36 protein-coding genes are annotated in these 41,482 nt (G+C 72.2%); 8 read left to right on the top strand and 28 right to left on the bottom strand.

Annotation, left to right across the window (positions count from 1 at the left end; genetic code table 11):
- The first annotated feature begins 164 nt into the window (after positions 1-164).
- The gene (locus GGG17_RS14210; protein ID WP_154594359.1) at positions 165-359 is read left to right on the top strand and encodes a hypothetical protein; all 195 of its coding nucleotides are present in this window, start codon (positions 165-167) and stop codon (positions 357-359) included.
- A gap of 51 nt (positions 360-410) precedes the next feature.
- Here GGG17_RS14210 and pepN read toward each other — a convergent pair whose 3' ends face one another.
- The 23 genes from pepN to GGG17_RS14095 all read right to left on the bottom strand — a co-directional run bounded on the left by pepN (position 411) and on the right by GGG17_RS14095 (position 30,039).
- The gene (pepN, locus tag GGG17_RS14205) at positions 411-2,906 is read right to left on the bottom strand and encodes an aminopeptidase N (RefSeq protein WP_154594358.1); all 2,496 of its coding nucleotides are present in this window, start codon (positions 2,904-2,906) and stop codon (positions 411-413) included.
- 112 nt (positions 2,907-3,018) lie between these two features.
- Complete coding sequence (gene htpX / locus GGG17_RS14200) at positions 3,019-3,879, bottom strand: zinc metalloprotease HtpX (protein WP_154594369.1); 861 nt, start codon at positions 3,877-3,879, stop codon at positions 3,019-3,021.
- Between the two features lie 60 nt (positions 3,880-3,939).
- Positions 3,940-6,024 (bottom strand): GGDEF domain-containing protein, encoded by a 2,085-nt coding sequence (locus GGG17_RS14195; RefSeq protein ID WP_154594357.1) that lies wholly within the window; start codon positions 6,022-6,024, stop codon positions 3,940-3,942.
- 93 nt (positions 6,025-6,117) lie between these two features.
- Positions 6,118-7,947 (bottom strand): hypothetical protein, encoded by a 1,830-nt coding sequence (locus GGG17_RS14190; RefSeq protein ID WP_154594356.1) that lies wholly within the window; start codon positions 7,945-7,947, stop codon positions 6,118-6,120.
- A 103-nt stretch (positions 7,948-8,050) separates the two neighbouring features.
- The gene (locus tag GGG17_RS14185) at positions 8,051-9,355 is read right to left on the bottom strand and encodes a D-arabinono-1,4-lactone oxidase (protein ID WP_154594355.1); all 1,305 of its coding nucleotides are present in this window, start codon (positions 9,353-9,355) and stop codon (positions 8,051-8,053) included.
- Positions 9,352-10,542, bottom strand: a complete 1,191-nt coding sequence (locus GGG17_RS14180; protein ID WP_154594354.1) for an alanine racemase — start codon at positions 10,540-10,542, stop codon at positions 9,352-9,354. Before GGG17_RS14180 ends, GGG17_RS14185 begins: the two co-directional genes overlap by 4 nt.
- A gap of 70 nt (positions 10,543-10,612) precedes the next feature.
- Positions 10,613-11,647, bottom strand: a complete 1,035-nt coding sequence (locus tag GGG17_RS14175; RefSeq protein ID WP_154594353.1) for a polyprenyl synthetase family protein — start codon at positions 11,645-11,647, stop codon at positions 10,613-10,615.
- Positions 11,644-13,230, bottom strand: a complete 1,587-nt coding sequence (nuoN, locus tag GGG17_RS14170) for an NADH-quinone oxidoreductase subunit NuoN (RefSeq protein WP_375804527.1) — start codon at positions 13,228-13,230, stop codon at positions 11,644-11,646. The genes GGG17_RS14175 and nuoN overlap by 4 nt, the downstream gene beginning before the upstream one ends.
- 26 nt (positions 13,231-13,256) lie before the next feature.
- The gene (locus GGG17_RS14165) at positions 13,257-14,795 is read right to left on the bottom strand and encodes an NADH-quinone oxidoreductase subunit M (protein WP_154594352.1); all 1,539 of its coding nucleotides are present in this window, start codon (positions 14,793-14,795) and stop codon (positions 13,257-13,259) included.
- A complete protein-coding gene (gene nuoL, locus GGG17_RS14160; protein WP_311966714.1) occupies positions 14,795-16,738 on the bottom strand; it encodes an NADH-quinone oxidoreductase subunit L in 1,944 nt (647 codons plus the stop codon). Before nuoL ends, GGG17_RS14165 begins: the two co-directional genes overlap by 1 nt.
- A 13-nt stretch (positions 16,739-16,751) precedes the next feature.
- Positions 16,752-17,051 (bottom strand): NADH-quinone oxidoreductase subunit NuoK, encoded by a 300-nt coding sequence (gene nuoK / locus GGG17_RS14155; RefSeq protein WP_019286409.1) that lies wholly within the window; start codon positions 17,049-17,051, stop codon positions 16,752-16,754.
- Positions 17,048-17,815, bottom strand: a complete 768-nt coding sequence (locus tag GGG17_RS14150) for an NADH-quinone oxidoreductase subunit J (RefSeq protein WP_154594351.1) — start codon at positions 17,813-17,815, stop codon at positions 17,048-17,050. The genes nuoK and GGG17_RS14150 overlap by 4 nt, the downstream gene beginning before the upstream one ends.
- Entirely contained in the window at positions 17,812-18,579 is a 768-nt protein-coding gene (gene nuoI / locus GGG17_RS14145) for an NADH-quinone oxidoreductase subunit NuoI (protein WP_375804526.1), read from the bottom strand. The genes GGG17_RS14150 and nuoI overlap by 4 nt, the downstream gene beginning before the upstream one ends.
- A complete protein-coding gene (nuoH, locus tag GGG17_RS14140) occupies positions 18,572-19,969 on the bottom strand; it encodes an NADH-quinone oxidoreductase subunit NuoH (protein ID WP_154594366.1) in 1,398 nt (465 codons plus the stop codon). Before nuoH ends, nuoI begins: the two co-directional genes overlap by 8 nt.
- A 29-nt stretch (positions 19,970-19,998) precedes the next feature.
- On the bottom strand, positions 19,999-22,440 hold the full coding sequence (locus GGG17_RS14135; RefSeq protein WP_154594350.1) for an NADH-quinone oxidoreductase subunit G: 2,442 nt from the start codon (positions 22,438-22,440) through the stop codon (positions 19,999-20,001).
- Positions 22,437-23,756, bottom strand: coding sequence for an NADH-quinone oxidoreductase subunit NuoF (nuoF, locus tag GGG17_RS14130; RefSeq protein ID WP_288798119.1), 1,320 nt, complete (start codon positions 23,754-23,756; stop codon positions 22,437-22,439). Before nuoF ends, GGG17_RS14135 begins: the two co-directional genes overlap by 4 nt.
- The gene (gene nuoE, locus GGG17_RS14125) at positions 23,753-24,685 is read right to left on the bottom strand and encodes an NADH-quinone oxidoreductase subunit NuoE (RefSeq protein WP_154594349.1); all 933 of its coding nucleotides are present in this window, start codon (positions 24,683-24,685) and stop codon (positions 23,753-23,755) included. The genes nuoF and nuoE overlap by 4 nt, the downstream gene beginning before the upstream one ends.
- Positions 24,685-26,031, bottom strand: coding sequence for an NADH-quinone oxidoreductase subunit D (locus tag GGG17_RS14120; protein ID WP_154594348.1), 1,347 nt, complete (start codon positions 26,029-26,031; stop codon positions 24,685-24,687). Before GGG17_RS14120 ends, nuoE begins: the two co-directional genes overlap by 1 nt.
- The gene (locus GGG17_RS14115; protein WP_154594347.1) at positions 26,031-26,771 is read right to left on the bottom strand and encodes an NADH-quinone oxidoreductase subunit C; all 741 of its coding nucleotides are present in this window, start codon (positions 26,769-26,771) and stop codon (positions 26,031-26,033) included. Before GGG17_RS14115 ends, GGG17_RS14120 begins: the two co-directional genes overlap by 1 nt.
- Positions 26,768-27,322 (bottom strand): NADH-quinone oxidoreductase subunit B, encoded by a 555-nt coding sequence (locus GGG17_RS14110; protein ID WP_154594346.1) that lies wholly within the window; start codon positions 27,320-27,322, stop codon positions 26,768-26,770. Before GGG17_RS14110 ends, GGG17_RS14115 begins: the two co-directional genes overlap by 4 nt.
- A gap of 3 nt (positions 27,323-27,325) precedes the next feature.
- Positions 27,326-27,691: an NADH-quinone oxidoreductase subunit A gene (locus tag GGG17_RS14105; RefSeq protein ID WP_154594345.1), complete on the bottom strand. Its 366-nt coding sequence runs from the start codon at positions 27,689-27,691 to the stop codon at positions 27,326-27,328.
- Positions 27,692-27,764: 73 nt separating this feature from the next.
- On the bottom strand, positions 27,765-29,063 hold the full coding sequence (locus tag GGG17_RS14100) for a geranylgeranyl reductase family protein (protein ID WP_289033255.1): 1,299 nt from the start codon (positions 29,061-29,063) through the stop codon (positions 27,765-27,767).
- 280 nt (positions 29,064-29,343) lie between these two features.
- Positions 29,344-30,039, bottom strand: a complete 696-nt coding sequence (locus tag GGG17_RS14095) for a demethylmenaquinone methyltransferase (RefSeq protein WP_154594344.1) — start codon at positions 30,037-30,039, stop codon at positions 29,344-29,346.
- A gap of 98 nt (positions 30,040-30,137) precedes the next feature.
- Between GGG17_RS14095 and GGG17_RS14090 the strand changes: the two genes are divergently transcribed.
- From GGG17_RS14090 to GGG17_RS14080, 3 genes are all read left to right on the top strand, one after another.
- Positions 30,138-31,301 carry a lipid II:glycine glycyltransferase FemX gene (locus GGG17_RS14090; RefSeq protein WP_230083033.1) on the top strand — a complete coding sequence of 388 codons (1,164 nt, stop codon included), beginning with the start codon at positions 30,138-30,140 and terminating at the stop codon, positions 31,299-31,301.
- Positions 31,298-32,374: an alanine racemase gene (locus GGG17_RS14085; protein ID WP_154594343.1), complete on the top strand. Its 1,077-nt coding sequence runs from the start codon at positions 31,298-31,300 to the stop codon at positions 32,372-32,374. Before GGG17_RS14090 ends, GGG17_RS14085 begins: the two co-directional genes overlap by 4 nt.
- Before the next feature lie 65 nt (positions 32,375-32,439).
- Entirely contained in the window at positions 32,440-33,672 is a 1,233-nt protein-coding gene (locus GGG17_RS14080) for an isochorismate synthase (RefSeq protein ID WP_311966713.1), read from the top strand.
- A gap of 173 nt (positions 33,673-33,845) precedes the next feature.
- On the opposite strand, the gene menD is transcribed toward GGG17_RS14080, so the two are convergent.
- Together menD and GGG17_RS14070 are read right to left on the bottom strand one after the other, a co-directional pair.
- On the bottom strand, positions 33,846-35,546 hold the full coding sequence (menD, locus tag GGG17_RS14075) for a 2-succinyl-5-enolpyruvyl-6-hydroxy-3-cyclohexene-1-carboxylic-acid synthase (RefSeq protein ID WP_154594342.1): 1,701 nt from the start codon (positions 35,544-35,546) through the stop codon (positions 33,846-33,848).
- A complete protein-coding gene (locus GGG17_RS14070) occupies positions 35,543-36,562 on the bottom strand; it encodes an o-succinylbenzoate synthase (RefSeq protein ID WP_154594341.1) in 1,020 nt (339 codons plus the stop codon). Before GGG17_RS14070 ends, menD begins: the two co-directional genes overlap by 4 nt.
- 56 nt (positions 36,563-36,618) lie before the next feature.
- On the opposite strand from GGG17_RS14070, the gene GGG17_RS14065 reads away from it, so the two are divergent.
- Positions 36,619-36,864 carry a hypothetical protein gene (locus tag GGG17_RS14065; RefSeq protein WP_154594340.1) on the top strand — a complete coding sequence of 82 codons (246 nt, stop codon included), beginning with the start codon at positions 36,619-36,621 and terminating at the stop codon, positions 36,862-36,864.
- Between the two features lie 72 nt (positions 36,865-36,936).
- On the opposite strand, the gene GGG17_RS14060 is transcribed toward GGG17_RS14065, so the two are convergent.
- A complete protein-coding gene (locus tag GGG17_RS14060) occupies positions 36,937-37,431 on the bottom strand; it encodes an NUDIX hydrolase (RefSeq protein WP_154594339.1) in 495 nt (164 codons plus the stop codon).
- 75 nt (positions 37,432-37,506) lie between these two features.
- Here GGG17_RS14060 and GGG17_RS14055 point away from each other — a divergent pair, with 75 nt between their 5' ends.
- Positions 37,507-38,481, top strand: coding sequence for a 1,4-dihydroxy-2-naphthoyl-CoA synthase (locus tag GGG17_RS14055; RefSeq protein ID WP_288799544.1), 975 nt, complete (start codon positions 37,507-37,509; stop codon positions 38,479-38,481).
- Between the two features lie 78 nt (positions 38,482-38,559).
- On the opposite strand, the gene bfr is transcribed toward GGG17_RS14055, so the two are convergent.
- Both bfr and GGG17_RS14045 read right to left on the bottom strand, forming a co-directional pair.
- Positions 38,560-39,045, bottom strand: coding sequence for a bacterioferritin (bfr, locus tag GGG17_RS14050; RefSeq protein ID WP_154594338.1), 486 nt, complete (start codon positions 39,043-39,045; stop codon positions 38,560-38,562).
- Positions 39,032-39,307, bottom strand: coding sequence for a (2Fe-2S)-binding protein (locus GGG17_RS14045; protein WP_154594337.1), 276 nt, complete (start codon positions 39,305-39,307; stop codon positions 39,032-39,034). Before GGG17_RS14045 ends, bfr begins: the two co-directional genes overlap by 14 nt.
- Before the next feature lie 277 nt (positions 39,308-39,584).
- On the opposite strand from GGG17_RS14045, the gene GGG17_RS14040 reads away from it, so the two are divergent.
- Positions 39,585-40,658, top strand: coding sequence for a TerC/Alx family metal homeostasis membrane protein (locus GGG17_RS14040; protein WP_230083032.1), 1,074 nt, complete (start codon positions 39,585-39,587; stop codon positions 40,656-40,658).
- Positions 40,659-40,942: 284 nt separating this feature from the next.
- Positions 40,943-41,482: hypothetical protein (locus GGG17_RS14035; protein ID WP_230083035.1), on the top strand; the 540-nt coding region annotated here is incomplete at its 3' end.

Raw genomic sequence — 41,482 nt, 5'->3', positions numbered from 1 at the left:
CCTGCACAGCCACTGCGACCACACCCCACCCGCCGAGTACGAAGCCACCTACTACGCTGCACTCAACCGTGCCCCGGCACCCGCCGGCACGGCATAACCCGCCCTCCACGAAATCCGGGGCGACTCAGTACACCGAGTGCAGCATCGCCTTCAACGCGGCGATGGTGCTGCCGCTGCCCACGCTGGCCACCCGGTCGCTGGTGCTGGCGCTGGCGATGCCGACGGCGGTCAACGCGTTCCTGCTGGCGGAGGAGTTCCGCGGCGACTCCGAGATGGTGGCGAGCGTGGTGGCGGTGACGACGGTCGTGGCGGTGCCCGTCGTCGCCCTGGTGGTGAGCCTGCTGCCGCTGATCCGCTGATCCGCCGGGGGCGGGATCATCGACCTGGCGGACGAAGGCCGGCTTATGCCCCTACCCCCGGTAGGTGTCGCGGGAGAGGAGGACCTGGCGCAGCACGGACTCCTGATCGACGATCCCGCGCCGCACCGCCGCCGTGAGGTCCGAGCGGCCCTGCGCGGCCTGCGACCGCTGCAGCGTCTCCGGCTCGGCGAGCTGCACGGGATAGGCCAGCTTGGCCACGCGGGCCATCGCGTCGTCCCCGACCCAGGCGCACATCGCCGGCACGTCGGCGAAGTAGCGCTCCACGTAGGGTCGCAGCACCGCCGTGTCGCCGCTGCGCCAGAACGCCCCGGCGAGGGCGTTCATCTCGTGGTTGGACCGACCTCGCTGCTCCGTCAGCTCCGCCCAGGCCCAGGCCTTGTCCTCGGACAGCGGTCGCGCGGCCCGCGCACCCAGCCACGCCAGCGTGCCCGCGACCGTGGCGTCGGCCGCGTGCGCCTCCTCCAGCTCGGCGACGGACAGCGCCCCGTCACCGGCGAGCGTGGTGGCCACGAGCCAGCGGAAGTCCGCGTCGCCCGCCAGACCCGCGGGGAGCTCGCGCCCGGCATACCACCGGCGCAGGAGCTCCTCGTCGCGCGAGGTGGAGGCGACCACCCGCGCGGCCGCGAGCGCCCGGGTCGAGCCGGGCTCGGCGGCCTGCAGGGCGGCGGCTCCGGCGTCCGCGACCCGCTCCCGGGCGAGCGGCCGCTCGTCGGCGGGGAGGTAGACCGCGACCACCACGTCGGGGACGTAGCGACCGACCGCCGACAGCACCGAGTCGTCCAGCTCCAGCGGCCAGGACGCGGCGAAGACGTCGACGACCAGCCGGGGGTCGACCGTCGCGAGGGCGACCCCGTCGCGGAGGGCGTTCCACAGGACGACACGCGCGGCCAGGTCGTCCACCTGGGCCAGCTGCTCGGGGAGGCGCCGCAGCGTGTCCTCGTCCAGGACGACCGTCGCCCAGGTGAGGTCCGAGGCGTTCGGCACGATGATGGCGGGCCGTGGCCGGTCGAGCAGCTCGTGCACCACGCGGCGGTCCTCGTCGAGGGTGAGCCGCGCGCGCACGACCTCCTCGCCGTCGGTCCATCCGGCCACGTCCAGCGCGTGCGAGCGCTGGGCCGGGTGCGCCTCTGGGGCCACCTTGACCACCTCGGCCCGCCGGACGACGTCGGACTCGTCGTCCCAGTCCACGTCGACGCGGATGGCGTCGAGCCCCGCGGTCCTCAGCCAGGCGTCGGTCCACGCCGTCAGCGAGGCACCGTGCGCCCGCTCCATCGCGGCGAAGAAGTCACTCATCTGCGCGTTGCCGTGGGCGTGCCGCTGCAGGTAGTCGCGCACGCCGGCCACGAACGCGTCGTCCCCGATGTAGGCGATGAGCTGCCGCAGCACCGCCGAGCCCTTGGCGTAGGAGATGCCGTCGAAGTTCTGCAGCGCGGCCAGGGCATCCTCCGAGCCGTTGCCCGCGACCGGGTGCGTCGACGGCGACCGCTCGGCGGAGTAGCCCCAGGCCTTGCGCACGATCCCCTGGTCGGACCAGGCGTCGGGGTAGAGCCCGGTCCCCACCACGCACCGGCTCGCCATGTACTCAGCGAACGACTCGTTGAGCCACAGGTCGTCCCACCACGCCAGCGTCACCAGGTCGCCGAACCACATGTGCGCCATCTCGTGGCTCACGGTGTTGTCGCGCGACAGCAGCTCCGCACCGGTGACGCGGGAGCGGAAGAGGTACTCGTCGCGCAGGACCACGCAGCCGGGGTTCTCCATCGCGCCGGCGTTGAACTCCGGCACCCACACCTGGTCATACTTGCCGAAGGGGTAACGGATCCCGAACAGCTCGTGGAAGTAGTCGAAGCTGCGCCGCGTGACCTCGAGGACGCGAGGGGCGTTGGCCTCGAGCTGCGCCTGGACCGACCGGCGGGCGAACAGCCCCAGCGGGATCCCGTCGTGCTCGTCGGTGACGCTCACGTAGGGCCCGGCGCAGATGGACGTGAAGTAGGTCGCGATCGGAGCGGTCTCGGCCAGGTGCCACACGTCGCCCTCGCGGGTCGCGGCGCCGTTGCCGATCACCACCCAGTCGCTCGGCGCGGTCACGGTGAACGTGCAGGGCGCCTTGAGGTCCGGCTGGTCGAAGCAGGCGAACACCCGCGGCGCGGCGTCCATGAACGAGTGGCCGTAGACGTAGTGCTCGCCGTCGGCCGGGTCGACGGCACGGTGCAGGCCGGAGCCGTCCCGGCTGAAGCTCATGGTCGCGCGCACGACGAGCTCGTTGTCGGCGGCGAGGCCGGTCAGCTGCAGGCGTCCGTGCGCGAAGGCCTCGGCCGGCAGGGGCTCGCCGTTGAGGGTCGCCTCGAGCAGCTCGGTGGCCTTGAGGTCGACGAAGGTGGTCTCGCCCGGGGTGGCGGCGAAGGTCAGCACGGTGCGGCTGGCGAAGGTCGTCTCGCCGTGGGTGAGATCGAGTTCGACGGCGTAGCGGGGGCGGTCCACGGTCGCGGCGCGTCCTCGCGCCTCCGTGCGGGTCAGGCTGGTCATTCCCCCACCGTTTCACACCCCGGGTCGTGCCGGTGGGTCGGCGGGAGGCAGCCACGCCGTATGCCGTGGGCCGGCGGCATACGGGGCCGGGGCCGGACGGCCTCCGCCACCCTCAGCGCCCGTGGTAGCCCGCCATCTGCTCGAGCCGCGCGATCCGGTCGGCCGTGGCGGGGTGGGTGCTGAAGAGCTTGCTGACGTCCTGCGCGCGGAAGGGGTTGGCGATCATCATGTGGCTCGCGTTGACGACGTCCGGCTGCGGCGCGAGCGGCGCGCGGGCGACCCCGAGCTCGAGCTTCTTGAGCGCCGAGGCCAGGGCCAGCGGGTCCCCGGTGAGCGACGAGCCGTCCTCGTCGGCGTCGAACTCCCGGGTGCGGGAGATCGCCATCTGGATCAGGCTCGCGGCCAGGGGGGCGAGCAGGGCCATCAGGATCATCACGACCGGGTTGGGACGGTCCTCGTCATTGCCCCCGCCGAAGAACATCGCCATCTGCGCGACGCTCGTGATCACCCCGGCGATCGCCGCGGCGACCGAGCTCGTGAGGATGTCGCGGTTGTAGACGTGCATCAGCTCATGACCGAGCACCCCGCGCAGCTCGCGCTCGTCGAGCAGCCGCAGGATCCCCTCCGTGCAGCACACGGCGGAGTTCTGCGGGTTGCGGCCGGTGGCGAAGGCGTTGGGCGCCTCGGTCGGGGAGATGTAGAGCCGCGGCATCGGCTGCCCGGCGCGGGCCGACAGCTCCTCGACGATGCGGTACATCGCCGGTGCCTGCTCCCGGGTGACCGGGTAGGCCTGCATGGCGCGCAGCGCGAGCTTGTCGGAGTTCCAGTAGGAGTAGAAGGTCATGGCGAGGCCAGCCAGGGCGAACAGCCAGATGTACCGGCCGTTGCCGATGAGGGCGCCGAGGCCGAGGAGCAGCGCCCAGATGACGCCGAAGAGCGCAGCGGTCTTGAGACCGTTGTAGTGCCGGTGCATGTCAGGCACAACGCCGCCCGGGCCGAGAACGTTCCGGGACACCCGACCCAGGGGCCGGCGTCAGGGCGTCGCGTCGACCGGGACGAGGTGCGAGGGGCCCTGGTCGCCGTTGGTCTGCCGCCGGACGGCGTCGTCAGCCTCGTTGACCGCCTGCCAGAGCCCACCCTCGCTGTGGTCGTCGGTGTAGGCCAGCCCCACCAGGGTCTGCACCTCGGCGGAGCGCTCGCCGAGGTCCTGCTGCAGGCGGCGCCGCAGCAGAGCCAGGCGGTCCGCGCCGGGCACGACCAGCACCAGGTCACGACCGCTGACCCGACCCACCACGCCTCTCCCCCGCGCGAGCTCGTGCAGGCTCGTGGCCACCACCGCGAGGTCGGCCTCGAGGGCGGTGCCCTGACCCTCCGCGCCACGCGGCAGGACCGAGACCAGCAGGATCCCCGTGCGCCGGGCAGGCGGGAGGTCGAGGAACTCGCGCGCCAGACCGGCGCGCGTCAGCACACCGGTCGTCGGGTCGGTGAGGGTGAGCACGTGCAACCGGTTGAGGGAGGTCAGGCGCCGTCGCCGGACCATGGCGGCCAGCAGGGCGGTCACGGCGACCAGGCCGACGCCGAGGATCGTGACGCTGAGCGCGTGCGGCAGGGCTGTCGGACCGATGGCGGTCGCGAGGACGAAGCTCACCGGCAGGAGCACGACCATCCACTGCGCCCACACGCGATCGAGGAGGACCCCGGCGATGGTCGCGGGGTAGGCCGCCAGCACCACCACGAGGTAGCGGGCCTCGACCGTCGGGACGTTCATCACCACCAGGACCGTCACGGGCAGCGTGAGGGCCACCAGCGCACGCCCCACCCGCGGGTGGCCGCTCTCGCTCTGCGCCACCCACATCCCCGCGCACGCCACCACCAGGCACGCGGCGTAGACGGCCACGTCCACGGGTGTCGACTGCTCGGGACGCCTCGGCACCGCGCTCAGCAGGACCCCGGTGCCCGCCAGCCACCACCCGAGCACGCGGGCGTCGCTCCCCGGCAGGTCGGGAGCCTCGACCTCCTCCTCCCGAGGAGGTGCCGCCGGCACGGGCTGCGGCACCGGGACCGGGACGTAGGTGCCGGGCTCGAACTCCTGCGCGTCCACCCCCGCGGCGGACAGCTGCGCCGCGGTGACCCGCTGACGGGCCTGCTCGACCATGGGGACGAGCTGTCCCTCGGCCAGCAGGTCCAGGGGGATGCCCGAGACCACGCCCGCGCTGGCCGTGACGGGCCGCTGCGGGCTCGCGACGCGCACCGCGCGCAGCAGGGACGGCACGAGCAGGTCGGGGTCGATGTCGCTGACGACGATGAACTCGTGGTCCACGAACCGGCTGACGAGGTGGCTGCGGTGGTAGGCGCGCTCCAGCGCCACGGCCACCCGGGCCATCACCTGGTCAGCCGCGGCACCGCCCCAGGCCGACGCGGCCTCGTCGAAGGAGTCCAGGTGGATCGAGACCAGGCACACCGGCTCGGCCCCCCGGCCCCGCTCGGACCACTCGCTCAGCTCGTGCTCGAGACCGCGGCGGTTGAGGACACCGGTGACCGGGTCCAGGCGGGTCTGCTCGAGCACCGACCGCTCGCGCCGTCGCACCCGGCCGAGGACCAGGGCCGCCACGACGCCGGGCAGGACGATCGCCGCAGCCCCCGCCGCGACGGCGTGCGCGTGCCCCGCCACGTCGATCCCGCTCAGCGCCAGAAAGATCCAGCCGCACCCCAGGCACCCCACCGTCACGAGCGCGGCGTGAGCGGGTCGGCACAGGTAGGCGGCCAGCACCACGACGGGCTCGAGCAACCAGAACCACACGATGGGCGGGCGAGGGTCGACCAGGAAGGTGGTGAACAGCGGGGACGACAACGCTGACGTCGTCAGGATCACCGGGGCCCACCACGTGTCGGTCCAGGCCGGTCGAGCCAGCGTCACCGCGAGCTGCGCCGCGTAGAACACCGCCACCAGGGCGAAGGCCAGCGCCATACCCGGGTCGGCGAAGCCGGAGGACGTGGCCAGGTCGACCGTCCCGACCAGCAGACCACCCGCGGGGGCGCAGGCCAGCAGCAGGGAGGCTTCTCGCAGGCCGAGCCAGGACGCCAGCCCCACCGAGGTGGGACGGGAGGCAGGTGTCATCGGCGAGGTGTCCTTCGTGGGTGGTGGGCCCCTCCAGGCTAGCCCTGGGCGGCCGGGCGGGTCCGGCCACGGGTGGCCGCTCCCCCTGATGGATCAGGTGCCGGTGCGGCGCAGCACCACCAGTCCCGCCTCGCTGCGGAACTGACCCGGGCTGAAGGATCGGATGCCCGCGACGATCCGGTGGGTGCCGGCGAAGGACGCGAGGATCGGGTCGCGCTGCGCCATCGCCTCGATGCCGTCACCGTGGATCGCGTCGGTGGAGACCAGCACCACGTCCGGCACCCGCCCGGTCTGCCGCACCCAGTCGGTGGTGTAGCGGCCCAGCTCGCCGAAGTCCTCGAGCCACACGATGTTGGTGTCGGCCCGCGCCCCCGAGGTGAGGAAGGCGCCGGTGACCGCGCCGTAGACGAGCAGGCTCTCCCCCGGTCGCACCCAGGTGTCGGTGGTGTCCTGCACGATCCGCAGGTGGGCGAGCTCCCGGCCGCCGCTGTAGAGCCCGCTGTAGGCCCCGGCGGGAGCCGGCGTGCGAGCGGCCCACGGTGAGTTCCCGTAGAAGTTCGTCGCGAACTGGGAGGCCAGGATCACCAGCACCGACACGAGGGCACAGCGCTTGAGGGCGACCCCGTCGGCGACGCCGGTGATGCGCTCCGCCACCCGGCAGGCACCCACCGTCGTGGCGATGGCCAGAGCCACCGAGGCTGGCGGGAACTCGCCGTACCACGGGCCCGCGAAGGTCGTGGCCGCGACCATCGGGTGGCCGACCAGGGCGGTGGGGGCGGCGAGCAGCAGCAGGGTCGCGACCTCTCGGTCGCCGCGGGAGCGCACCCACCACAGGCAGACCGGGAGCATCACCAGGGCGGTGTAGAGCTGGACCGAGCCGACGTAGCGCATCAGGTTGACGTCGTGGACCAGCAGCGCGAGCAGGCTGGTGGCCCCCAGCACCAGGGGGAACCAGATGACCGCTTCACGACGCCATCGGACGGGCAGCGCGGGCACAGCCGCGCTGAGCCCCAGCAGCACGGCGGGCAGGCGCACCGGGGTGACCAGCTCCTTGAGCCAGGAGATCGACGTGAAGCCGAGGCGCTCGAGCGGTCCGGAGCGCGGTTGTTGGTACTGCACGGTGTAGTCGAGGGTGTCGCTGATGGCCGACCACCCGACCGCGCCCAGGAAGTAGCCCGCCACCGGGACGGTGACCGCAGCAGCGGTGCCCACGAGCCACAGCACCGCGTCGCGGCGCCCGTCCCGCCACAGGAGCACCGCGAGGACGAGCAGGCTCAGCCCCACCGCCGGGAGCAGCGACTGCAGGCTCACCGCCCCGAGCGGAGCCGTCAGCCCCACGGGCACCACCCAGCGACGAGCGCTCGAGGCAGGGCCCAGAACCGCCGCGAGGCCGCAGCAGGCGAAAATGGTCATGGCCAGCGTGGGCACGGTGTTGTAGGACAGCCCGACCACGTGATAGCTCGTCACCATCGAGGCCGCGGCGACCGCCGTGAAGGCCACCAGCGGGCGTACCCGGGTGCGCAGGGCGCGATAGCACAGCACGCCGACCAGGACCGCCACCGTGACGTAGCAGTAGCGGTAGGCCAGGACGAGGTGGTTCTGACCGAACAGGTGCGTCCACGCCCACACGAACGGCGCCCCGGCCGCGGAGCCCACGGCCTGGGCGTTCATCTCGTCGACGAACAACCGGTCGCCCTGCGCGATCCGCTGCGCCAGCGCGACGACGTGCGACCCGTCGTACAGGTCGGCCCCGGACCGCACGCGGACGAGGAACCAGAGCACGAGCCCCAGCGAGGCGAGGCCGACGCCGCGCTCCTCGGGGGTGGCCCGGGACCAGGCGGCGCGCGGGCCTCGGCGCGAGGGCCGGTCACCGTGGCCGCGGCCGTGGGCTGCGGCGGGTTGCGCCACCTCGACGGTCGACATGCGTGCGGGGCCCTCCAGCGGTTTGTGACGGGACGGCCCCGCCGCGCTCAGACTACCTGCGCGGCCGCCGCGCCCCGTGGCACGACCCGGCGACCGCGGAGCATCACGCCCCCAGGACCTGGGTGAGGTAGTCGTTGCCGAGGAGCCGATCGGGGTCCAGCTCGTCCCGCAGGCGCAGGACGTCGGGGAGCCGGGGGTAGAGCTCACGAAGGCGCTCGACCCCGAGCGTGTGCATCTTGCCCCAGTGCGGTCGACCGTCGTGAGCCGCCACGATCTGCTCGAAGCCGGTGAAGTAGCGCCGGGGGTCCACGGTGCGGTAGTGGTGCACGGCCACGTAGGCGTTGGCCCGCTCGTAGCCCGTGGACAGCCAGGCGTCGTCGGGCGCCGCGAAGCGGATCTCGACGGGGAAGGCGACGCGCTCGCCGGATCGCTCGAGGAAGCGGTCCAGCTCGCGCAGCACGTCCGGGAGGGCGGCCCGTGGCACGGCATACTCGCTCTCGGTGAAGCGGACCGTCCGCGGGCTGGCAAAGACGCGGTGGGAGCGGTCGGTGTAGGTGCGGGCCGACAGGGCTCGGCTCGCGACGGCGTTGATGGGCAGCGTCGTGACCGGCACCCGGGAGGCCAGCCGACAGCTCAGCTCGAAGAGCCCGTTGGCGAGCAGCTGGTCGTCGAGGAGGTAGCGCCAGCGGGGCAGGGCGCTCCCGGAGGTGTCGCCCGGGGCCAGGCGGCGGTTGTGCTTGGTGAGGACGCGGTCGGTGTGGGGGAACCAGAACATCTCGAAGTGGTCGTGGGCGTCCACGTGCTCGTCCAGGTCGGTGAGCACGGCGCCCAGGACGGCCGGCTCCTCCCGCGCCTCGATGCGGAAGGCCGGCACGCAGGCGAGGGTCACCTCGGTGACGATGCCGAGCGCCCCGAGGCCCACGCGGGCAGCGTGGAACAGATCCGGGTCCTGCTCCCGGTCGCAGCGACGCACCCGGCCGTCCGGCGTCACGATCTCCAGCGCCTCGACCAGGCCCGCGAGACCGGGCAGGGTGGCCCCCGTGCCGTGGGTGCCCGTCGACAGGGCGCCGGCGACGGACTGCCGGTCGATGTCCCCGAGGTTGGCCATCGCCAGGCCCTGCGCGTCCAGAAGCGCGTTGAGGTCGAAGAGTCGGGTGCCGGAGCGCACCCGCACCCGTCCGGAGGCCCGGTCGACCGCCACCAGCCCGCTGTGGGCGTCGAGGCTGACCTGGACGCCGTCGGTCAGGCCGATGGCGGTGAACGAGTGCCCCGCGCCGATCGGCTTGACCCGCATCCCGTCCCGCGCGGCATCGGTCATGACCTGCGCGACCTCGTCCACCCCCACCGGGGTGGCGACCCGGGCCGGCCGGCAGCTCTGGTTGCCGCTCCAGTTGGTCCACGTGCTCATCCGAAGGCCTTCCCCTCGCCGCGGTAGGTCGGCACCTCGTCGACCACGTCAGCGCCGCTGACCAGCAGCACCCGGTCCACGCGCTCGCACAGCTCGCCGGCCTTGGCGTGCCGGAACCACACGTGGTCACCGATGCGCAGGTGCTCGGCCGCTCGTCCACGCACCGGCGTCTGGACCTCGCCGGCGCCCTCGGTCCCGAGCAGGGACAGGCCGTATGGCGAGACGGGCGTCGGCAGGCGGTCGACCCCGGCAGCCCCGCTGGCGGCATACCCGCCGGAGAAGCACGTGGCCACGCGCCTCGCGGGTCGCCGCACCACGGGGAGCACGAACCACGCCGCGGGGCGGTGGCGGAAGTCCCGGTAGCCGTCGAACAGGCGCGGGGACATCAGTCCGGACCCGGCCGCGAGCTCGGTGGTGACCGCGTCGTCGGCGAACAGGTGCAGGCTGCCGGTGCCGCCGCCGTTGACCAGCTCGAGGGGATGACCCAGCACCTCCTCGACCGCGGCCACGACCGCTGCGCGGCGCCCCAGGAGCTCGCGGACGGAGGCCGCCTTGACGAGGCGGACGGCGGCCGAGCTGTCCTGCAGCCCGGCGACCTGGGCGTCGTAGGACATGACACCCACCAGGCGCAGCTCGGGACACGCGACGACGACGCGGGCCGCCCTGGCAGCGGCCTCCGGGGTGCGCAGGCACGAGCGGCGCACCCCCAGGTGCAGGGGGCCGAGGCGCAGGGAGGCGTCCAGGTCCAGGCAGACGCGGAGGGGGCCGTGCATCCCGGTCGCCCGCACCACCGAGCAGAGACGGTCGACATGGTCGGGATGGTCGATCATGACCGTCACGGCGTCGCGCCGCGGATGCGTGGCGAGGCGCGTCAGCGTGTCCGGCCCGACCGGCGGATAGGCCACGAGCAGGTCGTCCACGCCGAGGTCCGCGAGCCACAGGGCCTCGTCGAGGCTGTAGGCGAGGACACCGCGGAAACCCTGGGACAGGGCCCGCTCCACCAGGGCCCGGCACCGCACCGACTTGCTGGCGAGCCGCACCGGCAGCCGCCCCGCCCGGTCGAGCAGCGCACGGGCGTTGTCGTCCCACGCGTCCAGGTCGACCACCGCGAACGGCGCCTCCCGGCCCGCCAGGGCATCCCGCAACTCGTCGGCCCGCCGGTCCTGGGCGGGTGCGTGCGCGATCATGGGCGCACTGTAGGGCGCCGAGGCCCGACCCGGTGGGTGATTGCCCTCACAGCCCTACCATGAGGTACATCTAGACCTCGCGGTCCACCACGCTGGCCGCCAGCGCGCGCAGCGCCCGGACGGCCTCGCCGTCACCCAACGGGTCGAGCAGGCGCTGGGCCTCCTCGGCGACCTGGCGGGTGTAGGCCTGGGCGCGGTCGAGCGCCGGGTGTGCACGCAGCAGGGCGAGCGCCTCGGCGTGACCCCCGGCGTCCGAGCGCAGGTCGCGGGTCAAGAGCTCCTGCAGGCGGGCATCGGCCGGGTCCGTGGACGCCTTGACGTACAGCACGGGCAGGGTGTCGACACCCTCCCGCAGGTCGGTGCCGGGCTCCTTGCCGGAGTCCTCGGAGGTGATGTCGAGCAGGTCGTCGGCCAGCTGGAAGGCCACACCGAGCTTCTCGCCGTAGGCCTCGAGGATCCGCTCCGCCTCCTCCCCCGCCCCGGAGAACATGGCACCGTAGCGCGCGGCGGTGGCGATCAGCACCCCGGTCTTGTCCTCGAGAACACCGAGGTAGTAGTCGACCGGGTCCGTCCCCTCTGGGCAGGGGTGGTCGTCTCGGATCTGGCCGGAGCACAGGCGCACGAAGGTCTCGGCCTGGATGCGGACACCGACGGGTCCGAGCTCGGCGATCATCTTGGACGCGGTCCCGAACAGCAGGTCACCGACGAGGATCGCGGTGGAGTTGCCGTAGGCCGCGTTGGCCGAGACGACCGCGCGCCGCAGGTCCGCCTCGTCCATGACGTCGTCGTGGTAGAGGCTGGCCAGGTGCGTCAGCTCCACGGCCGCGGCCGCGGTCTCCACGTCACGGCTGAAGCCCCCACCCAGCTCGGCGGCGAGCAGGGTGAGGATGGGACGGAACCTCTTGCCCGCGGAGAGCAGGTGCGCCGAGGCCCCGGCGATGAAGGGGTCCTTGTGGTCGACCTCGGCCCGGATGCGCGCCTCGACCGCCAGCAGCCCCGACGTGAGCCGCCGCATCAGCTCGGGTCCTGCGCCAGGCAGGGTGGCCGGTGCCACGGCCGGAGTGCCCTCCGGGGGTGCCCCGACCGGGAGCGACGTGCCCGTCATGGCAGGAAGGTCGCCGCGCGTCCGGCCAGGTCCAGCAGCGGGGTCGGGAAGACGCCGAGGACCAGCGTGATGGTCACGCCAAGGGCGATGGCGACGGTGCTCGCCACGGACGGCATGACGACCTCGGCCGTGGACCCGTCGTGGTCTGCGTGCCAGAGGGCACCGACCACCCGCAGGTAGGCGAACGCGGTGACCACGGAGCACAGCACCCCGACGACCGCCAGCACGGTGCCCATCCCCCCGCCGTGCGCGACCGCGGGGTAGAAGGCGGCGAACTTGGCGGTGAAGCCGGACGTGAGCGGGATGCCGGCGAAGGCCAGCATCAGGAAGCTGAACACGGCGGCGGTCACCGGGTGGCGGCGGCCCAGCCCAGACCACTGGGAGATGGTGGTGGCCTCGGACCCGCCGCGACGGACCAGGGAGACGATGGCGAACGCGGCGATCGTCATGAAGCCGTAGGCGACGAGGTAGAAGATCGTGCCGACCACGCCGCTGCGGTCGAAGGACAGCACGCCGACCAGGATGAAGCCCGCATGCGCGATGGAGGAGTAGGCCAGCAGCCGCTTCATGTCGGTCTGGGTGACGGTCAGGACCGCGCCCACCACCATCGTGAGGATCGCGACGGCCCACAGTGCGGGCAGGTAGGACCAGCGGTCGGCCGCGAGGCCGACGTACAGCAGACGCAGCAGGGCGCCGAACGCCGCCAGCTTGGTGCAGGCGGCCATGAAGCCCGTGACCGGCGTCGGGGCGCCCTGGTAGACGTCCGGGGTCCACGAGTGGAACGGGACAGCCCCGATCTTGAACAGCAGGCCCACCATGAGGAAGAACGCGCCGGGCAGGAGCAGCCCGTCCAGGCCCACCGAGGTGCCGATGGCGCTGGAGATGCCCGCTAGCCGGACGGTGCCGGAGTAGCCGTACAGCAGGGCGGCGCCGAACAGGAAGAACCCGGACGAGAAGGCGCCCAGCAGGAAGTACTTGAGAGCGGCCTCCTGCGAGAGCAGTCGCCGGCGCCGCGCCAGGCCGGCGAGGACGTACAGCGGCAGGGACAGCACCTCGAGAGCCACGAACATCACGACGAGGTCCCCGGCCGCGGGGAACATCAGCATGCCGACCATCGACAGCATGGTGAGGGGGAAGACCTCGGTAGTGGTCGCCCCGACACGCAGCGCCAGCGACTCGCCGTGGGAGCCGGGGGCGGAGGAGGCGGACTGCGTGAAGGCGTCGGGCGCGGCCGAGTCGAAGCGCTCTGCCATCGTCAGGACGCTCATCACGCCGAGGACGAGCAGCGCTCCCTGGATCAGCAGCGTCGGTCCGTCGACCACGACGGCGCCCGCGGCGGTCGAGACCCAGCTGTTGCTGGCGCACGTCACGACCGCGGCGAAGGCGCCGAGCAGGCCGAGCACGGCCACGCGGGTCTGCACCCGGTAGCGCAGCTCGCGCTTGACGAAGGCCTCCACGAGCACACCCACCAGCGCGGCGATCGCCACGACGAGGACGGGCGACACGGCCGCGTAGTCGATGGACGTCACCTGGAAGTCCGCGGCAGGCCGCACAGCCTGCGGCATACCGGACAGTCCGGTCACAGCCACCAGGCTGCTGACCAACGCACTCACTTGGCACTCCCCTCGGAGGTGGCCTGCGCGCCGGCGGACGGCGCCGGGTCGGCGATGCCGACCGTCTGCAGGGTCTTGGTGATGGCCGGGTTCACGACGTCGAGCGCGGGCTTCGGCCACAGGCCGAGCACGAGGAAGCTCGCGATGAGCGGCACGACGACGGCCTTCTCGCGGCCCGTGAGGTCTCGGACCCGGTCGACGCCCTCCGGCCTCGGACCGGTGAACACACGCTGGTACATCAGCAGGATGTAGAGCGCGGCGAGGATCACCGCGGGCGCGGCGATGGCGCCGATGACGTGGTGGCGCTGGTAGGTGCCGACGAGGACGAGGTACTCGGACACGAAGGCACCGAGGGGTGGCAGGGCCAGGCCGGACAGGCCGGCGACCAGGAAGCACCCGGCCAGGGCCGGGGTGACCCGCTGCCAGCCGCCGTATGCCGGGATCTTGGCACTGCCACGACGGCGGATCAGCATGCCGACGATCAGGAACAACGCAGCGGTGGTGAAGCCGTGGTTGACCATGTAGAGGGCTGACCCGTTGCCACCGGTGGTCGTGAAGGCGAAGATGCCGAGGACGATGAAGCCGAAGTGGCTGATCGAGGTGTAGGAGATCAGGCGCAGCATGTCCTTGCTCCCGATGGCCAGGAAGGCACCGTAGAAGATCGAGACCAGCGCCAGGACCAGGATCACCGGGGCCGCCCAGCGGGACGCCTCCGGAAAGAACGGGAGGCAGAAGCGCAGCATCCCGAAGGTGCCGATCTTGTCCAGGACGCCGACGAGCAGCGTCGAGGTCGCCGGAGTCGCCTCCTCCGCCGTGTCCGGCAGCCACGTGTGCACGGGCCACATCGGCGCCTTGATCGCGAAGGCGATGAAGAAGCCGACGAACATCAGGCGCTCGGCCAGCGGGCTCATCTCGAGCCCCACGAGGCGGGTGATCATGAAGCCGTCGGCACCGCCGGGGCCGTGGACGTAGAGCGCGATGAGGGCGACCAGCATGACCAGGCCGCCGGCCAGCGAGAACAGCAGGAACTTCAGGGCGGCCTGCCCGCGGCGGGCGCCGCCGTAGCCGGCCACGAGGAAGTAGACCGGGATGAGCATGGCCTCGAAGAACACGTAGAACAAGAAGACGTCGGTCGCGGCGAAGACGCCGACCATGAACGGCACCAGCGACAGCAGCAGCGCGAAGTAGGTCTTTTCACGGCTGCCGCCCTCGGGGACGTCGTGCCAGGCGGCCAAGATGCACACGGGGGCCAGGACGAGCGACATCAGGATCAGGCTCAGCGAGATGCCGTCGACCCCGAGGGCGTAGGAGACGCCGAAGGACGGGATCCACCGGTGCTGCTCCGTGAGCTGCAGCGCGCTCGAGTCGGTGTCGAAGCGCAGCGCCGCAACGATCCCGACCGCCAGGGTCACGAGCGAGAAGCCCAGCGCGACCTGCCTGGCCCTGCTCGCGAGAGAGGACGGGAGGCAGGCCACGACCAGGGACCCCACGAGGGGGATCACCAGCATCGCGGTCAACCAGGGGACGTTGGACATCACTGCACCACCCACAGAGCAAGAAGGATCGCGACGACGCCGGCGAGCATCGTCAGGGCGTAGGAGCGGACGAAGCCGTTCTGGAGCTTGCGGACCCCGTTGGACGTGGCCTCGACGACCTCGCCGAGGCCCAGCACGCCGCCGTCGACGCCGTGCTCGTCCGCCGACCGCAGGCCGTGCACGAGGCCGTTGCCCGGTCGGACGAACAGGCCGTCGTTGACGTCGTCCTGGTAGAAGTCCCGGCGCGCGGCGCGCGTGAGGACCGAGCCACGGGGGGCCACGGCGGGCACCTCGTCGCGCCAGTAGCGCATCCAGGCGACGGCGACGCCGATCACCATGAGCAGCTGGGTCAGCAGGGTGATCGCGAGCACCGGCAGGACCGGGTGCTCCTCGCCGTGACCACCGACGACGGGCTCGAGCCAGTGGGTGAAGCCCAGGAAGTTCAGCACGAACCCGAGGGCGACCGAGCCGATGGCGAGGATGATCATGGGCACCGTCATGGTGGCCGGGGACTCGTGCGGGTGGTCCTCGACGAGCCAGCGCCGGCGGCCGTGGAAGGTCATGAAGAACAGGCGCGACATGTAGAACGCCGTCAGGCCCGCGACGAGCATCGTGACCGAGCCGAAGACCCAGGGTCGCCAGCCGTCGCCGATGAAGGCGGCCTCGATGATCTTGTCCTTGGACCAGAAGCCCGACAGGAACGGGAAGCCGATGATCGCGAGCCACCCCGCGCCGAAGGTCAGCCAGGTCGTCGGCATCTTGCCGGAGAGGTGGCCGAAGGTGCGCATGTCCACCCGGTCCCCCATGCCGTGCATGACCGACCCTGCCCCCAGGAACATCCCGGCCTTGAAGAAGCCGTGCGTCAGCAGGTGGAAGATCGCGAAGGCGTAGCCCACGGGGCCGAGGCCCGCGGCGAGCATCATGTAGCCGATCTGCGACATCGTGGACGCCGCCAGGGCCTTCTTGATGTCGTCCTTGGCGCAGCCGATGATCGCGCCCATGGTCAGCGTGACGGCTCCCACGATCGTGACCGCGAGCCGGGCGTCCGGCGCCGCGTCGAAGATCGCGTGCGACCGGACCACGAGGTAGACACCGGCGGTGACCATCGTCGCGGCGTGGATCAGCGCGGACACCGGCGTCGGGCCGGCCATGGCGTCGCCGAGCCAGGACTGCAGCGGGAACTGCGCCGACTTGCCGCACGCCGCGAGGAGCAGGGCCAGGCCGACGAACGTCAGCAGGGCGGGGCTCGCGTGCTGAGCGCCCTCGTTGACCCCGGCGAACGAGACGGTGCCGAACGCGGCGAACATCGCCATCATCGCGACGATCATGCCGACGTCACCGACGCGGTTGGCGATGAAGGCCTTGTTGGCGGCGGAGGCGTAGGGGGGGTTCCAGTTCCAGAAACCGATGAGCAGGTAGGACGCGAGACCCACGCCCTCCCACCCGACGAACAGCATGAGGTAGGAGTTGCCGAGGACCAGGGTGAGCATGGCCGCGACGAACAGGTTGAGGTAGGCGAAGAACCGCCGCTTGTCCGGGTCGTGCTCCATGTAGCCCAGGGAGTACACGTGGATCAGCGAACCGACGAAGGTCACGAGCAGCACGAAGGCGATGGACAGCGGGTCGAGCAGCATGCCGGCCCTGAGGTCGAAGCCGCCCGCCGGCACCCAGTGCCACAGGTCCTTGGTCATGGACCGCTGCTCGGGGTCGGCCCCCAGCATCTGCAGGAAGATCATCAGGCCGACGGCGAAGGATCCCCATGACAGCAGGGTCGCCAGGCCGGGCCCGAACGAGTCGGTCCTGCGTCCGCCGACGAGCAGGAGCGCGGCGCCGAGGAGTGGCAGGGCGACGAGCAGCCACCCCCACGACGCGACGTCGGTCGCCTCCACCACGGGGGCGACGCCCTCCGCGGCGAGGAGGGCCGAGGTACTGAGCAGAGTCACGCCAGTCGCTCCTTTACAGCTTCAGCAGGTTGGCGTCGTCGACCGAGGCCGACCGGCGAGCGCGGAAGATGGACATGATGATGGCGAGGCCCACCACGACCTCGGCCGCCGCCACCACCATCACGAACAGAGCGATGGCCTGGCCCTCGAGCGTGCCGTGCATGCGCGCGAACGTCACGAACGCCAGGTTGGCTGCGTTGAGCATGAGCTCGACGCCCATGAAGACGATGATCGCGTTGCGCCGCACGAGCACCGTGACGGCTCCGAGGCTGAACAGGATCGTCGCGAGGTAGATGTAGTTCATGAGGCTCATCGCGTGCGCCCCTCCTCGATCTCACGCTCGATGGCGTGCTCGATGTCCTCGAACTGGCCGGGCCGCGCCACCTGGCCGCGGGCCTCCAGGACAGCCGAGACCGACAGCTCGGAGGGGGTGCCGTCCGGCAGGAGTGCGGGGGTGTCGACCGCGTTGTGCCGGGCGTACACGCCGGGGGCCGGCTTGCCGGCCGGGAACCGACCGGTCTTGAAGCGTCGCTCCGAGTAGGCCCGCTGCGTGGTCTTGGGGACGAGCCGCTCGCGGTGCGCGAGCACCATCGCCGCAAGGGCAGCGGTGATGAGCAGCGCGGACGTCAGCTCGAAGGTCCAGACGTAGGGGCCGAAGATCAGGTCGGCGAGACCGTTGACGTTGCCCGCGGCGTTGGCCTTGTCCAGACCGACGGGGGCCGGGAGCCGGGACTGGCCGATCACGGCGATCAGCAGGACACCCAGGCCCAGGCCCAGCAGCACGCCCCAGGTGCGGATGCCCTTGTGGGTCTCCACCGTGGAGTCCGCCGAGTCGACGCCGATCATCATCAGGACGAACAGGAACAGCATCATCACAGCGCCGGTGTAGACGACCACCTGGACGATGCCGAGGAAGTCGGCGCCCTGGGCGAGGTAGATCGCCCCCAGGTTGACCATGATCACGGCCATGCACATGGCGGCGTAGACCGCCTTGCGGGCGAAGATCAGGCCGAGCGCCGCGAGCACGCAGACGATCGACGTGATCCAGAAGAAGACGGCCTCGCCGCTGGAGGTCATCGCCGGACTCCCTTCACCGAGTCTCGGGTGGCCTGCTGGCCGGAGCTGATCGTGTCGGTGCCCTCCACGGGGTCGCCGGTCGGCGCGGTGCCGTCGGCCGGGTGCGCGCCGTGCTCGTCGACCCACGCCTGCTGGGCGGGCGTCGCCGTGGTGACGCGCCCGAGGAAGTAGTCGCGCTCCTCCATGCCCTCGACCATGGGGTGCGGCGCGGCGATCATGCCCTCCTGCACCGGGGCGAGGAGCTGGTGCTTCTCGAAGATCATCTCGCCACGCGTGTGGTCGGCGAGCTCGTAGAAGTTGGTCATCGTCAGGGCGCGCGTCGGACAGGCCTCGATGCACAGGCCGCAGAAGATGCAGCGCAGGTAGTTGATCTGGTAGACGCGGCCGTAGCGCTCGCCGGGCGAGAACCGCGCCTCCTCGGTGTTGTCGGCGCCCTCGACGAGGATCGCGTCGGCCGGGCAGGCCCAGGCGCACAGCTCGCAGCCGACGCACTTCTCGAGCCCGTCGGGGTGCCGGTTGAGCTGGTGCCGCCCGTGGAAGCGCGCCGCGGTCGGACGCTTCACCTCGGGGTACTCCTCGGTGTGGCGCTTGCGGAAGAGGGTCCGCAGGCTGACGCCGAAGCCGGCCTGAGGGCCCAGGGCCTCCGTCAGGAAGCCCGCCCTGGGTCGCTCGTCGTGCTCGGCACGGTGCTCGCGGCTGACCTCGCCTCCCCTGCGGGCGGCGGGGTCGAGCGAGCTGCCGGGCTCGGGCTTGGAGTCAGCCACGGTGGTCCTCCTCGTGGTCGTTCGCGGAGCTGCGGCCCGCGGCCGAGCCGGCGGTCACCGAGCGGTGGCTCGCATGCGTGGGCTCGCGCAGCGTCTGGCCGGGCAGGGGGGGCACGGGGTGGCCGCCGGCGAAGGGGTCGATCTCGGAGGGGCGCTCGGGCTGCGCCGCCTCCCGACGGGCCTCGTTGCGGCTCTCGATGAGCCAGGTCGCCACGACTGCGCCTAGCAGGAAGACCCCGATGATGATCAGCAGGGAGACGTAGAAAGACCGGCCGAAGGCCGAGACCGAGGCCTCGCCGAGGTGGCCGAGCATGGCGGCCCGGACGAAGGCCACGGCCATGACCCACACCAGGGTGAGGGGGATCAGGAGCTTCCAGCCGAACGCCATGAAGTGGTCGTAGCGCGTGCGGGGCAGCGTGCCGCGGACCCACACGAAGAAGAACATGAAGCCCCACAGCTTCAGGGTGAACCACAGCAGGCCCCACCAGCCGTGGTTGAGCATGCCGTCGTTGATCAGCGTGAGCGGCGGCGGCGCCTGCCAGCCACCGAGGAACAGCGTGGTGGCGAGGGCCGAGACCGTGAACATGTTGACGTACTCACCGAGGAAGAACATGCCGAACTTCATGCCGGAGTACTCGGTGTGGTAGCCGCCGACGATCTCGCCCTCGCCCTCGGCGAGGTCGAACGGCAGGCGGTTGGTCTCGCCGAACATGCAGATGACGTAGACGATGAACGAGAAGATCGCGGGGATCACGAACCACAGGCTCGCCTGCTTGGCGACGATCTGCGAGGTGGACATCGACCCGGCGTACAGGAAGACCGCGACCAGGGACAGGCCCATCGCGATCTCGTAGGAGATCACCTGCGCCGTGGACCGCAGGCCACCGAGCAGGGGGTAGGTCGATCCGCTCGACCAGCCGGCGAGGACGAAACCGTAGGCGGCGATGGAGCCGGCCGCCAGCACGAGCAGCACGGCGACGGGTAGGTCGGTCAGCTGCAGGGGGGTGCGGTGGCCGAAGAGGTTGACCTCGCCCGCCAGCGGGATGATCGCGAACCCGATGAAGGCCGTGGACCCAGCGATGATGGGCGCCAGGTTGTACATGAACGTGTCGGCCTTGGCCGGGGTGAAGGTTTCCTTCCACACGAGCTTGAACCCGTCGGCGAGGGTCTGGAAGACGCCGCCCGGGCCGAACCGGTTGGGTCCGGGCCGCTGCTGCAGGAACCCGACGACGCGACGCTCGAACCAGATCACCACGACGACGCTGAGCATCAGATAGACGAAGACGAGCAGCGCCTTGACGAGGGTCAGCCACCACGGGGTGTCGCTGAAGTCCGCGCGGTAGGTCCCGCCGGGGGCGAGCTCCGTCGCGAGGCGGCCGGAGCCCGCCAGGGCGGAGGCCGCGAGGGTCGGGAAAGTGCTCACTGCGCAACACCCTTCGTCAGCGTGACGACATCGCCGTTGTCGACGACGAGGCGGGAGCGGACCGACTGGCCCGCCGAGCTGGTGGGGACCCAGACCACGTGGTCGGCCATGTCCTCGGTGATCCGGACGGGGTAGGCCACCGTCCCGGCGTCGGACCCGACCGTGACGATCTCTGCGTCGGACAGGCCGGCGGCCTCCGCGGTGACGGCGGACATCCGAGCCACGGGCTCGATGGCGGTGCCGGCGAGGTAGGGCTCACCGTCCTGCAGCGAGCCACCGTCGAGCAGCTGGTGCCAGGTCGCGAGGACCGCCCGGTCGCCGCCGGTGCGGCTGGGCGCCGTGGGGGCAGCGGGGTTGACCCCCTGCCGGGCCCCCGTCCAGGGTCCGAGCCGGCGCATCTCGCTCTCCACCTGGCTGGCGGTCCGCGCCCCGAGGTACGACCCGAGCTCGCCCGCGAGCAGGTCGAGGACCCGGTAGTCGCTCATCAGCTCGGTCTCGAGGGCCGCCTGGAAGGGACCCACGCGCCCCTCCCAGTCGAGGAAGGCGCCGGACTTCTCCGAGAAGGCGGCCACCGGCAGCACGACGTCGGCGAGGCGGGTGACGGACGACTCCCGCAGCTCGAGCGACACGACGAACGCTCGCTCGAGGCCTTCACGGGCCGTCCTCGGGTCGGGCAGGTCGTCCGCCTCGACGCCGCCGACCACGAGGGCGTCGAGCTCGCCGCGCGCCGCCGCGAGCAGCATCGCCGACGTGTCCAGGCCTGGCTCGGTGGGCAGCGTCGCGGCGTCCCAGGTCTGGGCCAACGAGGCGATGCCCTCAGCCGTGACGGGGCGCCCACCAGGCAGGAGGCTCGGCAGGCAGCCGGTCTCGAGCGCGCCGCGCTCCCCCGCCCGGCGGGGGATCCACGCGACACGAGCGCCCGTGGCGCGCGCCAGATCCAGCACGCCGTAGTAGCCACCGGAGGTGGCGGCGAGCCGCTCGCCGACCAGGATGACGGCGTCGGAGCCGGCCTCGCGCAGCGCGGTGCCAGCCTCGGCGAAGGCGCCCTCGCCGTCACGCACCGCTGAGAGCACCTCACCCTCGAGGCCCGGCGCGGCCTGCAGGACGGTGGCCCCGAGCTTGGTCGTGCCGCGGGAGGCGTAGGGCGCCACGGTGAAGATCTTGAGGCGGTTCTTGCGGAACGCCTTGCGCAGCCGGAGGAAGACGATCGGGGACTCGTCCTCGGGCTCGAGGCCCACCAGGAGGACGACCTTGGCCTGCTCGAGGTCGGCGTAGGTCACCGCGCCGTGGTCGGGCGCGGTGAGCGCCACGTGGGACGCCAGGAACTCGGCCTCCTCCACGGAGTGGGGACGGGCGCGGAAGTCGATCGAGTTGGTGCCGAGGACCGTACGCGCGAACTTGCTGTAGGCGTAGGCGTCGTGGATGGAGGCGCGGCCACCCACCAGCACGCCCGAGCTGCGGGCGCGCTCGAGGCCGGCGGCGGCCACGGCGAGCGCCTCGGGCCAGGAGGCGACGTGGAGCTCCCCGTCCTCGCGCCGCACCAGCGGCATGTCCAGCCGGTCGGCCTGCGTGGCGTACTGGAAGGCCCAGCGACCCTTGTCGCAGTTCCACTCCTCGTTGACCTCGGGGTTGTTGGAGGCCAGGCGCCGCAGGACCACGCCGCGGCGGTGGTCGGTGCGGATGGAGCACCCGGACGCGCAGTGCTCGCAGGTGCCGGGGGTCGAGACGAGGTCGAACGGGCGCGAGCGGAACCGGTAGGCAGCCCCTGTGAGCGCGCCCACCGGACAGATCTGCACCGTGTTGCCGGAGAAGTAGGACTGGAAGGGCTTCTCCTGGTAGATGCCGATCTGCGAGGCGGCGCCGCGCTCGGTCAGCGAGATGAACGGGTCGCCGGCGATCTGCTCGGAGAAGCGCGTGCACCGCTGGCACAGGACGCACCGCTCGCGGTCGAGCAGCACCTGCGAGGAGATGTTGACCGGCTTGGCGTAGGTCCGCTTGACGTCCTCGAAGCGGGACGTCGCCCGACCGTTGGTCATCGCCTGGTTCTGCAGGGGGCACTCCCCGCCCTTGTCGCAGACCGGGCAGTCCAGCGGGTGGTTGATGAGCAGCAGCTCCATCACGCCGTCCTGGGCCTTCTCTGCCACGGGCGAGGTCAGCTGGGTCTTGACCTCCATGCCCGGCGCGATCGTCATGGTGCAGGCGGCCTGGGGCTTGGGCATGGGGGCGATCTTGCCGTCGCGCCCCGGCGTCGCGACCTCCACGAGGCACTGGCGGCAGGCGCCGGCCGGGTCCAGCAGCGGGTGGTCGCAGAAGCGCGGGATCTGGATGCCGATCTGCTCGGCGGCCCGGATGATCAGGGTGCCCTTGGGCGCCCGGACCTCGACACCGTCGATGGTCAGCGTCACCAGGTCGGCGGCGCTGGTGGTGGGGGCGGTCATCGGGACACCGACTCCTTCGCGAAGAGAGTGGACGCCTCCGGCGGGAAGAGGTCGTACCAGGGCGTGTGCATGCCGGCCTCGAACTCCTCGCGGAAGTGCTTGATGGCCGACGAGATCGGCGTGGTGGCGGCGTCGCCGAGGGCGCAGAAGGACCGGCCCAGGACGTTGTCGCAGATGTCCAGGAGCTTCTCGATGTCGCCCTCGTGCCCCTGGCCCACCTCGAGCCGCTCCATGATCTGCTTGAGCCACCAGGTGCCCTCGCGGCAGGGGGTGCACTTGCCGCAGGACTCGTGGCGGTAGAAGTCGGTCCACCGGGACACGACCCGCACGACGGACACGGTCTCGTCGAACACCTGCAGGGCGCGGGTGCCGAGCATCGAGCCGGCCGCGGCGACCGAGTCGAAGTCGAGCGGCACGTCGAGGTGCTCCTCGGTGAAGATCGGCGTCGAGGAGCCGCCCGGCGTCCAGAACTTCAGGCGGCGTCCGTCGCGCATGCCGCCGCACAGCTCGATCAGCTCGCGCATGGTGATGCCGAAGGGCGCCTCGAACTGACCCGGGTTGGTCACGTGCCCGGAGACGGAGAAGATGCCGTGGCCGGTCGACTTCTCGGTCCCCATGCCCTTGAACCACTCGGGGCCGTGGAGCAGGATCCCCGGCACGGAGGCGATGGACTCGACGTTGTTGACCGAGGTGGGGCGGGCGTACAGGCCCTGGGCCCCGGGGAACGGCGGCTTGAGGCGCGGCTGCCCGCGGCGACCCTCGAGGGAGTCGAGCAGGGCGGTCTCCTCGCCGCAGATGTAGGCGCCGGCGCCGGCGTGCACGACGATGTCGAGCCGCTTGCCGGTGCCCATGGCGTCCTCGCCGAGGTATCCCGCGGCGCGAGCCTCCTCCACGGCGCGCAGCAGGCGGCGGTAGACGTGGACGACCTCTCCGCGCAGGTAGATGAACCCCAGCTCGCCCTGGACGGCGTGGGTGGCGATGGCGAGCCCCTCGATCAGGTGGTGCGGGGCCGCCATCATGAGCGGGATGTCCTTGCAGGTGCCCGGCTCGGACTCGTCGGCGTTGACCACGATGTAGCGGGGGCCGCCGTCCGGGGGTGCCATGAAGCTCCACTTGAGGCCGGTGGGGAACCCGGCGCCTCCGCGACCGCGAATGTTGGAGTCCTTGACCGCGCCCAGCACGGCGTCGGGCTCCATCGACAGGGCCTTGCGCAGGGCCTGGTAGCCCTCCGCCCTGGCCTCGTAGGTCGCCAGCGTCCAGGAGCGCTCCTGGTCCCAGGTGCGGCTGAGGACAGGGGTCAGCGCGGTGGTGGTCACTTGGTGTCCCCCTTGGGGTCGGAGGTGTTGCCGGCGGAGGCCGCGTCGTCGACGGGCGACGTTGCGGGCTGCTTGGCCTCGGAGCTCTTGCCCGCGGCGGCCTCGGCCTCGGCCGAGCTCTGCTTCTCGCCCGGGCCGGGCTGCGCGTCGACCTTGCCATTCTCGCTCGTCCCCGCCCCGTCGGCGCCGGGGACCGGTCCGGTGGCCTCCTCGCCGGCGCGGGCGGAGGAGGGCATGTCCCAGCCGTGCTCGCGGGCGATGCGCAGGCCGCGCATGGTCGCCGCGCCGCCGCTCGGGCCCTCGTCGGCATGCCCGTCGAGGAAGCCGGCGAGCACCCGGGACACCTCCTTGAAGGTGTGCACGCGGTCCGGGCCGCGCGTGGGACGGACGGCCTGCCCGGCGCGCAGGGCGTCGACGAGCTCCCGGGTGGACCGCGGGGTCATGTTGTCGAAGAACTCCCAGTTGGCCATCACGACGGGCGCGAAGTCGCAGGCGGCGTTGCACTCGAGCCGCTCGAGGGTGATCGTGCCGTCGGGCGTGGTCTCGTCGTGGCCGACACCGAGGTAGTCGCTGATGTCGTCCCAGATCTGGTCGCCCCCCATGACGGCGCACAGGGAGTTCGTGCAGACACCGACGAGGTAGTCGCCGTTGCGGTGGCGCTTGTACTGCGTGTAGAAGGTCGCCACGCCGGAAGCCTCGGCCGCCGTCACCCCGGCGAACTCGGCGGCCAGCTCGATGCCGCGCGTGGAGACGTAGCCGTCCACGCTCTGGACGAGGTGCAGGAGGGGCAGCAGCGCCGAGCGCTTCTGCGGGTAGCGCGCGACCACGGCCGCCGCGTCGCCGCGCAACCGCTCCGCGACCTCGGGCTCCCAGGGCTGCTCGAGGTGGTTGGGCTGGGTGCCGTAGTTGGGGGCATCGAAAGCTGACATCAGCGGTCCACTCCTCCGAGAACCGGGTCGACCGAGGCGACGGCCACGATGACCTCCGCCACCTGGGCGCCCTCGCACATCGCCGCCACGGACTGCAGGTTGTTGAATCCCGGGTCCCGGAAGTGCGCACGGTGCGGGCGGGTGCCGCCCATCGAGACGAGGTGACAGCCGAGCTCCCCCTTGGGCGACTCCACCGCCTGGTAGGCCTGGCCCGCCGGGACGCGGAAGCCCTCGGTCACCAGCTTGAAGTGGTGGATGAGGGACTCCATCGACTCGCCCATGATCTCGCGGATGTGCTCGAGGGAGTTGCCCATCCCGTCACCGCCGATGGCCAGCTGGGCGGGCCAGGCGATCTTCTTGTCGTCGACCATGACCGGCCCGGGGGTGGCCTCCAGGCGGTCGAGGCACTGCTCGACGATCTTGAGGGACTCCCACATCTCGGTGAAGCGCAGGCGCAGGCGTCCGTAGGCGTCGGACGTGTCCCAGGTCGCCACCTCGAAGTCGTAGGTCTCGTAGCCGCAGTAGGGCTCGGCCTTGCGCAGGTCGTAGGGGTAGCCGGTCGCGCGCAGCATGGGCCCGGTGACGCCCAGCGCCATGCATCCGGTCAGGTCGAGGTAGCCGACGTTCTCCATGCGGCCCTTGAGGATGGGCTGCTCGTTGATCAGCAGCTCCAGCTCATGGATGCCGCGGCGCAGGTCCGGCAGCTCCGCGCGCAGGTCACGGATGGCCTCGGCGGGGACGTCCTGGATGACGCCGCCGGGGCGGATGTAGGCGTGGTTCATCCGCAGGCCGGTGACCGCCTCGAAGAATCGCAGGATGCGCTCGCGCTCACGGAAGCCGAACTCCATGACCGTGGTGGCGCCGAGCTCCATGCCGCCGGTGCCGGTGCAGACCAGGTGGGAGCCGATGCGGTTGAGCTCCATCATCAGGACACGGATGACGTTGGCGCGCTCGGGCACCTGGTCGGTGATGCCGAGGAGCTTCTCGATCGCCAGGCAGTAGGCGGCCTCCTGGAAGAGGGGCGTGAGGTAGTCCATGCGCGTGCAGAAGGTCACGCCCTGGGTCCAGGAGCGGTACTCCATGTTCTTCTCGATACCGGTGTGCAGGTAGCCGATGCCCACGCGGGCGTCGGTGACCGTCTCGGCGTCCAGCTCGAGGACCAGGCGGAGCACCCCGTGGGTGGAGGGGTGCTGGGGGCCCATGTTGACCACGATCCGCTCGTCGGAGTGCTCGATCGCCTCCTGGGCCAGGTCGTCCCAGTCCCCGCCGACCGAGGTCAGCTCGTAGCCCTCCTCGTCCTGGCCGGCGCCGCCGGTGGCCGTGAACTCGCTGCGTGCGGTGCTCATCAGTTGTACGACCTCCGCTGGTCCGGGGGCGGGACGGTGGCACCCTTGTACTCCACCGGGACACCGCCGAGGGGGTAGTCCTTGCGCTGGGGATGACCGGGCCAGTCGTCCGGCATCATGATGCGGGTCAGCGCCGGGTGGTCGTCGAAGACGATCCCGAAGAAGTCCCAGGTCTCGCGCTCGTGCCAGTTGACCCCCGGCCACACCGAGGTCACCGACGGGATGTGCGGGTCGGCGTCGGGGCAGCTGACCTCGAGCCGGACCCGGCGGGACCCGTGGGTGAGGGAGAGCAGGTGGTACACCGCGTGCAGCTCGGCACCCTCGACCTGGGGGTAGTGCACGCCCGACACGCCCGTGCACATCTCGAAGCGCAGACCGGGGTGGTCGCGCAGCGCCTGCGCCACGGCCACCAGGTGCTGCCGGCGGACGTGCAGGGTCATCTCGCCGCGGTCGACCACCACCCGGTCGATGGCTTCGGCGAACGACGCGGAGCCGCCCAGCAGGGCCTTCTCCAGGGTGTCGGCGACGTGGTCGAAGTACGAGCCGTAGGGGCGCTCGGACTGCCCGGGGAAGAGCACCGGGGAGACGAGGCCGCCGTACCCGGAGGTGTCACCGCCACGGGAGCCACCGAACATGCCGTGGCGCCGCCCCATCTCGACGGGACGCAGCGACCCGCCCTCGACGGGCAACCGGCGCGCGGCCTCGCCCTGCGCCTCGGCAGGGAGCATGTCGTCGGTCATGCGAGCAGGCCCTTCTGCAGGTGGAGGGGGGTGGCCTCCATGGCGGCCCGCTCGGCGGCGCGGGCCGCCTCCTCGCGGTTGACGCCCTGGGGGGACGTCTTGACGTAGTCGTGCAGCGTCAAGATGGCGTTGAACAGCATCTGCGGCCGCGGCGGGCAGCCGGGGAGGTACACGTCGACCGGCACGATGTGGTCCACGCCCTGGACGATCGCATAGTTGTTGAACATGCCCCCCGAGCTGGCGCACACGCCCATGGCGATGCACCACTTGGGCTCGGGCATCTGGTCCCAGACCTGGCGGACCACCGGGGCGAACTTCTGCGAGCAGCGGCCGGCGACGATCATCAGGTCGGCCTGACGCGGGGTCGCCGAGAAGCGCTCCATGCCGTAGCGGGCGATGTCGAAGTCGGGGCCGCCCGAGGCCATCATCTCGATCGCGCAGCAGGCCAGGCCGAAGGTCGCGGGCCACATCGAGCGGTGCAGCATCTGCCCGGCGACCGCCTCCAGCGTCGTCAGGGCGATGCCCGACGGGATCTTGTCTTCTACACCCATGGGTCAGTCCCACTCCAATCCGCCGCGACGCCAGACGTAGGCGTACGCGATGAAGACGGTCAGCACGAACAGCACCATCTCGACCAGGGCGAAGAGCCCGAGCCGGTCGAACGCCACCGCGAACGGCAGCAGGAACAGCGACTCCACGTCGAAGATGATGAAGAGCATCGCGGTCACGTAGTACTTGACCGGGACGCGACCTCCGCCCTTGGCCACCGGGCTGGGCTCGATGCCGCACTCGTAGGAGTCGAGCTTCGCGCGGTTGTAGCGCCTGGGGCCGATGAAGCCGAAGACGAGCACCGACACCACGGCGAAGGCCACGCCGAGGGCGAAGAGGAAGAGGATCGGCACATACGGGTTGATGCTCATCCCGCCACGCACCCCTTTCGGTTGGTCTGCGACTTCATCCTAGGGTCAGCCAGGTGGGCTCGCTCACGGGCGGTCATGACGAGGGCACCAGACGGGTGAGGGCCGTGATCGCCCGGTCGGTCAGCGCGGGGCTGTGCTCGTCGGCGAGGTTGGCCATGACCTTCAGCAGCAGCTTCATCAGGGTCCGGCGCGGCAGGCCGTACCTCACCGCCAGGCGCATGACCTCGGGGTGGCCGATCAGCGAGGCGAACCCCCGGCCCAGGGTGTAGTAGCCGCCGAGCTGGTCCTTCATGACCCGTGGGTAGGCCTGCAACACACGCTCGCGCCCCGCGTCGTCCGACCGCGCGAAGGCCTGCACCACGACCTCGGCGCTGTGCCGCCCGGCCTCCATGGCGTAGTCGATCCCCTCGCCGTTGAACGGGTTGACCATCCCCCCGGCGTCGCCGACGAGCAGCAGCCCGTCGGCGTACAGCGGCTGACGGTTGAGGGCCATGGGCAGCGCTGCTCCGCGCATGGGGGCGGTCATGGTCTCGGGGGTGCACTCCCACTCGGGAGGCAGCGTGGCCACCCAGCGGCGCAGCAGGTCCTTGTAGTCGACCTGGCCGAAGGCGGGCGACGTGTCGAGCATGCCCAGGCCTACGTTCACCCGCCCGTCGCCGAGGGCGAAGATCCAGCCGTAGCCGGGCAGCAGGATGCGCTTGGCAGCAGGGTCGGCCGGGTCGGCATACGGGTCCTCCGGCACCCAAAGCTCGAGCCAGGACTCCATGTAGTCGTCGTGCGTGCGCGGGCTCGTGTAGTAGGTGCGCGCCGCGACGCCCATGGGGCGGCGGTCGAGCTTCTGGCGGCCCACGGCGGTCCCGAGCCGGCTGGAGACGCCGTCGGAGGCGATGACCACGGGTGCCCGCAGCTCGCGGACCTCGCCCGTGGCGCGCCCGTCCTGCATCACCTTGGCCTGGACGCCGACGACCCGGCCACGCTCGACGACGGGGGCGGTGACGTTCATGCCCTCCATCAGGCGGGCGCCGGTCGCGACGGCGTGCCGGGCCAGGGTCTCGTCGAGGGTCGCACGGGCGCGGGCCAGGCCGTAGCCCGGGAAGGCCGAGCTCTCCGGCCAGTCCAGCTCGAAGGTCTGCCCCGCCCCGACGATCCGCAGGCCCTTGTTGCGGATCCAGCCGTCCTCCTCGCGCGTGGAGACGCCCAGCGTCGCCAGCTCGCGGACGGCACGGGGGGTGAGCCCGTCGCCGCAGATCTTGTCGCGGGGGAAGGTGGCCTTGTCGAGCAGGAGGACGTCGAGCCCGTGGCGCGCGAGGTGGGTGGCGGTGGCCGAGCCGCCGGGACCGGCTCCGACGACGATGACGTCTGCGCTCTCCACGCCGGCAGGGCGTGGGGTCGTCCGAGAGGTCACAGTCACTCCGCATCAGTCGTCCGTCGTCGGCCGCGTCCGTGCCTGCCGTGCTCGTCGGCCTCGACGGGTCCGTCCGCCCCGGCAGGAGGCGCACCACCCCGGGAGTCTAGGAGGGCTCTGCACCGATGTCGCCTTAGGCAAGCCTCACTTGTGCACGCCTTCACAAGATCGTCGCCTGATCGTGACCCGAGGGCCCGATCCCTCGCGCGACGCGGGGGCGGGGGCGGCTCGCGGCTCGCGGCCTAGGTCATACGGGCTTGACCGCCCGGTGGACCGCGGCGATCCCGCCCGTGAGGTTGCGCCACTGCACCTGAGACCATCCCGCCCGCTGGATCCGGGTCGCGAGCGTGCGCTGGTCGGGCCAGGCCCGCATCGACTCCGCCAGGTAGACATAGGAGTCGGGGTTGCTGGACAGCGTCCGGGCCACCGTGGGCAGGGCCCCCATGAGATAGGTGGTGTAGAGGGTGCGGAAGGCCCGGTTGGTGGGCTGGCTCGACTCCCCCACCACCAGGCGACCCCCTGGGCGGGTGACCCGCAGGAACTCCGCGAGCGCCGCGTCGGTGTCGACGACGTTGCGCAGCCCGTAGGACATGGTGACGACGTCGAAGCTGTCGTCGGCGAAGGGCAGCCGGGTCGCGTCCGCGGCCGTGAAGGGCAGGGACGCGCGGCGGGCCTTGCCGACCCGCAGCATCCCCAGCGAGAAGTCCGCCGGGACGACGTGCGCCCCCGCCTCGACGAAGGGCAGGCTGCTCATGCCGGTGCCGGCGGCGATGTCCAGGATCGTGTCGCCCGGGCCGGCGCCCACCGCCGACGTCACGGCGCGCCGCCACAGCCGCATCTGTCCGAAGGTCATGACGTCGTTCATCAGGTCGTAACGACCCGCCGTCTCGTCGAACATCGAGGCGACCTCGTGCGGCTGCTTGGACAGCGTGGCTCGGCTCATGACGGACATCTTCACACGGCGGCCGCGTGCCCCCGGTGTAGCCTGAACCGGCGCCAGGCTCGCCTGCGCCCGACCGACCGCCTACCCGGACGAGGACCATGACCGAGCCGACGACCACCACCCGATCGCCCCTGCGCGTCGTGCCGCTCACGGTCGAGGGCCTGGACGCGGGCGTCGAGGCTCGCTCCGGCAGCTTCCTGCAGCTCTCCTCCTGGGCGAGGCTGAAGTCGGAGTGGGAGGGTGAGCGCATCGCCTGGGTCGACGAGCATGACGACGTGCAGGGCGTCGGTCTGGTCCTGCACCGCCGCCTGCCCAAGGTCCGCCGCTCGCTGGCCTACCTGCCCGAGGGTCCGGTGCTGCCCTGGGACGAGGTCGCCGAGGACCCGCAGCGGTGGTTCGGCCCGCTCGTCGAGCACGCCCGCCGGTCCGGCGCCTTCACCCTGCGGGTGGGCTGCCCGTCGACCGCGCGCACCTGGGAGCCCGGGACGGTCAAGGCGGCCCTCGCCGACGAGGAGCAGACCAGCCTGTATGCCGTGCCCGCCGACGCCGTCGACGCGTCCGGCTCCGCCATCGTGTCCTGGCTCCAGGCGCGCGGGTGGTCCCGGGCCGACGACGGGCCGGGGTTCGCGGCCGGGCAGCCTCGCCTCACCGCGGGGCTCCCGCTCGCCGGGCAGAGCGAGGAGTCCCTGCTCAAGGGCATGAACCAGCAGTGGCGTCGCAACATCAAGGCCGCCACCAAGGCCGGGGTGCAGGTGCGCCTGGCCACGCCCGAGACGCTGCGCGAGGACGTCGCGGCGTTCCACCGCGTCTACGTCGAGACCGCCGAGCGCGACGGCTTCACCCCTCGGCCGGAGTCCTACTTCCACCGCATGGCCGAGCTCATGGGTGCCCCCGGCTCGCCCGCCCGCTTCGAGCTGGCGCTCGGCGAGCTGGACGGCGAGCTGCTCGCCGCCACCATCAACATCACCGTGGCCGACCGCTGCTGGTACCTCTACGGGGCCTCGACCACCGCCCGCCGCGAGGCGCGGGCCATGAACGGCACCCAGTGGTTCGGGATCCAGCGGGCGCTCGCCGAGGGCTGCACCGTCTACGACATGCGCGGGATCACCGACGAGATCGGCAACGACGACCCGCACGCGGGGCTGGTCCGCTTCAAGATCTCCGTGGGTTGCGACGTGCACGAGCGGGTCGGCGAGTGGGACCTGCCGATCAACCGTCTGCTGCACAAGGCCTTCCAGCTCTACCTCGGGCGGCGCGGATGACCTTCAAGCTCGTCATCGACCAGCCTCGGTGGGAGGCGCACGTCGACGCCTACCTCGCCGAGCACCCCTGGGTGGTGCCCGTGGTCAAGGGCGACGGCTACGGCGTCGGCGCCGAGCGGGTCCTGGCGCAGTGCCGCCGCGTGCAGGCTCCCGTCGTCGCCGTCGGCACGCCGGCCGAGGCGCAGCAGGCCCTCGCCTCCACGGACGGCGACGTGCTCGTGCTCTTTCCCACCCTGCCCGGCGAGGCGCTGCCGGGCGGGGCGCTGCCCGGCGACGCGCGGCTCGTGCACACCGTGGCATCCGAGACCATGCTGCGCGAGTTGCTCGGCACCGGGCGCAGGTTCGTGGTCGAGGTGGACTCGCCGATGGGACGCCACGGCATCGAGTGGACGCGCCTGCCCTCGCTCGTCGACGCCCTGCGCGACGAGCACTGCGAGGGCGTGGCCCTGCACAACCCGCCCTCCGGCGACCGGGTGGAGCTCGTCTCCTCGCTGCTGGACCGGCTCGGCGAGCTGGGCGTCACGGTGCCGCGGCTCTACGCCTCGCACCTGACCGCCGAGGAGGTCGGCCGCCTCTCGGGCTCGGCCGGCGACACCGCCGTGCTGGTCCGCACGGGCACCGACCTGTGGCTCGGCGACCCCGCCGCGCTCACGGCATACGGCCAGGTGATCGACGTGCACCCGGTCGCCAGGGGCCGCTCGATCGGCTACTCGCAGAGGACCGCTCGCAAGGACGGCTGGCTGGCGGTCGTCGGCGGCGGCACGGCCCACGGCGTCGGCATCGAGACCGCTCGTCCCCGTATGACGCCGCGCCTGGCGGCGCGCAAGGCCGCCCGGGTCGTCGCCACGCAGCTGGGTGGGGCTCCCTCACCGTTCCGGCTCGACGGCCGCCGGCTGACCTACGCCGACGTCCCGCACATGCAGGTGTCGATGGTGAGCGTCCCCTCGGGCGACGCGGTGCGCCCGGGCGACTGGCTGGCGTGCGACATGCGGATCACCGTCACGCGTTTCGACGAGGTCGAGGTGCGGGGCGCAGACACCGGAGCCGCGTCGCCGGGGGTCCCCGGACGGTGACGATCTCGACCACGTCGTCCGTCACAGGCACGGGCGGGCCCGCTCCCGTGCCCTCCCTCCGGGTCGTGACGCGCCGCATCGCCGACCCGGGCGACCTGCTGGGCCTGGTCCCCGCGAACCTCCCCGCCACCGCGATCTTCTCGTGGCTACGACGCGGTGACGGCATCGTCGGGTGGGGCCAGGCGGCCCGCGTCGACACCATCGGGGCCGACCGCTTCGCCGAGACGTCGCGGTGGTGGACCGCGCTCGTGGCCGAGGGGTCCGTCGACGACGACGTCCGCCGCCCCGGCTCCGGGCTCGTGGCCTTCGGCTCCATGGCCTACTCCTCGTCGTCGCCCGCGGGCGGCACGCTGGTCGTGCCGTCGGTGGTCGTGGGACGGCGAGGTGACGAGGCGTGGGTGACGACGTGCACGCCTGCCGGGCAGCCGACCCCGTCGGTCCACCTCGAGGCCCGCCCCGCGCCGGCGTCGCCGCAGGGCGTGTCCTTCGGCGACGGCTCGCAGACGCCGACCCAGTGGATGGGCGCGGTCGCGACGGCCGTGTCGCGCATCAACGCCGGCGAGCTCGACAAGTGCGTCCTCGCCCGCGACCTCACCGCCCGCGGCCTGGCCCCGCTCGACACCCGGCGGCTGCTGCAGCGCCTCAGCACGAGCTACCCCAACACCTGGGCCTTCTCGGTCGACGGGCTCGTCGGGGCCACGCCGGAGATGCTGGTCCGGCTCGAGCGAGGCCTCATCACCTCGCGCGTGCTCGCCGGGACCATCCGCAGGACGGGCGACGACGAGCGTGACCTGTCCCTCGCCGCGCATCTGGCCCGCTCCTCCAAGGACCTCGTGGAGCACGAGTTCGCCGTCCGCTCCGTGGCGGATCGCCTGGCCCCGCACTGCGACTCGATCAACGTGCCGGAGTCGCCGTTCGTCCTGCACCTGCCCAATGTCATGCACCTCGCCACGGACGTGGCCGGCGTGCTGTCGTCCCGCTCGACGTCGCTGGCGCTGGCTGAGGCCCTGCACCCGTCGGCGGCGGTCTGCGGGACACCCCGCGACGCCGCGGAGGCCCTGATCACGGAGCTCGAGCACATGGACCGGGGGCGGTATGCCGGACCCGTGGGCTGGCTCTCCGCGGGCGGGGACGGCGAGTGGGGCATCGCGCTGCGGTCGGGGGCCATCTCGCCCGAGGACCCGCGCGAGATCCGGTTGTTCGCCGGGTGCGGCATCGTCGCGGGGTCGGACCCCGCGGCCGAGCTGGCCGAGTCCGACGCCAAGCTCGTGCCGATGCGCGACGCCCTGTCCTCCTGAGTCCACCGCGCAGGCGCTGCCCTGGGGACCTTCCCCGGAGACTGCCTTGCGGCATGCGGCATGCGGCATGCGGGGTGCCGGAGGTGCGCCCATGCACGACGCGAGGTGCGACGAGGATGTCGGACGCAACCCTCACGCCGTCGGCGTGCGGAGGGGGTCGGGGAGTGCAGCGCTCAGGTCAGCACGGCCGCGACGGCCGAGCGCACCTGGGCCCGCAGCGCGCGGACCCCGGTGCGCGCCAGGGGCACCTCCACGACCCGTATGCCGGAGGCCTTGCGGCGCAGCGCCTCTCGCAGCGCCGACGTCGTCGTCACCCGCTCGTGGGCAACGTGGTGCGCGGCGCACAGGGCGCCGAGCTCGGTGCCGGTCGGCGTGCCGAAGACGCGCTCGAACTCCCGTGCGCGAGAGGGATCCCCGTGCTCGAGCGTCGCGAAGATCGCGCCGCCGTCGTCGTTGACCACCACGACCGTCAGGTCGGGTCGCGGCTCACCGGGGCCGACGAGCAGCCCGTTGGCGTCGTGCAGGAAGGTCAGGTCGCCCATCAGCGCCCACGTCGGTGCGCCCGACGCCAGCGCGAGTCCCGTTGCGGTGGAGACGCATCCGTCGATCCCCGCGAGCCCGCGCGAGGCGACGACGGTCACCGGCGCCGCGAAGTCCCCTGAGGCCCAGTCGAGGTCGCGGGCGGACTGCGACGACCCGACGAACAGCGTTGCGCCCTGGGGCTGCTCGGCCAGCTCACGCAGCACGGTCGAGGCGACCGTCAGCCCGGACAGCTCGTCCGCGGGCCAGAGCGGGGTGGCCGCGAGCCGCTCACCCGCCTCGCGCCACCGGGCCGTCCAGGCCTCATCATCGGTGGAGCGCTCGTGGATCTCGGTGGCGGCCAGGGCTTCCCACGGGTGCACGCGGCTCACCCGGGCCGAGGGGTCGGGCCAGTCGGGCGCCGGCGTGACGCAGTCGACCCGCTCCACCTGGCGCAGCAGGTCGGCGACGTCACGCGTGAGCGTCAGTCGGCCCACCACGAGCACCCGCGCGGGCAGGCTCGACTCGAGCCAGGGGCGGCACGTGAGCAGCAGCGGGCCGTGGGGCAGGACCGACGTCCGGTCCATCAGCCCGAACGGCTCCGCCACCACCGGCCACCCCGCCGCCCGCGCGAGCGCCACCGCCTCGTCGGCCATCGCCGGCTCGGGCAGGTCGCCGAGCACCACCACGGTGCGGGGGACGTCCTCGACCCCTGTCACCGACTGCAGCGCCGTGGTCGCCGCCGACGTCCACGGGGCGCCGCCCGGTCGCCCCTCGAGGGACTCGGGCCAGTCGTGAGCGTCGCCGGGGGTCAACGGGTCTCGCATCCCGACGTCCAGGTGCACCGGGCCCGCCCACCCCGTGAGCGCGCCCGTGGCGGCGGCGCAGGCCCGGGAGACGACGGAGCGCCATCCGGCGACCTGCCCGGCCCGACGCTCGGGGGCCGGGATCTCGTGCCGCCACCGCAGCGCCTCGCCGAACATGCCCGGCTGCACCGTGGTCTGGTTGGCGCCGGTCCGCAGCAGCTCAGCGGGCCGGTCGCACGACAGCACCAGCAGCGGCACGCCGGCGTGGTGCGCCTCGAGCACGGCGGGGTGCAGGTTGGCGACGGCCGTGCCGGACGTCGTGATGACCGGGACGACCCGTCGCGACACCTTGGCCAGCCCCAGCGCGAGGAAGCCCGCGGACCGCTCGTCGACCCGCACGTGCAGCCGCACCCGCCCCACCTGGTCGGCCGCGTGCACGGCGTAGGCCAGTGGCGCAGAACGCGATCCGGGGCACAGCACCACGTCCGTCACGCCGTGCCGGGCCAGCTCGTCGACGAGGACCTCGGCCAGGGCCTGGGAGGGGTTCATGCCCCGATGCTCGCAGACCCGGACGCGAGGACCGCGTGGCACGCGGCGACCCGGTCCCGCCACCAGGCCGTCCGCCTCGACGCCGCCGCGAGGGCATCGAGCCGGTCGGGTGGCACCTCGACCGGTCGTATGCCGAGCGCCCCGCCGCTCGGGAGCAGCGGCGCGGCGGCGACGTCGCCCTCCAGCAGCGCGACCGTGCCGAGGCCGCAGGCGTGCTCGAGCGACGGGAGGGCGGCCGCGAGGGCCACGCCGGCGCGGATGCCCACCGAGGTGTCGAGGGCGGAGGACACGACGGCGGGCAGGCCGCACGCCTCGACGACGCGCAGGGCCGCCCGCACCCCGCCGAGCGGGGCCACCTTGACCACCACGAGGTCGGCCGCCTCCAGCCTGGCCACGCGCAGCGGGTCCTCGGCCTTGCGGACGGACTCGTCCGCGGCAACAGCCACATCGATCCCGTTGCGGGCCAAGGCGATCCGCAGCGCGGCGAGCTCCTCCACGGTGGCGCACGGCTGCTCGGCATACTCCAGCCCGTGGCGCGACAGGGCTCCGAGCGCCCGCAGCGCGTCGTCGACGGACCAGCCGCCGTTGGCGTCCACCCGCACCCGCGCGCCCGGGCCCATGACCCGCCGCACCTCGGCGACCCGGGCGAGGTCGTCGTCGAGGGACTGGCCGCGCTCGGCGACCTTGACCTTGGCCGTCCGGCAGCCGTCGAAGCGGGCGACGACCCCCGCCACCTCGTGGGCGGCGACGGCCGGGACGGTGGCGTTGACCGGGACGGCCTCGCGGACGGGCTTCGGCCAGCCCAGCCACGCCGCCTCGACGGCGGCGGCCAGCCAGCGGGCCGCCTCGTCGGGCGCGTACTCCAGGAACGGCGCGAACTCGCCCCATCCCGCGGGGCCGTGGATCAGCACGGCCTCACGGTGTGTCACCCCGCGGAAGCGCGTGTGGAGGGGGATCGTGACGACAGACATCTGTCCGAGCAGCTCGTCGAGGGCTGGCAGCGCGCGGGTCGGCATACGGCCCATCATCCCCCGCCGCCGGCCCGAGCCGTCCGAGAGGAGCCGACCGGCTCATGGCCTTCGTGATCGTGCTGGCGATCCTGACCCTGGTGGCCGCGTATGCCGCCGCCCGCCCGAACGACCTGTGGTTCCAGCACTACGCGGGGCGCTTCGCCCGGGCCCGCTCCGCGCGACCCGGGGAGCCCGAGCACGCGCGACGGCGGCGGACCTACCTGGTGATGGCGGCGATCTGCGCCGCGCTGCTCGCGATCAGCCTCTGGGCGCTGTGGCTGAGCAACCAGCCTGCACCCGTCTCGTGATCGCGGGCGAGACCGGCCGGACGGGCCCGTCCCGGTAGGCCCGTCCCGGTAGGCCCGTCCCGGTAGGTCCGATCAGGCTGGCCCGAGGAGGACCTCGCGAGGGTCGTCGAGCGCGACCCGCACCCGGTCGCCGAAGTGCGCCCGCATCGACGGCACCCCCTCCCGCACACCGCGCACCGGCCACCAGCGTGCCTCGAGGTTCTCGTCGTCCCCGACCGCCGGCTCACCCGAGACCCACCGCAGGCGGAAGGTGTGGTCGACGTACTGCGCCTCGTCGCCGTTGGCGTGCCTCACCGGCTCGGTCGTCGACACCCACACCAGCCGCTCGACCTCGGCGACCACGGACGCCTCCTCCATCACCTCGCGGACCGCGGACTCGTGGACCTCCTGCCCCGGCTCGACGATGCCGGTCACGGGGCTCCACTCGTCGGTGTCGGCACGCCGCACGAGGAGCACCTGCTGCTCGTCCCCCTCCCCCCGCAGGACGACGGACGTGACACCGGTGAGCCACAGGGGCGCGTGCCCCACGTGGCGGCGCAGCTCGACGATGAACTCGGGGATCGGCATACCTCCACCGTATGCCGACCGCACGCCGCCACCGCCGCGCCACCGCAGCGACGCGGCGCGGCTATCCTCGGTTCCGTGAGCAGCCTGGACGTCGTCAGCGAGACCTTCGACCCCGCCGAGTGGACGGAGGTGGAGGGCTTCGACCTCACCGACATCACCTACCACCGCCGCGTGGGCGGTCCGTCCCGCAGCGCCAACGGCGTGGTCCGGGTCGCCTTCGACCGGCCGGAGGTCCTCAACGCCTTCCGCCCACACACCGTCGACGAGCTCTACCGCGCGCTCGACCACGCCCGCATGACCCCCGACGTGGGAGTCGTCCTGCTGACGGGCAACGGTCCCACGCCGCGCACCGGCCAGTCCGCGACCACCGGCGGCTGGGCCTTCTGCACGGGCGGCGACCAGCGGATCCGTGGGCGCAGCGGCTATCAGTACGCCGTGGAGGGCAGCACCGACGAGACCGCCGCCGCCATCGACGAGGCGCGGGTCAAGGCGGCGGGCGGGCGCCTGCACATCCTGGAGGTGCAGCGCCTCATCCGCACGATGCCCAAGGTCGTGGTGGCCGTGGTCAACGGGTGGGCGGCCGGCGGCGGGCACAGCCTGCACGTGGTGTGCGACCTGACGATCGCGTCTCGCGAGAACGCCCGCTTCAAGCAGACCGACGCCGACGTGGGCTCGTTCGACGCGGGCTACGGCTCGGCCTACCTCGCCAAGCAGGTGGGTCAGAAGTTCGCCCGCGAGATCTTCTTCCTCGGTCGGTCCTACACCGCCGAGGACATGCACCGGATGGGCGCGGTCAACATCGTGGCCGATCACGCGGACCTCGAGCGCGAGGCCCTGCAGGTCGCGACCGAGATCATGGGCAAGAGCCCCCAGGCGCAGCGGATGCTGAAGTTCGCGTTCAACCTGAGCGACGACGGTCTGGTCGGTCAGCAGGTGTTCGCCGGGGAGGCGACGCGCCTGGCCTACATGACGGACGAGGCCGTGGAGGGACGAGACTCGTTCCTGGAGAAGCGCGACCCCGACTGGTCGCCCTTCCCGTGGTACTTCTGACCCGTCACGATCGCTGAGGCGCGGCCTGCGGCCGTGCCCCGTCTCGACGGCCGCGCCCCGCGAGGGACCCGAGAGCGGTCAGGGGGCCTCGCCGGGCGCGAGCTGCAGGGCGAGGTAGTTCTCGATCCCCGTGCGGGCGATCGCGTCCAGCTGGCCCTCGAACCAGTCCGCGTGGGTCTCCTCGTCGCGCGCCATCTCCTCGAAGATCGAGGCGCTCGCGTGGTCACCGAGCGCGTGGCACTCCTCGGCGGAGGCGTTGAACTGCGCTACGGCGGCGACCTCGCTGGCCAGGCCGAGCCGCAGCATCTCCTCGGCGGACTCGCCGATGCTGATCGGGTTGAGCCGCTGCACGTTGGGGTGGCCGTCGAACATCAGGATCCGCTCGATGAGCTCGTCCGCGTCCTTCATCTCGCCGATCGACAGGTCGTAGAACACCTTGCCGAGCTTGGGCAGACCCCAGTTGTCGAGCATGCGCGCGTGCAGGAAGTAGGTGTTGACCACGGTGAGCTCGAAGGTCAGCGCCTCGTTGAGGAGCTCGATGATCCGGGGGCTACGCGGCTGCATGTGAATCCTCCAGGGCCGATTGGACGGTCGCCAGGCGCGCGAGCTGAGGCGCCAGCGCGTGCTCGAGCGTCAGCCTAGCGCCGACCGGCTCGAAGGAGTCCTCACGGAACCTCTGGAGCAACGACCGCACCGCCGGGACGCACCCGCCGCACACCGTGCCGGCGCCGGTGGACCGGCAGACGGCCCCGAGGGTGGGCCCCTCCGCCGCGGCGACCTCGAGGATCTCGGTGTCGCGCACGATGCGGCAGTGGCAGACGATCATGGCGGCAAGGCTAACCTCACTTAGGGCATCCTCACCAGATGGTGTGGACGAGATCACACCCCGTCCGCGCGCCACGAGCTCCCTGCGTCGGAGAGCGTGCGTCCAGGCGACGCCCAGGATGTCGGGCTAGCGTTGCTCGCCGAGGGGAGTACTTCCCAGTCCCGATCCGGTCATTCCGGCGGCCGCGTCAGACGGCCGCCTCGGACGGGGGCCCGACGCCTGGCGCGGGTGAAGGAGACCTCAGACCGCCATACGACGATCTGAGGACCCCACCTTGATGCTGACCCTGTCCATGCCGTATGCCGCTGCGCCCGCCGCAGCCCAGGCCGCCCCCTCCGGCGGGGCCATCGACTCCATCGGCACGCCCATGCTGTGGGCCGCCACCCTCGGCGCCGTGCTGGCGCTGTTCGCCCTCGACTTCCTGCTGACCCGCAAGCCGCACGCCGTCTCCATGCCCGAGGCCGTCAGCTGGTCGGTGTTCTACATCGCGCTCCCCCTGCTCTTCGGCGGGTGGGTGTGGGCGCAGCACGGCTCGCAGACCGGGATGGAGTACTTCACGGGCTACCTCGTGGAGAAGTCGCTCTCGGTCGACAACCTGTTCATCTTCATGCTGCTGCTGGCGGGGTTCGCCGTCCCGAAGGAGCTGCAGCAGCGCGTCCTGCTCATCGGTGTCGCGGGCGCCCTGGTACTGCGCGGCATCTTCATCGCCCTCGGCGCACAGCTCATCGCGAGCTTCGACTGGGCCTTCCTGCTCTTCGGCATCATCCTGCTGGTCACCGCCGTCAAGGTCGCGCGCGACGCCATGACCGACGCCGACCACCAGCCGGTGGCCGAGATGCCGGTAGTCCGCCTGATCAACCGCGTCTGGCCCGTCGCGCAGGAGTACCACGGCACCCGCATGACGGTCCGGTCGGCTGGTCGGCGCGCCCTGACCCCGCTCGCCGTGGTCACCCTCGCCGTCCTCGGGACCGACATCATCTTCGCCATCGACTCGGTGCCCGCGGTCTACGGCATCACCGGAGACCCCTACCTCGTCTTCGCCACCAACGCGTTCGCCCTGCTGGGCCTGCGGGCGCTGTACTTCGTGCTCGAGGGGGCGCTGTCGCGGCTCGTGCACCTCGGGCACGGCCTGGCGATCATCCTCGGCTTCATCGCCGTCAAGCTGATCCTGCACTGGGCCCACGGCGTGTGGCCGGGCGTCACGACCGTCCCGACCCTGTGGTCGCTGGTGTTCATCGTCGCGGTGCTGGCCGTCGTGACGGTCACGAGCCTGAGGGCCACGCGCGACCGCTCCACCGGCTGCACCGGCGCTCACGACCACGCCGTCGAGCACGACGCGCAGCGCTACTGAGTCTCACGAGACGCAACCACGACCCCCGGACGGGTGTTGCTCGGATCACACGGCCGTGCTCCGCGGATTCGAGCCACTCCGTCCGGGGCGATATGCTAGAGAGACGTGCTTGGCTCACCCGCCGGTCGGGATGGAACATGTCGACCGGCCGAGCCGCACGTCTCCCGCGTCGGCCCATCTCGTGCGTGCTGGCGCCCCGGCGGTCCCCTTGTCCCGGCCTCGTGGCCCAGGCGCCGCCGTGCCACCGCAGCACCTGACCGTCGCCCCCTCCCCGATCGGCTCTCATGCGTCACCACCCTCGTCATCGCGCGCCCTCGCGTCGCACCTCCGCCCCCAGCATCGCCGCCGCCACGGCCATCGTCGCCGCGGCGACCGCTGTGGTGACCACCAACCTTCCCGGCCAGGTCTCCGAGGCGTCGGCCGTGGAGGCTGCACCTCGCGCCACGGCCGTCGCCGCCCCGCCGCAGGTGGCGGGGTCCCAGGTGGCGGCATCGAGGGACAAGGACAAGGCGTCCCGCTCCTCCGCGCGCACAGCACCCTCCGCCGCCACGATGACGCGGCTGCTGCGCCCCGTCGCCGTGCCGGGCGCCCTGCTCACGGCCCGACCCATCGACAGCGCGGCCACCCGCACGGCCAAGGCGGGGGTCGCCTCCGCGCGGACCGCCGAGGCGGGCACCCGTGCGACCCTCCAGCGCACGCGCACCGACGCCGTCGCGAAGCACCGCGCATGGGCGCAGACCGTCACCGAGCAGACCCGCGCCGTGCAGCAGGCAGCCGGCGGCCGTCCCGCGGGCGCGGGCGCGACGGCGCCCCTCACCGCAGAT

It is taken from the genome of Arsenicicoccus cauae (assembly GCF_009707125.1).
In the GTDB taxonomy this organism is placed as follows: Bacteria; Actinomycetota; Actinomycetes; order Actinomycetales; family Dermatophilaceae; genus Arsenicicoccus; species Arsenicicoccus cauae.
Note: the sequence above shows the minus strand (reverse complement) of the source record. Positions and strands in the feature narration are given on the sequence as shown.

Bases quoted from the DNA above. Each gene is read 5' to 3' on its own strand.
- pepN (WP_154594358.1), bottom strand. From the start codon at position 2,906: ATGACCAGCCTGACCCGCACGGAGGCGCGAGGACGCGCCGCGACCGTG.
- htpX (WP_154594369.1), bottom strand. From the start codon at position 3,879: ATGCACCGGCACTACAACGGTCTCAAGACCGCTGCGCTCTTCGGCGTC.
- GGG17_RS14195 (WP_154594357.1), bottom strand. From the start codon at position 6,024: ATGACACCTGCCTCCCGTCCCACCTCGGTGGGGCTGGCGTCCTGGCTC.
- GGG17_RS14190 (WP_154594356.1), bottom strand. From the start codon at position 7,947: ATGTCGACCGTCGAGGTGGCGCAACCCGCCGCAGCCCACGGCCGCGGC.
- GGG17_RS14185 (WP_154594355.1), bottom strand. From the start codon at position 9,355: ATGAGCACGTGGACCAACTGGAGCGGCAACCAGAGCTGCCGGCCGGCC.
- GGG17_RS14180 (WP_154594354.1), bottom strand. From the start codon at position 10,542: ATGATCGCGCACGCACCCGCCCAGGACCGGCGGGCCGACGAGTTGCGG.
- GGG17_RS14175 (WP_154594353.1), bottom strand. From the start codon at position 11,647: ATGACGGGCACGTCGCTCCCGGTCGGGGCACCCCCGGAGGGCACTCCG.
- GGG17_RS14165 (WP_154594352.1), bottom strand. From the start codon at position 14,795: ATGTCCAACGTCCCCTGGTTGACCGCGATGCTGGTGATCCCCCTCGTG.
- nuoK (WP_019286409.1), bottom strand. From the start codon at position 17,051: ATGAGCCTCATGAACTACATCTACCTCGCGACGATCCTGTTCAGCCTC.
- GGG17_RS14150 (WP_154594351.1), bottom strand. From the start codon at position 17,815: ATGACCTCCAGCGGCGAGGCCGTCTTCTTCTGGATCACGTCGATCGTC.
- GGG17_RS14135 (WP_154594350.1), bottom strand. From the start codon at position 22,440: ATGACCGCCCCCACCACCAGCGCCGCCGACCTGGTGACGCTGACCATC.
- nuoE (WP_154594349.1), bottom strand. From the start codon at position 24,685: ATGTCAGCTTTCGATGCCCCCAACTACGGCACCCAGCCCAACCACCTC.
- GGG17_RS14120 (WP_154594348.1), bottom strand. From the start codon at position 26,031: ATGAGCACCGCACGCAGCGAGTTCACGGCCACCGGCGGCGCCGGCCAG.
- GGG17_RS14115 (WP_154594347.1), bottom strand. From the start codon at position 26,771: ATGACCGACGACATGCTCCCTGCCGAGGCGCAGGGCGAGGCCGCGCGC.
- GGG17_RS14110 (WP_154594346.1), bottom strand. From the start codon at position 27,322: ATGGGTGTAGAAGACAAGATCCCGTCGGGCATCGCCCTGACGACGCTG.
- GGG17_RS14105 (WP_154594345.1), bottom strand. From the start codon at position 27,691: ATGAGCATCAACCCGTATGTGCCGATCCTCTTCCTCTTCGCCCTCGGC.
- GGG17_RS14095 (WP_154594344.1), bottom strand. From the start codon at position 30,039: ATGAGCCGAGCCACGCTGTCCAAGCAGCCGCACGAGGTCGCCTCGATG.
- GGG17_RS14090 (WP_230083033.1), top strand. From the start codon at position 30,138: ATGACCGAGCCGACGACCACCACCCGATCGCCCCTGCGCGTCGTGCCG.
- GGG17_RS14085 (WP_154594343.1), top strand. From the start codon at position 31,298: ATGACCTTCAAGCTCGTCATCGACCAGCCTCGGTGGGAGGCGCACGTC.
- menD (WP_154594342.1), bottom strand. From the start codon at position 35,546: ATGAACCCCTCCCAGGCCCTGGCCGAGGTCCTCGTCGACGAGCTGGCC.
- GGG17_RS14070 (WP_154594341.1), bottom strand. From the start codon at position 36,562: ATGCCGACCCGCGCGCTGCCAGCCCTCGACGAGCTGCTCGGACAGATG.
- GGG17_RS14065 (WP_154594340.1), top strand. From the start codon at position 36,619: ATGGCCTTCGTGATCGTGCTGGCGATCCTGACCCTGGTGGCCGCGTAT.
- GGG17_RS14060 (WP_154594339.1), bottom strand. From the start codon at position 37,431: ATGCCGATCCCCGAGTTCATCGTCGAGCTGCGCCGCCACGTGGGGCAC.
- bfr (WP_154594338.1), bottom strand. From the start codon at position 39,045: ATGCAGCCGCGTAGCCCCCGGATCATCGAGCTCCTCAACGAGGCGCTG.
- GGG17_RS14045 (WP_154594337.1), bottom strand. From the start codon at position 39,307: ATGATCGTCTGCCACTGCCGCATCGTGCGCGACACCGAGATCCTCGAG.
- GGG17_RS14040 (WP_230083032.1), top strand. From the start codon at position 39,585: ATGCTGACCCTGTCCATGCCGTATGCCGCTGCGCCCGCCGCAGCCCAG.